General features: G+C 34.9%; 43 protein-coding genes and 1 pseudogene (2 of these 44 cut by a window edge). 28 read left to right on the top strand and 16 right to left on the bottom strand.

The window, feature by feature from the left end; genetic code table 11:
• Positions 1–2416, bottom strand: partial view of a SusC/RagA family TonB-linked outer membrane protein gene (locus ACNC7R_RS01135; protein WP_417939159.1) — the 5' portion only. The gene continues 698 nt to the left of window position 1, outside the view; the window shows 2416 of its 3114 coding nt (coding positions 1–2416); it begins with the start codon at positions 2414–2416; the stop codon falls past the left edge of the window.
• Between the two features lie 591 nt (positions 2417–3007).
• On the opposite strand from ACNC7R_RS01135, the gene ACNC7R_RS01130 reads away from it, so the two are divergent.
• The 4 genes from ACNC7R_RS01130 to ACNC7R_RS01115 all read left to right on the top strand — a co-directional run bounded on the left by ACNC7R_RS01130 (position 3008) and on the right by ACNC7R_RS01115 (position 7602).
• The gene (locus ACNC7R_RS01130) at positions 3008–3724 is read left to right on the top strand and encodes an NUDIX hydrolase (RefSeq protein WP_417939158.1); all 717 of its coding nucleotides are present in this window, start codon (positions 3008–3010) and stop codon (positions 3722–3724) included.
• Positions 3725–3745: 21 nt separating this feature from the next.
• Positions 3746–4483 (top strand): NUDIX hydrolase, encoded by a 738-nt coding sequence (locus tag ACNC7R_RS01125; RefSeq protein ID WP_417939157.1) that lies wholly within the window; start codon positions 3746–3748, stop codon positions 4481–4483.
• Between the two features lie 163 nt (positions 4484–4646).
• Positions 4647–6443: a translation elongation factor 4 gene (gene lepA / locus ACNC7R_RS01120; RefSeq protein WP_417939156.1), complete on the top strand. Its 1797-nt coding sequence runs from the start codon at positions 4647–4649 to the stop codon at positions 6441–6443.
• 202 nt (positions 6444–6645) lie between these two features.
• Positions 6646–7602 (top strand): helix-turn-helix transcriptional regulator, encoded by a 957-nt coding sequence (locus tag ACNC7R_RS01115; protein ID WP_417939155.1) that lies wholly within the window; start codon positions 6646–6648, stop codon positions 7600–7602.
• Between the two features lie 43 nt (positions 7603–7645).
• Here the strand turns inward: ACNC7R_RS01115 and ACNC7R_RS01110 are convergent.
• The 3 genes and pseudogenes from ACNC7R_RS01110 to ACNC7R_RS01100 all read right to left on the bottom strand — a co-directional run.
• Positions 7646–7756, bottom strand: a pseudogene (locus ACNC7R_RS01110) (damage-inducible protein DinB); the annotation flags it as partial.
• 223 nt (positions 7757–7979) lie between these two features.
• On the bottom strand, positions 7980–8459 hold the full coding sequence (locus tag ACNC7R_RS01105; RefSeq protein ID WP_417939154.1) for a DinB family protein: 480 nt from the start codon (positions 8457–8459) through the stop codon (positions 7980–7982).
• A 96-nt stretch (positions 8460–8555) separates the two neighbouring features.
• On the bottom strand, positions 8556–9488 hold the full coding sequence (locus ACNC7R_RS01100; protein ID WP_417939153.1) for a 1-phosphofructokinase family hexose kinase: 933 nt from the start codon (positions 9486–9488) through the stop codon (positions 8556–8558).
• 178 nt (positions 9489–9666) lie between these two features.
• Here ACNC7R_RS01100 and ACNC7R_RS01095 point away from each other — a divergent pair, with 178 nt between their 5' ends.
• The 18 genes from ACNC7R_RS01095 (at position 9667) to thiL (ending at position 25252) form a co-directional block, all read left to right on the top strand.
• Complete coding sequence (locus ACNC7R_RS01095) at positions 9667–13722, top strand: choice-of-anchor L domain-containing protein (protein ID WP_417939152.1); 4056 nt, start codon at positions 9667–9669, stop codon at positions 13720–13722.
• 325 nt (positions 13723–14047) lie between these two features.
• The gene (locus tag ACNC7R_RS01090; protein WP_417939151.1) at positions 14048–15541 is read left to right on the top strand and encodes a hypothetical protein; all 1494 of its coding nucleotides are present in this window, start codon (positions 14048–14050) and stop codon (positions 15539–15541) included.
• Positions 15542–15549: 8 nt separating this feature from the next.
• Positions 15550–16158 (top strand): hypothetical protein, encoded by a 609-nt coding sequence (locus tag ACNC7R_RS01085; protein ID WP_417939150.1) that lies wholly within the window; start codon positions 15550–15552, stop codon positions 16156–16158.
• Between the two features lie 17 nt (positions 16159–16175).
• A complete protein-coding gene (locus ACNC7R_RS01080) occupies positions 16176–16328 on the top strand; it encodes a hypothetical protein (RefSeq protein WP_417939149.1) in 153 nt (50 codons plus the stop codon).
• A gap of 286 nt (positions 16329–16614) precedes the next feature.
• Positions 16615–17778 (top strand): IS4 family transposase, encoded by a 1164-nt coding sequence (locus tag ACNC7R_RS01075; RefSeq protein ID WP_417939148.1) that lies wholly within the window; start codon positions 16615–16617, stop codon positions 17776–17778.
• Between the two features lie 71 nt (positions 17779–17849).
• The gene (locus ACNC7R_RS01070) at positions 17850–18242 is read left to right on the top strand and encodes a hypothetical protein (protein WP_417939147.1); all 393 of its coding nucleotides are present in this window, start codon (positions 17850–17852) and stop codon (positions 18240–18242) included.
• A 17-nt stretch (positions 18243–18259) separates the two neighbouring features.
• Entirely contained in the window at positions 18260–18415 is a 156-nt protein-coding gene (locus ACNC7R_RS01065) for a hypothetical protein (protein ID WP_417939146.1), read from the top strand.
• 6 nt (positions 18416–18421) lie between these two features.
• Positions 18422–19030 (top strand): hypothetical protein, encoded by a 609-nt coding sequence (locus ACNC7R_RS01060; RefSeq protein ID WP_417939144.1) that lies wholly within the window; start codon positions 18422–18424, stop codon positions 19028–19030.
• Positions 19031–19094: 64 nt separating this feature from the next.
• Positions 19095–19694: a hypothetical protein gene (locus tag ACNC7R_RS01055; RefSeq protein WP_417939143.1), complete on the top strand. Its 600-nt coding sequence runs from the start codon at positions 19095–19097 to the stop codon at positions 19692–19694.
• Positions 19695–19711: 17 nt separating this feature from the next.
• Positions 19712–19867: a hypothetical protein gene (locus tag ACNC7R_RS01050; RefSeq protein WP_417939142.1), complete on the top strand. Its 156-nt coding sequence runs from the start codon at positions 19712–19714 to the stop codon at positions 19865–19867.
• A gap of 6 nt (positions 19868–19873) precedes the next feature.
• Positions 19874–20482 carry a hypothetical protein gene (locus tag ACNC7R_RS01045; RefSeq protein ID WP_417939141.1) on the top strand — a complete coding sequence of 203 codons (609 nt, stop codon included), beginning with the start codon at positions 19874–19876 and terminating at the stop codon, positions 20480–20482.
• Positions 20483–20704: 222 nt separating this feature from the next.
• A complete protein-coding gene (locus ACNC7R_RS01040; RefSeq protein WP_417939140.1) occupies positions 20705–20932 on the top strand; it encodes a hypothetical protein in 228 nt (75 codons plus the stop codon).
• Entirely contained in the window at positions 20929–21075 is a 147-nt protein-coding gene (locus ACNC7R_RS01035) for a hypothetical protein (protein ID WP_417939139.1), read from the top strand. Before ACNC7R_RS01040 ends, ACNC7R_RS01035 begins: the two co-directional genes overlap by 4 nt.
• 518 nt (positions 21076–21593) lie before the next feature.
• Positions 21594–22040 carry a hypothetical protein gene (locus tag ACNC7R_RS01030; protein ID WP_417939138.1) on the top strand — a complete coding sequence of 149 codons (447 nt, stop codon included), beginning with the start codon at positions 21594–21596 and terminating at the stop codon, positions 22038–22040.
• Positions 22041–22273: 233 nt separating this feature from the next.
• Complete coding sequence (locus ACNC7R_RS01025; RefSeq protein ID WP_417939137.1) at positions 22274–22633, top strand: 3-hydroxyacyl-ACP dehydratase FabZ family protein; 360 nt, start codon at positions 22274–22276, stop codon at positions 22631–22633.
• 231 nt (positions 22634–22864) lie between these two features.
• Complete coding sequence (locus tag ACNC7R_RS01020; RefSeq protein ID WP_417939136.1) at positions 22865–23401, top strand: hypothetical protein; 537 nt, start codon at positions 22865–22867, stop codon at positions 23399–23401.
• Between the two features lie 238 nt (positions 23402–23639).
• Positions 23640–24074: a VOC family protein gene (locus tag ACNC7R_RS01015; RefSeq protein WP_417939135.1), complete on the top strand. Its 435-nt coding sequence runs from the start codon at positions 23640–23642 to the stop codon at positions 24072–24074.
• A 131-nt stretch (positions 24075–24205) separates the two neighbouring features.
• Positions 24206–25252 carry a thiamine-phosphate kinase gene (gene thiL, locus ACNC7R_RS01010; protein WP_417939134.1) on the top strand — a complete coding sequence of 349 codons (1047 nt, stop codon included), beginning with the start codon at positions 24206–24208 and terminating at the stop codon, positions 25250–25252.
• A gap of 82 nt (positions 25253–25334) precedes the next feature.
• Here the strand turns inward: thiL and ACNC7R_RS01005 are convergent, their stop codons facing one another.
• The 5 genes from ACNC7R_RS01005 to ACNC7R_RS00985 form a co-directional block, all read right to left on the bottom strand.
• The gene (locus ACNC7R_RS01005) at positions 25335–26027 is read right to left on the bottom strand and encodes a response regulator (RefSeq protein ID WP_417939133.1); all 693 of its coding nucleotides are present in this window, start codon (positions 26025–26027) and stop codon (positions 25335–25337) included.
• Complete coding sequence (locus ACNC7R_RS01000; protein ID WP_417939132.1) at positions 26017–28062, bottom strand: ATP-binding protein; 2046 nt, start codon at positions 28060–28062, stop codon at positions 26017–26019. The genes ACNC7R_RS01005 and ACNC7R_RS01000 overlap by 11 nt, the downstream gene beginning before the upstream one ends.
• A 108-nt stretch (positions 28063–28170) precedes the next feature.
• Positions 28171–28407 carry a hypothetical protein gene (locus ACNC7R_RS00995; RefSeq protein ID WP_417939131.1) on the bottom strand — a complete coding sequence of 79 codons (237 nt, stop codon included), beginning with the start codon at positions 28405–28407 and terminating at the stop codon, positions 28171–28173.
• Between the two features lie 173 nt (positions 28408–28580).
• Entirely contained in the window at positions 28581–29393 is an 813-nt protein-coding gene (locus ACNC7R_RS00990; RefSeq protein WP_417939130.1) for a LytR/AlgR family response regulator transcription factor, read from the bottom strand.
• Positions 29394–29580: 187 nt separating this feature from the next.
• Positions 29581–31122 (bottom strand): glycine--tRNA ligase, encoded by a 1542-nt coding sequence (locus ACNC7R_RS00985; RefSeq protein ID WP_417939129.1) that lies wholly within the window; start codon positions 31120–31122, stop codon positions 29581–29583.
• Positions 31123–31432: 310 nt separating this feature from the next.
• On the opposite strand from ACNC7R_RS00985, the gene ACNC7R_RS00980 reads away from it, so the two are divergent.
• Positions 31433–32116 (top strand): ComF family protein, encoded by a 684-nt coding sequence (locus ACNC7R_RS00980; protein WP_417939128.1) that lies wholly within the window; start codon positions 31433–31435, stop codon positions 32114–32116.
• 1 nt (position 32117) lies between these two features.
• Here ACNC7R_RS00980 and ACNC7R_RS00975 read toward each other — a convergent pair whose 3' ends face one another.
• Complete coding sequence (locus ACNC7R_RS00975) at positions 32118–34778, bottom strand: reprolysin-like metallopeptidase (RefSeq protein ID WP_417939127.1); 2661 nt, start codon at positions 34776–34778, stop codon at positions 32118–32120.
• A 197-nt stretch (positions 34779–34975) separates the two neighbouring features.
• Here ACNC7R_RS00975 and ACNC7R_RS00970 point away from each other — a divergent pair, with 197 nt between their 5' ends.
• The 3 genes from ACNC7R_RS00970 to bioB all read left to right on the top strand — a co-directional run bounded on the left by ACNC7R_RS00970 (position 34976) and on the right by bioB (position 37723).
• Positions 34976–35905 carry a bifunctional riboflavin kinase/FAD synthetase gene (locus ACNC7R_RS00970; RefSeq protein ID WP_417939126.1) on the top strand — a complete coding sequence of 310 codons (930 nt, stop codon included), beginning with the start codon at positions 34976–34978 and terminating at the stop codon, positions 35903–35905.
• 119 nt (positions 35906–36024) lie between these two features.
• Positions 36025–36462: a hypothetical protein gene (locus ACNC7R_RS00965; protein WP_417939125.1), complete on the top strand. Its 438-nt coding sequence runs from the start codon at positions 36025–36027 to the stop codon at positions 36460–36462.
• 172 nt (positions 36463–36634) lie between these two features.
• Positions 36635–37723, top strand: a complete 1089-nt coding sequence (gene bioB, locus ACNC7R_RS00960; protein ID WP_417939124.1) for a biotin synthase BioB — start codon at positions 36635–36637, stop codon at positions 37721–37723.
• A 64-nt stretch (positions 37724–37787) separates the two neighbouring features.
• Here the strand turns inward: bioB and ACNC7R_RS00955 are convergent, their stop codons facing one another.
• The 3 genes from ACNC7R_RS00955 to ACNC7R_RS00945 are packed head-to-tail and all read right to left on the bottom strand — an operon-like array spanning position 37788 to position 40265.
• Positions 37788–38207, bottom strand: coding sequence for a hypothetical protein (locus ACNC7R_RS00955; protein WP_417939123.1), 420 nt, complete (start codon positions 38205–38207; stop codon positions 37788–37790).
• A gap of 10 nt (positions 38208–38217) precedes the next feature.
• Positions 38218–38904 carry a response regulator transcription factor gene (locus tag ACNC7R_RS00950; protein WP_417943118.1) on the bottom strand — a complete coding sequence of 229 codons (687 nt, stop codon included), beginning with the start codon at positions 38902–38904 and terminating at the stop codon, positions 38218–38220.
• Positions 38904–40265, bottom strand: a complete 1362-nt coding sequence (locus ACNC7R_RS00945) for a sensor histidine kinase (RefSeq protein ID WP_417939122.1) — start codon at positions 40263–40265, stop codon at positions 38904–38906. Before ACNC7R_RS00945 ends, ACNC7R_RS00950 begins: the two co-directional genes overlap by 1 nt.
• Before the next feature lie 234 nt (positions 40266–40499).
• On the opposite strand from ACNC7R_RS00945, the gene ACNC7R_RS00940 reads away from it, so the two are divergent.
• Positions 40500–42887: a TonB-dependent receptor domain-containing protein gene (locus ACNC7R_RS00940; protein ID WP_417939121.1), complete on the top strand. Its 2388-nt coding sequence runs from the start codon at positions 40500–40502 to the stop codon at positions 42885–42887.
• 142 nt (positions 42888–43029) lie between these two features.
• Entirely contained in the window at positions 43030–43899 is an 870-nt protein-coding gene (locus tag ACNC7R_RS00935; protein WP_417939120.1) for a cupin-like domain-containing protein, read from the top strand.
• A 119-nt stretch (positions 43900–44018) separates the two neighbouring features.
• On the opposite strand, the gene ACNC7R_RS00930 is transcribed toward ACNC7R_RS00935, so the two are convergent.
• From ACNC7R_RS00930 to ACNC7R_RS00920, 3 genes are all read right to left on the bottom strand, one after another.
• Positions 44019–47861: a calcium-binding protein gene (locus ACNC7R_RS00930; protein ID WP_417939119.1), complete on the bottom strand. Its 3843-nt coding sequence runs from the start codon at positions 47859–47861 to the stop codon at positions 44019–44021.
• Between the two features lie 189 nt (positions 47862–48050).
• Positions 48051–51218: a T9SS sorting signal type C domain-containing protein gene (locus ACNC7R_RS00925; RefSeq protein ID WP_417939118.1), complete on the bottom strand. Its 3168-nt coding sequence runs from the start codon at positions 51216–51218 to the stop codon at positions 48051–48053.
• Between the two features lie 389 nt (positions 51219–51607).
• Positions 51608–57671, bottom strand: partial view of a T9SS sorting signal type C domain-containing protein gene (locus ACNC7R_RS00920; RefSeq protein ID WP_417939117.1) — the 3' portion only. It continues 236 nt past the right edge of the window; the window shows 6064 of its 6300 coding nt (coding positions 237–6300); its start codon lies off the right edge, out of view — the gene reads right to left on this strand; the stop codon is at positions 51608–51610.

Below are 57671 nucleotides of genomic sequence, written 5' to 3'. Positions count from 1 at the left end.
CAACCTCAACACGGTTCAACTCATCTGTTCCTTGAAATAACAGATTTGAATCTCCATGAATAATTCCTTCACTATTAGCAACCCTTATTACTTTGTTTTCATTATGCGAAAGGTTGGCGTTTACAGCAAAATTCCAATTTTCATTAAACTTAGTATGGTAGGCTAAAGCTATTTCAAATCCTTTATTCTGAATATCTCCTCCATTAATATAAGGAGCTGTAGCACCTGCATAAACAGGAATAGAAGCTAAAACCAGCCAATCTTTTGTCTTCTTATCGTAGTAATCAAATGTTAATGTGAAGTTCTTAAATAAAGTAGCATCAAATCCAAGATCTAACTGCTCTGACGTTTCCCATTTTAAATCAGGATTTGAAAGCTGGTCCGGAGTTGCTCCGGTTTGTAAAGTTTCTGTTCCTGTTCCAAAATGATAATTTTTATTGTATGAACTAATCGTTGACATATAAGAAAAAGCAGGAATCTGATCGTTTCCATTTTGTCCCCAGCTGGCTCTTATTTTCAATGAATTTAAAACTTCATTTTCTTTAAAGAAAGCCTCTCTATCAACATTCCAACCTACAGACACTGACGGAAAATATCCATATCTGTTTGAAGCTGCAAAGTTCGATGAACCGTCTCTTCTTAAAGTTGCTGTAAATAAATATCTGTTGTTGAAATCATACAACAAACGTCCGAAATAAGACTGAATAACATAATCAGCACGATTTCCTTTCACTGTATTTGAAGTCTGGTCTGTTGCATTACTTAGATAGGCATGATCAAAATCATCAAACGTTAGACTTTTACCCGTTGCTTCCATGAAATCTGAAGTATTCTTTTTGGCAGAAGTACCCACTAATACATCAAAATTATGAACTCCGTTTAAAGTTCCTTTGTATTGAACTGTGTTTTCAAAAATCCAGCCCAAAGATTTAGTTGCATTTTGAGTAACGCTCGAAACCGTATTATTATCATTTGAAGAAAGAGAATAAACCGGTTTGAAAGATCGGTAATTACTATCTGTCATATCAACACCAAAACTTGTTCTGTAAGTAAAATTTTTAAAGAGTTTTAATTCTGCAAAAATGTTTCCAACATAACGGTTTGATTTTGTTTCATTGAAGTTATTATAATACAATGATCCCAACGGATTGCTAATATCTGCTGAAATCGAAGAATGAGCAAAATCTCCATTTGCATCGTAAGCCGGATCTATTGGTGCTGCATTCAAAAAGCTTCGGATCGCATTGTTGTAAATACCCTGATCGGCAACTCCAGAACTTTTAATATTGGCAAAAGAAAAGTTTTCTCCAATTTTCAGATAATTCTCAATTACTTCTGAAGTTGAATTTACATTGAAAGTTATACGATCGTATTGCGACTGATTGGTTGCTCCTCCAATCATACCTTCTTGTCCATAATATGATAATCCGGTTGCTATTGTAGATTTTTTGTCTCCTCCGCTAATAGAAAGTGAGTGATTTTGTTTTATGGCTCCTTGCTTAAACAAATCGTCCTGCCAGTCATGGTTTGGAAATGCATCTATTTGTGTTTGTGTATACAAAGGTGTAAAACCAGAATTTACACGAGCCTCATTCATGATGGTAGTATATTCCTGTGTATTTAATAAATCCAGCTTTTTAGCTACTTGCTGAAATCCTGCATAAGAATTAAAAGCCACATTAATTTTTCCGTCTTTTCCTTTTTTTGTGGTCACCAAAATAACACCATTTGCCGCCCTGGCGCCGTAAATTGATCCTGCTGAAGCATCTTTTAAAATATCCATTCTTTCTATTGAAGAAGGATCAAGATATCCAATTCCGTTATCTACAACAACTCCATCAACCACATACAAAGGCGTATTATTTCCTGCTGTTCCAACTCCACGAATGTTTACTGCCATTCCTGCTCCCGGCTGTCCAGAAGTCGAAGTAACATTTACACCCGCAGCCTGACCTTGTAACGCATTTACAACATCAAGAGTCGCCACCTGCTGAATATCTTTTCCGGAAACTAATGAAGTTGCTGCAGTATTTACCTTTTTCTTTTGTGTACCATACCCAATAACAACAACTTCTTTTAAATCTGCAGCTTCAGATTTCAAAACAATTGTTATCATTTTTTGGCTACCTACAGTAATACGCTGGGTTTTGTATCCTAAAAAACTCACCGAAATTATATCGCCCGTTTTAGCTTCTATTTTAAAATTTCCGTCAAAATCTGTTGAAGTTCCTCTTTTAGTTCCTTCAATTCCCACAGTAGCTCCGGGAATTCCCATGCCGTCGTCTGCTGATTTTACATTTCCGCTTACAAATTGAGATTGCTCTTGTGCAAAACCCGACTGCATCGTAAATAGACTAAGCAACAGCATCAGATAAAACTGGAGCATCGTTGGTTTAATACAGTAATTGCTTTTCATAATCATTAATAATTTTGTTAAAGTTTGTTGTTAGTTGTTAGTTGTTTTTAATCTAATTAATACGCATTAAAATATTTGTTATATGTTTTTACCTGGCATCGCTGCAACACTTCTCTTTTTGTAAAATTCTTATCTGTATTATATGCTGATTTTTATGAAATATGCTTTGGCAAACTTTAATGAAATAAACATGAATCATCAGGAACTTCACCCAATATGTTCTATGAAGTTTTGGATATGATCTATTGTTTCAAATAAGCTTATAGTCAAAACACATTTATCTTATGGTTAATTTGACTACAAGTGTAGTCAATTTTTAGATGTTAACAAAAAATTACCTTGTTTTTTTTGTATTTAAAATAATACTGGAGATATTTTTACACATAAATCATTTTAAATCACCACTTTCAAATTGCTATCATTTAAAAATATTCATTATAAAACTTTAAAAAATAGCTATTTTAGACATTTATTGAAATTTTAATGAATTATTTTCAATAGTAAACCAATAATACCTTCTATTTAAAAATATATAACTGTTTAAGCGTAAAGTGTTATTTTTATTTATTTAATTTGTCAAAATTTTAACAGATGATCGACAATTTGAATAATGGTATTTTCATAAAAAATGATTCTTCAGTGATGAATGCCATTACAATTGATTGTGTCATATTTGGGTTTGACCAGGGAAGCCTGGAAGTTCTTTTAATTCAGCACGGAGAAGGAATTAGTAAAGGTAAATGGGGACTTCCAGGAGGATGGATTAATAAAAAAGAAAGCATAGATGATGCTGCTCACCGGTTATTGAATGAACTTACGGCATTAGATCACATTTATCTGGAACAGCTGAAAGCGTTTGGAAATCCGCACCGATTTCCTCTCAGACGTGTTATCACAATTGGGTATTACGCCTTAATAAAAAGAGAAAATTATAATATTCAACCAGGTTTTACAGCATCGGATGCAAAGTGGTATAAGATTAACCAAATTCCTGATCTGATTTATGATCATAGCGAAATACTGGCTTATAGTCTAAAACAGCTACGAGAAAGAGTTCGTCAGGCACCAATTGGATTTAACCTTTTGCCGGAAAAATTCACTCTGCTGCAATTGATGCATTTATATGAGGAAATATTAGGAATCGAAATGGATAAATCTAATTTCAGGCGAAAAATTCTTCACATGAAATTACTGGTGGCTCTCGATGAAAAACAACAGGATGTTTCACACAGAGCAGCCAAATTATACAAATTCGATTCAGAAATTTATACAAAACTTACTGAAAAAGGATTTAATTTTGAATTTTAAACCAGCCTTATAAAAGCAAAAATGGCATTTTTACACTCTAAAAAAACTTCCAGAACTTATGTTGGAGAGCCCTCTGAAATTCAAAATCCGGTAATTGACGGAATCACCATCGACTGTGTTATATTTGGATTCAATAAAGGAAACCTTGAAGTTCTTCTGGCACATCATGCCGAAGGAGAAAGTATTGGAAAATGGGGACTTCTTGGAGGATGGCTCAAAAAAGAGGAGAGTTCTGATGACGCAGCGCAAAGAATTTTATATGAATTAACGAGTCTGGACAACATCTATCTGGAACAGCTAAAAGCCTTTACAAATCCTAATCGTGTACCTGGAAGGAGGGTTGTAACCATTGGTTATTATACATTGGTGAATCGCGAAGATTATAATGTAAAAGCCGGACTCACCCTGATGGAAGCCACCTGGCACAAAATTAATGAACTACCAGATCTTATTTTTGACCATAAGGAAATCATGCAATTCAGCTTAATGCAACTTCGTAACAGAGTACGTCAGGCTCCAATCGGATTCAATCTTTTGCCTGAAAAATTTACTCTATTACAACTCATGCACCTCTATGAAGAAATATTGGGAATCGAACTCGACAAATCTAATTTTCGAAGAAAAATTCTGCATATGAAATTGCTTGTCGCTTTAGATGAAAAACAACAGGACGTGTCCCACAGAGCCGCAAAATTGTACAAATTTGATTCGGAAATTTACAAAAAACTGACTGAAAAAGGGTTCAATTTTGAATTTTAAGACTGAAATTGGTTTTCAAAAACTAACTATCCGGCAACTACATTCCAGAATCCAAAACTTTGCGCTATATTTGCGCCTTAATAACACGCTCTAAAGTATTTACAGCAGGGCAGATTCATACCCAAAATTTACTAAAAAACTCGTTTAGAGAATTGAATATAAAATGAAGAAGATACGTAACTTTTGCATTATTGCACACATTGACCACGGTAAAAGTACACTGGCAGACCGATTACTGGGCGCTACACAAACCGTTACAGCACGTGAAGAAAAAGCACAATTGCTTGACAACATGGATCTGGAACGTGAGCGCGGAATCACCATTAAAAGTCATGCCATCCAGATGGAGTACACTTACAAAGGAGAAGAATATATTTTAAATTTAATTGACACTCCCGGTCACGTTGACTTTTCATACGAAGTTTCACGATCTATCGCTGCCTGCGAAGGGGCACTTTTGATTGTGGATGCTGCGCAAAGTATTCAGGCACAAACGATTTCAAACTTATACCTGGCTTTAGAAAATGACCTGGAAATTATTCCGGTTTTAAATAAAGTCGATTTGCCAAGTGCTAATCCGGAAGAAGTTAGCGACGATATTATCGATTTATTAGGATGTAAACTAGAAGATATTATTCATGCTTCGGGAAAAACTGGTTTTGGTGTTGAAAATATTTTGGCTGCCATTATTGAAAAAATTCCGGCTCCAAAAGGAAATCCGGAAGAGCCTTTACAAGCGTTGATTTTTGACTCGCATTATAATCCGTTTCGCGGAATTGAAGTAATCTTTAGAGTTGTAAACGGCGAGATCAGAAAAGGACAAAAAATTAAGTTCATGGCTACAGGCAATGAGTATTTTGCCGATGAAGTAGGTACTTTGAAACTGAATCAGGTTCCGAAAAATGTGATTTCGACAGGAGATGTTGGGTATTTAATTTCGGGTATTAAAGAAGCAAAAGAGGTAAAAGTGGGTGACACGATTACAGATGCCAAAGCCCCGACTACCAATATGATTACAGGTTTTGAGGATGTAAAACCAATGGTTTTCGCCGGAATTTACCCTGTTGACACGGAAGATTTTGAAGATTTACGTGCATCAATGGAAAAACTACAGTTAAATGACGCTTCGCTAGTATTCTCTGCAGAAAGCTCGGCTGCATTAGGTTTTGGTTTCCGTTGCGGATTCTTAGGAATGTTACACATGGAAATTATCCAGGAACGTTTAGAGCGTGAGTTTAATATGACCGTAATTACTACTGTTCCAAACGTTTCGTATTTGGCTTATACTAAAAAAGAACCAGATACACCGATTATCGTAAACAATCCGAGCGACTTGCCTGAGGCAACAAAATTAGACCGGGTAGAAGAACCTTACATCAAAGCAACCATTATTACCAAAGTTGATTTTGTGGGGAATGTCATGAGTTTGTGTATTGAAAAACGTGGACAAATTACCAATCAGACGTATTTAACAACAGAACGTGTTGAATTGAATTTTGATATGCCATTGGCGGAAATTGTATTTGATTTCTATGATAGATTAAAAACAGTTTCAAAGGGATATGCCTCTTTTGATTATTCTCCAATTGGAATGAGAGAATCAAAATTGGTTAAAATGGATATTTTGCTAAATGCGAATCAATTAGATGCGCTTTCTGCCTTAATTCACGCTGATAATGCCTATACTATTGGTAAGAAAATGTGTGAAAAATTGCGTGAATTAATCCCACGTCAGCAATTTGAAATTCCGATTCAGGCTTCAATTGGTGCTAAAATCATTGCTCGTGAAACCATCAAAGCGCTTCGTAAAGACGTTACCGCAAAATGTTACGGTGGAGATATTTCGCGTAAGCGTAAACTTTTGGAGAAACAGAAAAAAGGTAAAAAACGTATGAGACAGGTTGGAAACGTTGAGATTCCGCAAGAGGCGTTTATGGCTGTTTTGAAGCTTAATGACTAAAATTTAAGTCCTTAGTTCCTAGTCATTAGTAATTAGATTTAAACCCAATGACGTAAAAGTTGTTGGGTTTTTTGTTATGTTTTCTAATGTTGTTATACGTAGTGCCCCACTCCTGTGCGCCTCTACAGACATTTCCGGCACTTACAAAAATTAGAAAAACCTTAGTATCTTAGTACCTCAGAAACTTAGAAACTTCAAAAAAATGGACGAAACCCCAAAACGATTTGACCGGATTGTCGCCATCCTGATTCAATTGCAATCCAAGAAAATTGTAAAAGCGCAGGAACTGGCGGATCGTTTTGAGTGTAGTTTGAGAACCATTTACCGGGACATCAGAACTCTTGAAGCTTCGGGAGTTCCTATTTACAGTGAAGCTGGTGTTGGTTACGCTTTGATGGAAGGCTACCGATTGCCTCCGGTGATGTTTACGCGTGAAGAAGTCAGCAGCTTTATCGCTGCCGAAAAACTGATGCAGAAGTTTACTGATCCGACTCTTGGAAATCATTATGCATCAGCGATGTATAAACTGAAATCGGTTTTGAGAAGTACCGATAAAGATTATCTTTCGAATATTGAATCGAGGGTAATGATGCAGACTGCTGAACCGCTGTTTAACGACAATTCGCCCAATACTTTAGCGGTTCTTTTTGAAGGAATTGCCGAGAAAAAGCAGATACTGCTGACTTACAAAACGTTTTCAAAGGAGGAAACTACGCAGCGGAATTTAGAACCCGTTGGCGTTTTTCACGACAATAACAACTGGTATTTCCTTGGCTACTGTCATTTACGAAAAGATTATCGACAGTTTAGAACTGACCGGATTCAGGGCATTAAAAAAACAGAATTTGATTTTACCATAGAACACGATTCTCTGGAAACCTATCTGACTAAAACAGAAACCTGCCCTACCACAAAAGTCCGAATTTTAGTGGATAAAAAGATCGTACGGTATTTATCTACAGAACGAAAATATCATGGTTTCATTTCAGAAAAAGAAGTTGACGGACAAATCGAAATGACTTTTATGTGCCGTGATATCGATAATGGTTTTCCCCGATGGTTTTTGATGTTTGGAGATTACGCTACAATTCTTGAGCCCGAAAGTCTTAAAACAAGAACTTTAGAACTGTTAGAAATCAACAAACAGAGACTTTTATAAAAAAATTCTAAAGAAACTAAGTTGCATTAGAGGTTTTTGATTTTTAATGCTGCTGTTTTACAACATTATAAAAATTATAATCGGTATTTGAGGCATCTGTAATTCCGATATTCCGACCCATTGTTACAATCTGACCTCTGTGATAAGTGGCGTGATTATTAACCTGAGTCCGATTATTCGATAATTTGTTATTTATTGAATATCCTGCAAGTTTTTTTCAACCTTGTAGGTATGAATGCTGGTGCTAAGATACCTGCAAGGTCTCGAAAAAGACATTGCAGGAACATTAACAGACATAATTTATTTGTAAATAAGTGTTATGCTGTATTAATCGAACTCAGGTTATTAAATAAAGTTACAATGAAAATTTCATCTGATTATCTTTCCCAAAAAAATGGCGGCTCTATATTTAAAGCTCTTAAATACACATAAGCCTGACCGCGGTGATGGATCTCATTGTCTATAAAGTATAAGATATTCTGAATAATCGGAAATTCATACTGTCCGAAAAGTTTAAAAGTCTCGTTGAAATCTTCTACAGATAACTGCTCCCAGTATTTATTGATTTCCGCTGTAGCTTCATCCCATTTTTCAAGATATTGCGCTTTAAAAATCAATTTCTCCTCTCCTTCAGTATAAGGCTGGCTATCGCGGTTTACAATTGCTTTAAGTCCCGGAGCAGCAATTGCCAGAAGTTCATCGACTAATTTTGCAAATGGACGCATTCCGCCTATTGAAAATTCGAAGAAATCCTTTTCAGGAAAAATCTCGATTAAACGACGTGTTAGTGCTCTGTGGCCCTGCCAGTGTTTCAATAAATCTTCTGAAGTAATTACTTGCGCTTCTAATGTTTTCATAATTTTAAAGTTTTAATTTGTTGATACTTCAAAATTATGAAGGGCTGGTGACAACAGTTTGTCAGTAGGAAAAATAAAAAATCAATTATTTTATACTCATTTGTTTTTTAGCCATTCAAACAAACGGTTAACATCTTCAAATTTGAATAACTGTGTGCCTTCATTCATTGTTGCAGCAGATCCGCAGGCCACTCCCCAACGAATTACTTCTTTGAGATTTTTGTTTTGAGAAAGTGCCCAGACCATTCCGCCCACCATACTGTCACCGGCTCCTACAGTACTTTTTTTCACTACATTGGGTGCAGGAACAAATTCGCATTGATCTTTAGTTACCAGAACAGCTCCTTGAGGTCCCAGTGAAACCACTACAATTTCTGCACCTCCTTTAGCGATGATTTCTTTGGCAGCTTCGTCAACTTCTTCGGTTTCCAAACGTTCAACCCCAACCAGTTTTGCCAATTCACCAACATTAGGCTTAATCAGATAAGCACCGGTTTCTAATACTTTCTTTAATGCTTCCCCAGAAGTATCGACTATCAATTTTGAATTTGATGATTTCGCAATTTCAGCCACTCTCTGATAAAAATCTGAAGACAGCCCTTCATTTAAACTGCCGCTTGCTACCAAAAATTCTGGTTTTAGATTCGAAATTGTTTGCAATACTTTTTGGCTTTCCAAATCCGATAAAGTTCCTCCTGAAAAACCAAATCGATATTGCGAATTGGTATTGTCATCTACCGCAATAAAATTTTCTCTTGTAGGAGTTTCGGTTTCTATTACTTCAAAATCTATCTTTTCTTTTGTGATCAATTCTTTTAACATTACGCCAACTGGACCTCCAGATGTGAAAATTGCTAATGAACTTCCGCGAAGACGGGAAATCGCTTTAGAAACGTTTATTCCGCCACCACCCGCATCAAACTGAGGCTCTTTACATCTTATTTTCTGTTCAGGAATCAAACCTGAGAAATGGGTGCTTTTATCTACGGAAGGATTTACTGTGAGGGTTACTATATCAAATGCTTTCATTTTTTAGAGTATTTAGAGTACATGGTTTGAACTAAACTTCTATGCAATTTAACAAATTAAAGACTGTAAAGCTCATTTTTTTCGAAACACAAACACAAATCATAAAATATTGAAAATCATTATTTTAAAAAAAATAATTTCGTAACTTTAAGTAAATCAACTCATAAAATATGAATTAATGAAATCTGCTCTGCTTCTGGTTTTACTATTTTATTCGGCTTTATCTTCGTCACAAGGAATTATAGTCGATACTACAAGTCTGACTATACCTGAACTGGTTAGGCAAGAGTTGATGCAGAATGCCTGTGCCAGTGAAAGCAATTTCAAATTTTCATCACGGCTGGGGATTGGAAAATTTACCAATACCAATCCTAATTTTCCCATTACACACGGAATTATTATTCGGAATGGGATTGCCAAACATACTGAAGGATCTTATACCGGGGTCAAGGAAAGTAGCCAGTTGAATAATAACAATGATAGCGATTTACAGAATATAAGCAATGAGAATGGTCAAATTGTTCCTGTTACCGATGTGAGTTATCTTCAGTTTGATTTTACCCCTTTATCGAGTAATTTTAGTTTTGATTTTCTTTTTGCTTCCAATGAATATGGCGAATTTCAGTGTGGTTTTAGTGATGTTTTTGCCTTTATTCTGACCGATTTAACGACAGGAATTTCTAAAAACCTTGCAGTTGTTCCGGGAACATCAACACCTGTTTCTGTTAAAAATATTCGGCATCAGCAGTACAATTCTTCCTGTTTGTCTGCCAATGCCAATTTATTTGACCGTTATAATGTAACCAATTCTGGAACTTCGGCCATCAATATGAGAGGAGAAACTAAGATTTTGAAAGCGTCTTCATCTGTAATTCCAAATCGGACATACAGCATCAAACTGGCCATTGGCGATTATAACGACAGCAAGTATGACTCAGCAGTTTTTATAAAAGGAGGCAGTTTTATAACCACAATGGATTTAGGTCCCGACAGGATTATCTGTGAAGGAGAAAGTGTCACACTACAATCCGGGCTTGCGGGAAATTATGATTATGTGTGGACACTAGACGGATCAGTAATTCCTGGCGAAACAAGCAGCTCACTCACACTTAACAGAGCCGGAAGATACGGACTTACAGCAACACTTTCAGGCTGTATAATCAAAGATGAAGTAGTGATTAAAGATTTAGTCATTAAATCTCCCAAAGATTTGATTGCCTGCTACAATACAAATGGCATCTACCAATATAATTTAACCCAGAATAATGTAACTGCTTTAGGAATTGACCCTGCTAAATATGCCATTTATTATTTTGATTCTTTAGCAGCGACCAATGCAAACGGTCCGGCAATACCACAAAACCAATTAAGCTCTTTTACAAGTTCCGGAAACCAGACTATTTATATAAAAGCCGTACCGGTAAACAACAATAACTTTTTCTGTAACAACGTAATCTCTTTCAATTTGCTGGTAACTCCCGCTATCAACATTGTAAAACCTGCTGACATTAGCGTTTGCAACAACATTTCCGGAAGAGTTATTGTAGATTTAACCACTCAGGAAAGCGCCATACTAAACGGGCAGAACCCTTCGGATTACAAAATCAGATATTACACTAGCCAGACAGCCGCAAACAGTGGCACGAATAATATACCTGATCCAAAGGCTTTCAACACTTCCACAGCGCAAACACCGCAAACTATCTGGGTGCGGGTTGAAAACATTTCTAGTTCAGTTTGTTTTGCTACTGTGAGTTTTAACATAAACATTTTTTCTCTTCCGATAGTAGATGACATTCCGGATGCAGTAGCCTGTAGCAGCTACACTTTACCACCAATTACAGCCGGGGAATATTATACGGGATCTGATGGAACAGGCACTAAACTGAATGCCGGCGATATTATTACCAAAAGCGGTGTTTACTACATTTTCAGCAGATCTGCAGCCAACGGTTGTACCAATGAAACCTCTTTCAATGTACTCCTGATATACGAACTTAGTTTTAAAAAAGAAGCCTGCGGTCAATATACGGTTCCGCGTGTAGGGGCAGGTGGATTTTTTACTGCTTCTGGAGGACAGGGAAATGCTATTCCGGCGGGAACAATTTATACCACAAATCAGACTATTTATTATTATGCCAGAATCAATGGAACAGTTTGTCGTGATGAAACTTTATCATTTGTGGTTTATCCCCTGCCAGTAGTAGACAAACCAGACAATGTGGTGACCTGTAACTCCTATACGCTTCCTGCTCTCGCAAATGGAAATTACTATACCGCATCAGGAGGCAAAGGAACTCGTTTAAATGCCGGAACCAATATAACATCCAGTCAAACGATATTTGTTTTTGCAAACGACGGAAGATGTACCAATCAACATTCCTTTAAAATAGATATTATAAAATCTTCTGCCTTTGTTCCAATTACAAGATGCGGAAATTACATTTTACCACCTGTAGCAATAGGCGGTTATTATACCGCACCGGCAGGACAGGGTCAAAATATTGCGGCCGGAACCAAAATTACCACTTCACAAACCGTGTATTATTATGCCAACACTACAACTTCTCCTAATTGTACCGATAACTTAAAATACGAAATCACCATAAAAACACTGCCATTGGTAGACACACCTGCCAATAGACTGGAATGTGAGCGGTATGTACTGCCCCCTTTGGTAAACGGAAAATACTATACCAAAACCAACGGCGGAGGAACAGCCTTAAAAGCCGGGGATGTCATCACCGCAACACAGACCATTTATGTTTATGCCACAAACTCAGATTGTACCAATGAACATAGTTTTGTGGTTGAAATCAGGAAACGTCCATTGGTGGATAGTTTTACAGATGTGGTTACCTGTACCGCTTTTAAACTTCCTGTATTGAAAAACGGAAAATACTACACCGCAACCGGAGGTCCGCATGGCCAGGGAACCCAGATCCCCGAAGGCACGCTCATCAACACCACACAGACGATTTACATTTATAATGAATTGACCGATTTTACAAGCTGCAGTAATGAAACTTTTTTCAGGGTAAATTATAACGGAATCGATGTTGGCACTTTTACCGACATCAATGCCTGCGACAGCTATACCCTGCCTCCGTTACAATTAGGAAATTATTACACACAATCGGGAGGAAAAGGCACAGTTATTCCGGCAGGAACCATTTTAACAACATCCCAAAGAATATATGTTTATGCCGTTTCCGGAAACCGTTTGACCTGCACAAGCGAAAAGAACTTTTTAGTCAGCATTTCAGCAACTCCTGTGCTCACAAGCATTCCTGATGTTGCCATTTGCGGAAGCTATACATTACCACCTTTATCCGTTGGGAATTATTACAGCGGACCCAATGCAACCGGAACACGTTATACATCCGGACAGCAAGTAACCGCCAGCCAGCAAATGTATATTTATGCTACGGCACCAACAAACCCTAATTGTACTGCTCAGGACGATTTTTATATTACAGTGTATGCTTTGAAAAAACTGGCCTTACAAAACGAAATAATCTGCGTTGACTTTCAAACCGGAACTACGCTTCGTACGGCAGAATTAAGGTCAGGTCTTAATCCGGCCATCTATACGGTCGACTGGTATTTAGCCGGCAATAAAGTAGGTTCTGGCCCAAATTACATTGCTGTCAAAGAAGGAACTTATACCCTTCAAATCAACAAAAAAACACCCGATGTTGGTAATGATTGCGGTTACAATCCGGCTACAGTTGTTGTCGAAAAATCAAGTCCCGCAGTGGCATCGGTAAACATGACCGAATCATTTCGCGAAAATACTGATGTTACCGTAACACTCCACAATGGTTTTGGAAACTATGAATACCAGCTCGATGACGGCAGTTTTCAAACCAGCAATGTCTTTTATGATGTAGCTTCCGGAGAGCATGTTATTACTGTACGAGATGTCAAAGGAAACTGCGACGATCAGATTCTCATTATCAATGTACTCAAATACCCTAAATTTTTCACTCCCAACAACGACGGCTACAATGACACCTGGAACATTCCCGATCTCGCTTACCAGCCCGATGCCTATATCAATATCTTCGACCGGTACGGAAAAACCATTAAACAGATCAAACCTTCCGGAGCCGACTGGGATGGCAACTACAATGGCGACCCGCTTCCTTCTACCGATTATTGGTTTCAGGTTTTTTATACTCTAAACGGAACACCTCAGGTTTTCAGGGCACATTTTAGCATGAAACGATAATTTAGTCTGTTGTATAACCAGCCTTCTAAATCCTATAACTTCCCTAATACTCGTCACTCGAAAACAGTTAAGCTATCATCGTTGGATTCGTTGATTCTTTAAATGTGTTGCTCTAAATTTTTGGAACAGTTTTGCGTATAACTTCTTTCAGAGTGTACTTGAGTCTTCCCTAACTTCTCTCCCTATTAATTGATGGCTTTTCTTTTACCCTTTTTGATAAGTTCGAAAATGAAATCACTAAATCAGGATATCTTTTCTTTTTGAAAAAAACCAAACAACATTAAAAGTAATTTCTTACATTGCAATTCCTAAAATTATGACAGAAATGAAAAAAAACACCCTCAAAATTTTAAATTATTCCTATATGTTATTAGTTTTTTTAATCTACTCATGTAGTACTGAAGAAACTGTATCGAATCAAACTTTAGAGGCTCAAACTTGGTTTAAAAAATACGAAGCTGAAAGCCCAAATTTTTATCTGTTCCAAAACTTAGAATACAATTGGAACTCCGCAAAATTAATATCTTTAGAAGATGGAAATCAGACCATTATTGTACCTGTTATTGGATTAAAAAAGAGCCAGTCAGAAATTTGGGAGCAAAAATTATATATATACAATCAGGGAACAAATAATTACAAAGCTTTAATATTTGAAATATACCCTGATAAGAATGCATCTCTTGCACAACAATCAATTGAAGGTAAAGACTTTAGCGGTTTTATAAGTACCTGGGATTTAAAAACGGGTTTATTAAGAGCTGCTGAATTTAAAAACAATCAGGTTGTTCAGAGTGGAGGTATAACAATAAAGTCTAAAACAACAGGTAAAATGCAAAATCTTACCCCTCCTTGTTTTGATTTAGAAGGTAATTGTGGTGGCGGGGGAGATAGTGATCCAGTGCCCCTTAGAGAGGTAATTATTACCAACAATAACAGTAATAGTAATGGAAGCGGAAATAGCGGGTATGAGAATTTATCTTTTAGTGGAGGCGGAAGTGCATATAACGGTAATTCTACTAATTCTTTTGTAACCTATGGCGGCGGCGGGGGAAGTAATAACGGAAATAATAGTAGTAATACTGAGAATTGTGGTAAAGGATATATTAAAAAATTAGGGAAATGTGTTTCTGTAGCCAGCCTTATTGAAGACAGGATAAAGGATAGTCTTGACCCTTGTCCAAAGGCTGTCCTTGAAGAATTGAAAAACGGCAGTGCTGATATTACACAAATTTTAAAAGATTTAGGTGTCAGCGAAACAATTACCATTAATATGAAATCTGATTCTAAAATTTCAAGACCTGCACAGTCTCGTAAAGTAAATGGTAGTACCAATAATTATAATCTTTTTATAAGTTCAGATTACACCAGTGCTACTGCTCTTTTTAGGGCATCGAATATATTGCACGAAATAGCACATTGCTATTTTTTTAGTTTAATTGACCAGCAGACTATTACCAATAATCCGAATGTTTTAAATGATTTCCCTTACTTGTACCAAGCTTATTGTGATAAAAATTACCCTCCAACAGGTAGTCAATCAGCCAATGCTCATCACAATGAAATGGCAGAAAAATATGTAAAAACAATTGGAGCAGCTTTACAAGAATTTCAGACAGGAATACCTGTTCCTGCTAATCAGGAACCATTACAAGCATATACGGATTTGGCATGGGGAGGTTTGCAGGAGGCTCCTGTATTTGCAGAGAAATTCCCTGTAGGGAGTGCAGATTATCTTCGAATAAAAGGAAGGTATGAGGCCGAGAGTAGAGTTAACACTACTGTAAACGGTCAAACAACAATTGGAAAACCTTGTAACTAAGAGATACCATGAAAAAATATATTTATATAGTTAGTTTATTATTTATTATTTATGGCTGCTCTTCTACAAATATGAGCATTGCACCTATAAATGCGTATTTAAAAGAAACCGTTAAAACCAATGATTCTATAGTAATTATCACAAACAAAATTAATAATAATTATACATTGGATTTGTGGAAGGAGAGAGTTAATATCAAAGATGCTAATCCGGATATGAGAGAAAGTATTGATGAAAACCCAAGAATTTATGAAGAGAAATATTGGAATGAAATAAACGAAAAATACCGCAATCAGGATACCGATTCTTTGTGGTTGAGAAATTCATTATGGAAACAAAAAGAGTTTAAAAATTTTAAAGTGAAATTGATGACCGAGAAAGTCTTTCCAAAACCTTACCTATATAATAAATACAATGAAGCGATGGATAAATTACCCGAAAGACTTACTTTTTCATTTTCAGAGCCAATGATTTACAAAAAAGAATTTGTTGTTTTTGCTTTTGCTAAAACAACAACAGGAAGACAATTTATAAATCCTATATCTTTTATGATTATGAAAAAAGAAAAAGGTAAATGGGTAATTGTTAAAGAAATAACGGATGGGGCTTATTATTAGGTTTTAACCAGATCGATTTGGCTTGGGGTGGTTTGCAGGAGGCTCCTGTATTTGCAGAGAAATTCCCTTTAGGGAGTGCAGATTATCTTCGAATAAAAGGAAGGTACGATGCTGAAGGTTTTAATCGAACAATAAATGGAGAAATAGCAATAGGAAAATCTTGTAATTAATATCTTATGAAAAAAATATTTATATAATTGGTTTATTATTGCTTATTTATAGCTGCTCTTCTACAAATAAAAGCATTGCGCCTATAAATACCTACTTAAGAGAAAACATTAAAACCAATGATTCTATAGTAATTATCACAAACAAAATTAATAATAATTACATCACTAGTGTCCACTAAAAATTAAAATAAGTTCTTTGAAATTATTGTAAATCTGTATTTTGAGAGTCATTTTAGAGCGTGACGATTTGAAATGATTATTATGTTCGTAAATCAATATTACGAATATGAATCACGGTAAATATGTCTTTTCTCAACTGATTGAATTTCTTCCTCAACGTGTTTTTGACAGGTTAACTAGTAAATATTCTGGCAATAAATCGGTCAAACATTTTACTTGTTGGAATCAATTATTATGTATGCTTTTTGGTCAACTTTCAGCAAGAGAAAGTTTAAGGGATTTGATAATTCTTATAGAAGCACATCAATCAAAATCATATCATTTAGGATTTGGCAAAAATGTAACTCGTAGTAATTTATCCAAAGCTAATGAAAATCGTAATTATAAAATATTTGAAGAGTTTGCCAATCATTTAATATTGATTGCCCAAGATAAAAAAAGCAATGATACCTTTGAAATAAAAGGCAATATTTATGCTTTTGATTCTTCAACAATTGATCTATGCTTGAATGTATTTTGCTGGGCTCACTTTCGAAAAACTAAAGCAGGGATAAAATTGCACACTCTCTTTGATATTAACACGCAAATCCCGGTATTTATTCACATTACAGAAGCAAATGTACACGATGTTAAGGCAATGGATGTAATAGATTATGAACCATTTGCTTATTATATTTTTGACCGTGCTTATGTTGATTATGATCGACTTTTTCGAATTACAAAAGCTAATGCTTATTTTGTAGTTAGAGCAAAATCTAACGTGAAATTTAAAAGAATGTATTCTTCAAAAATTGATAAAACCACTGGAATTAAATATGACCAAATCGGTAAAATAGAAGGTTTTTATACCTCAAAACATTATCCAGAAAAGATACGAAAAGTAAAATTTTTCGATACTGAAAATAAAAAAATGTTAGTCTTTTTGACCAATAATTTTGAATTATCAGCTCAAGATATTGCACTACTCTACAAACAAAGATGGCAAGTAGAACTGTTCTTTAAATGGATAAAACAGCACCTAAAAGTTAAGACCTTTTGGGAAACAACAGAAAATGCTGTTCGTATTCAAATTAATGTAGCAATTGTGACTTACTGCTTGGTCTCTATAATAGCAAAAGATTTAAAAATCAATCGCTCAACCTACGAAATTCTACAAATTTTATCCGCATCATTACTCGATAAAACATCTGTAAATGAACTACTTATGAAATCAGATTACAATAATATCAATGAACATAATACTAACCAGCTGGTTTTTAACTTATTTTAAGTGGACACTAGTGTAATTACATATTGGATTTGTGGAAGGAGAGAGTTGAGTTTAAAGATGCTAGCATATATATGATGGAAGTAGTTGATGAGAATCCAAGAATTTACGAAGATAAATATTGGAATGAAATAAACGAAAAATACCGCAATAAAGACACCGATTCTTTGTGGTTGAGAAACTCATTATGGAAACAAAAAGAATTTAAAAATTTTAAAGTGAAATGGATGACCGAAAAGGTTTTTCCAAAACCATACATAGGTAATGATTATATGGATAAAATACCCTCAAAACCTACTTTTTCATTTTCAGATCCGATGATTTACAAAAAAGAATTTGTTGTTTTTGCTTTTGCTAAAACAACAACAGGAAGACAATTTATAAATCCTATATCTTTTATGATTATGAAAAAAGAAAAAGGTAAATGGGTAATTGTTAAAGAAATAACGGATGGGGCTTATTATTAGGTTTTAACCAGATCGATTTGGCTTGGGGTGGTTTGCAGGAGGCTCCGATATTTGCAGAGAAATTCCCGGTAGGCAGTGCGGATTATCTTCGAATAAAAGGAAGATATGACGCTGAAAGTAGAGTTAACACGACTGTAAACGGTCAAACAACAATTGGAAAACCTTGTAATTAAGACACTATGAAAAAATATATTTCTCTATTTATTAGCTTGATGATTAGTTTATTTGTTAGTAATTGCACTACAATTAAAAGAACCAATACTCCTATCAACGATTATTTAACTTCGTTAAACTTGAAGAATAAAAAAATAATGATAATTCAAGAAAAAATTAATAACAATATTACAATTGGTATTTTTAAAGGCGAAACTTTAGATTTTGCTGAACCTAATACAACTATAATAGGAGAAGGTGCACAAGAACCTATCTACGACGAAGTTCTATGGGAAAATATGAAAAAAAAATATGAAGACCTTAATCATCGTGATTATTGGATAAAAGGAAAATATTGGACAAAATATGACTTTAAACACAATGACATCACGTTTATAAAATTAGAAAAATTTCCTAACCCAGGGAAATATGAAAAATTTGATTTTAAAGAAATTTTAGATGTCTTCTCTTTTTCAGAGGTAATCTATTATAATAATAAAAAATATGCTGTTTTTACTTTACAGAAGACCAATACAGACGTTCTTTTTATAGGTAAAGCATCTATACTAATTATGGAAAAAATAAATAGTAAGTGGGAAATAGTTCAGGAAGTAAGTGACGGAATATATAACTAAAAAACGATCTGAGGTTATTATTATAATGATTTTTATAATGTTCTTCAAATTGTAATAATATAGTATGAAAAAAAATGTTTATATAATTGGTTTATTATTGCTTATTTATAGCTGTTCTTCTACAAATAAACGCATTGCGCCTATAAATACCTACTTAAGAGAAAACATTAAAACCAATGATTCTATAGTAATTATCACAAACAAAATTAATAATAATTACATTTTAGACTTATGGAAAGAGAGAGTTGAGTTTAAAGATGCTAGTATATATATGATGGAAGTAGTTGATGAGAATCCAAGAATTTACGAAGATAAATATTGGAATGAAATAAACGAAAAATACCGCAATAAAGACACCGATTCTTTGTGGTTGAGAAACTCATTATGGAAACAAAAAGAATTTAAAAATTTTAAAGTGAAATGGATGACCGAAAAGGTTTTTCCAAAACCATACATAGGTAATGATTATATGGATAAAATACCCTCAAAACCTACTTTTTCATTTTCAGATCCGATGATTTACAAAAAAAAATACGCTGTTTTTGCTGCATCTAAAACCACTACATCACGACAATTTATAAACATTATATACATTGTAATTATGAAAAAGGAAAAAGGCAAATGGATATTCGTTAAAGAAATAACAGACGGGGCTTATTATTAGGTTTTAACCAGATCGATTTGGCTTGGGGAGGTTTGCAGGAGGCTCCTGTATTTGCAGAGAAATTCCCTGTAGGGAGTCCGGATTACCTTCGAATAAAAGGAAGATATGACGCTGAAAGTAGAGTTAACACTACTGTAAACGGTCAAACAACAATTGGAAAACCTTGTAATTAAGACACTATGAAAAAATATATTTCTCTATTTATTAGCTTGATGATCAGTTTATCTAGTAGTAATTGTTCTACAAGTAAAAGCAAAAATGCTCCTATAAACGATTATTTAACTTCGTTAGACTTGAAGAATAAAAAAATAATGATAATTCAAGAAAAAATAAATAACAATATTACAATTGGCTTTTTTAAAGGTGAAACCTTATATTCTACTGAATCTAAAACAACTATAAAAGCATACGGTGTTGAAGAACCTATATATAATGAAGCTCTATGGGAAAATATGAAAAAAAAATATGAAGACCTTAATCATCCTGATTATTGGATAAAAGGAAATTATTGGACAAAAAATGACTTTAAACATAATGACATCACGTTTATAAAATTAGAAAAATTTCCTAACCCAGGGAAATATGAAGAATTTGATTTTAAAGAATTGTTAGATGTTTTCTCTTTTTCAGAGGTAATCTATTATAATAATAAAAAATATGCTGTTTTTACTTTACAGAAGACCAATACAGATGATAAATTATTAGGTAATGCATCAATCCTACTTATGGAAAAAATAAACCGTAAGTGGAAAGTCGTTCAGGAAGTCGATGACGAAATATATAACTAAAAACGATCTGAGGTTATTATTCTTCACCTGTTGGGTAAAATAATATTCTGTAAATTCAAACTTCGCCAGCATTACTAATCTCCCATCTGGTGACGAGCTCCAGCTGCCACCAAAAAGGAATCAGTCAATAACTATACGATTTATATTAACACTGACTATGTTGATAAGACACAGTTATTTATTGCCGCATCAATTCTTCATGAAACAATACATGCTTATTTTATGAGCCTTTTTGACGAGTATCATAACGGCACTCCTGTAGATGTTATTGAACGAAGATATATTAAAGGGATTAAAAACTTATTCGAAATTTACATTCCTATTACAGATCAAGTTCTTATCTTTGATAATTCAGAAGGTAAGCATAAATTAATAGCTGAAAAATCAAGTAGTGACGAATTAAACATTCTTGATGAACAAAAGTTTAACGAATTAAAAAATTACTTATGACACCTGAAGCAAAAATAGAACGCAGAAACAAAATCTTAAAAGGGCTTGAAAAAGCTTATGAGAAAATGCTTGACTTCAAAAAAGAGCGTAAAAGTGAACTTGTAATCATACAAGACAATAAAATTGTAAAAATAAAACTGTAAGAAGTACTTCAGGTAACAGCAAGGGATTCGTTGCGTGCGAAACACCAATAATGAAGCCCGTGTTGAACGGAACCGCTCAACATCCATTCCTATGGGTTTTTCGATAAAAGAGTCACAAGAATTTCAAGAGGATTTAGTGTCCTCTTTTTTTAAAGTGGTTTCGCAGATGGTTTTGTTGTGTTTTCCTACACAAAGTTTTCCTAATGAAACGTTGGAAAATGTCTTCTAATTTGCGCAATTTTTTAATGTTCTTTTAGATTCAAAACTTCTCAAAGTCTGCGACTATAAATAACATTTTATGGAATATATCTTTTTGAGAAGGAGAGAGCAGACCAAATAATTTTTGGTAATTTGTAATCTTTTTTTGGTTATTTTTGAAAGTATACAAACGTACCAAACATTCGTATATACACCCAATTTCGGGTACATTGGCGCTACTTTGTGGCGCATATAAATAATATTTATACCACATTGTAAAACGACCGAAACAGACAAGAAAATCAGAGTAAGACAAAAGAATGAAAAGGAAAGAATTTGAAAAGGAGTTTTTGACCTACAACGAAAATGGAAAACAATTTTGGGTAATAACTAAAGTGAAAGAATTGCCAACAGAAATTATTGCTATGGCAAAAAACCTCGCTGACTTGGATTTTATAAAGTATGTAAGAATAACAGACGAATCACTTTCTGCTTCAAGTGAAAATTATCCGAACAGACCAAAAGTTCCAATTACACATATGAATCACGACACTGCAATAGGAATACAAATTTTATACAGCACAGACTACAAAACAATTGACTTTTTTGACATTAATTCCCCAGTCAAAGGAAATGGAAGTAAAATGGTAGACGCTATTTTAAAAGACTTACCAAAAGATTGGCAACCTGCTGTTGTAATGGATTGGAGTGATGGATTTTGGGATAAAATGGAAGAGAAATATAAAAATTTTGAATGGATAATGTAAAACTAAAATGATAACTACCACAAGACAAAACATACTGAATATTAACAGCAAAGAAGAACAACGAAGGCATAGCAGCACCTACCCAAAAGTGGCGGTTCAGTGAATAAATCAAGCTTTGTGCTTCTATCAAAGTTTCTGCTTGGTTGACAGTGAAGTGCTTTGAAATCGCCACCTTCGGTTAGCCGCAAAATGTTGTGCGTATTTTGAGAAAAAAAGAAAAAACAGAAGATAAAATGGAAACAGAAATAGAAAAATTAATTCCACATAGATTTCCTTTTTTATTTGTAGATAAAATCATAACCGCAAATGAAAAAGAAATTATCGGAATTAAAAGTTTTGACAAATCAAACGATATGCTAACAGGTAGTTTTCCCGAATTTAATTTTATTCCTGGAATGATTTTAGTCGAATCAATGGCTCAGTGTGGAGGTGCAGGCGTGAAAAAAGCTAGACTTGCAGATGGATTATTCGGACTAGCAAGTATGGAAAATGTGACTTTTTTAAAAGGAGTGACTTATAACGAAGAAATTAAATATGTCATTAAAAATATTAGGATAAGTAACAAATTAATAAAACAATCTGGAATTGCATAAGCTAAAAATGAACCCATTTTTGAAGCGACTTGGCTTTGTGCGAGAATTGACTAAATATTAATAAAAAACGAACGCACAACCGCCATTTTGAGCTAGCTGGAATTTAGTGAAATTATAGTTTCTCATCAAGTTTTCGTTAAGCCGAAAACTGAGCGATTTCGAACTTCCAGCCATCTCAAAGTGGCAAAACGTTAGTGGCAAGCAAACCGAAAAAAAAGCAGAAACCTAAATATGAAAATTAGACTCTTAATACTTCTTATCCTACTTTTTATTTCTTGTAAAAAAGAATCCGAAAAAGTCCAGAATAAAGAATCTAATACGATTGTAATAAGAGAAACCGAGGTTAAAAATATTGACACAATCCAAATTTCAAAAAAACACAAAACAAACAAAATCCTGTGTGATTTAGACGGAGATAATTTGAATGAAATAGTTGAAATTGTTAGAAGTACGAAAAACGGAAAAAGCGGTTTGAGAATAATCTTTGGAAACGGAAATAGAACTGATTATTTCGGAATGGGCAATAATATATTAGAGCAAGGTTTTGACGAAATTGATTGGGCGGGAATTTTTGAAAAAGCACCGAAAAATGAAATCTATTGGAATAATGTAAATGAAGATGGAGAAATATTAACCGATGAAGAAATAAAAGAATCTGATAAAGTCAAACTCTTGAATGATGGAATATTTATACACGCAGAAGAAAGTTGTGGAGGAGGAATAATTTATCTAAAGAATGGAAAATACGAATGGATTCAACAAGAATAAATTACCAGCCACTAGTCGAGTAGGTAAAGGGAAATCTCACCCCTAAACCTCTCACAGAACAGTACGTGAACCTCTCGATTCATACGGCTCTTATTATGCAGTCGATTTGCCCTTCTTTATTAGACTAATTTGTAGCCTAGTCCCATCTGGGGCATTCTATGGTAAAAAACAAATCAGAGAGATAAGACGGAAATGTAAAATCTTCGTAAACCACCAACAACTATCAAACAAAAAAACTATGGCACTTATCAATCCACACATTAATTTTAATGGCAATGCCCAGGAAGCTTTTGAATTTTACAGAGCTGCATTTGGCGGAGAATTTTCAAAAGTGGTTCGTTTAAAAGATTTAGCGGGGCCTGATTTTCCGGTAGCTGAAAATGATGAAAACAAGATTTTACATATTTCCTTGCCTATTGGTAAAAGCAACAGGCTGATTGGAAATGATGTCCCGGATTTTTTAGGAAAAGTAAACGAGAATGAAAACAGAAGTAAGATTTCAATTACTACTGAAAGCAAACAAGAAGCAGACCAATTATTTCATAGCCTTTCCGCCGGAGGAGAAATAGAAATGCCAATTGCAGATAGCCCGTGGGGATCTTATTTCGGGATGTTCAGGGATAAATTTGGCATTGAATGGATGGTAGAATTTGACCCAAATTACAAAGGGTAATATTTAAGCGATACAAAATCCCAAAAGCTAAATTCCTGTTTCAAATCAATAATGGAATTTCTTGTATAGCAAATCAGCCCTCAACTTCGTACCTTTGCAGCCTTGGTAAAACCTAAAAGCAATAGAACAACATGATCGAAGATAAAAATCCACAACGTACCAGTATAGCGCAATTAGGCGAGTTTGGTTTAATAGAACATTTAACCAGGCATTTTGATGTAAAACAAGCATCGACTTTAAAAAGCATTGGCGATGACGCAGCTGTCCTTGATTTTAAGGATAAAAAAGTAGTCGTTTCAACCGATTTACTGATTGAAGGTGTACATTTTGATCTGGCTTACATGCCATTGAAACACTTAGGATATAAATCTGTTGTAGTGAATGTGTCTGACATTTGCGCTATGAATGCCAAACCAACGCAAATAACGGTTTCTGTAGCCGTTTCTAACCGTTTCCCATTAGAAGCCTTAGAAGAATTATTTGAAGGGATTACTCGCGCTGCACAAGAGTATAAAGTAGATGTTATTGGCGGTGATACAACCTCATCTCAAAAAGGACTAATTATCAGTATCACAGCAATTGGTGAAGCAGATGCGGATGAAATCGTGTACAGAAACGGAGCAAAACAAACCGATTTATTGGTGGTAACAGGCGATCTTGGAGCAGCATATATGGGGTTACAGGTGTTGGAACGTGAAAAACAGGTTTTTCAGGTAAACCCAAACAATCAGCCGGACTTAGATCCTTACACTTATTTGGTGGAAAGACAATTAAAACCAGAAGCCCGAAAAGATGTTCGCACGCTACTTCATGCTTTAGATATAAAACCAACGGCAATGATTGATATTTCAGACGGACTTTCATCTGAAATTATTCATTTGTGTAAGCAGTCAAAAGTGGGTTGTAATTTATACGAAGACAAACTGCCACTGGATCCTCAGTTTATTTCGACCTGCGAAGAATTTAATATTGACAGCACAACCGTTGCGATTAACGGCGGTGAAGATTATGAACTGCTGTTTACAATCGATATTAATGATTTTGACAAAATAAAAGGAAATCCAAACTTCTCCATAATTGGACACATGACAGATGAAAGCGAAGGAATTCATCTGGTGACAAGAGCGAATACTAAAATTGCCTTAAAAGCAAGAGGCTGGGATGCCCTGACTGAGTAATTTTAAAAATTTCAAATAAAAAAATCCAAATTCCAACGATACAATATATTGGAATTTGGATTTTTTAGTTTTGGATATTCGTTTAAAAAAGTCCCTTGCTTTTGGCTTCTTTTACTAAATCATCGTCTGAATCTGTTTTTATTTTCAGAAGTTCCTTAAGACCTTTTTTTCGTCTTCTGATGGCGTTTAAGGAAATAGGGATATAATGTGGCATTTCTTCTTCAGAAGTTCCTTTAGACAAATGAAACAAAATCTGTTTATCGAATTCATCAACTTCAATTGAGTTATGAGGCGACTGATTGAGCATTTTCTGAACCGACTGACTGTAATATTTATCGCTTTTCATCACTTTATCAAAAGCAAAAAGCAATTCATCAAATGTCAGGTCATTTTTAATAATCAGGCCATTGGGCTGTATGGTACGGATAATGGTTTTAATTTTGAGCAATTCGGTATACATGGTAAGCAGGATAATCTTGCAGTTTGGCATGTATTCCAGAATTAGTTTTGCTATATCCTCTCCTGAAAAAATTTCTTTTTCATCATAAGCAGGCATGCTGATATCTAAAAACGCAATATCGAAAGGAATAGTTTCAGGGCTGGTAATAATTTCATAAGCCGATTTACAATCTTTGGCCTGCGAAATCAAAAACTCGTGGCTTTCCGGATTATAACGTGTTATAGCATTTTTATAACCCTCAATAATAAACGGATGGTCGTCTACAATCAATATATTGCTTGTTAGCTTAAGCGATGGTGGTAAATCAGCTTTCATTATGAATTTTATTTATTTTTTGATCTATTGGTATCTTTACAAGAATAATAGTTCCTTCCCCCTTTTCCGAGTTTATTTCGACATCTCCGTTGCATTCTGCCGTTCTGTATTCAATATTTTGCAACCCGATCCCTTTTTTGGTTTTATGAGTATTAAACCCTATTCCATCATCCGATATTGATAAAACTAAATAATTGATCTCACTTTTAAATTCAATAGTAATTGTTTTTGCTTTTGCATATTTATTACAATTCTGAAGCGCTTCCTGAATTATCCTATATAAATTGATCTTAACAACATTACTTACCAGATCCCATTTGATATTCGAGTCAATGTTATAAACCAATTTTGTATCGAATGTATTGGTCTGATTTTGAAATAGTTTTTCTAAAATCGCAACAAAATTATTAATCACTCCGGATTTTTCTTTGTTTAAATCATGCGAAATTTCACGGATATCCTGTTCAATCTCTTTTAATTCAAGCAGGTATTTTTTTCTTTTATCAGCTGCTTCTTCTTCATCTAATTTATCAAGGCTGTCTAAACTGATCCTGATACCAAACATTCTCCCTAAAACTCCATCGTGCAGTTCCTGGGCCACTTTTTTCTTTTCCCTGATTCGCATAGTCTCAATTGCATTTTGCTGCGAAATCATCAAATTATAAATATCCTCGTTGGCAATTTGCTGTTGCTGCTTAAAAAGCAATTCTCTGTTTCTTGCCTGCTGAGTTTTGTATATGTACAAAAACAAACCTATCAGTGAAAGAATACTAAAAACATACACCAAAGTCCTGTTCTGTATTTCTAAACTCGAATTTTCGCTTTTTATTTCATTGGTTTCGTATTCTATTCGGGTAAATTTATCCCCCATTTTGCGTTCAGCCTTTTGCAGACTGTCATTTATGCGAATATAATCTTCTGAAAATTTTGACGCTTTTTTGGGATGTATTAAAGATAACTGCTTTAAAGCGACCAGTACATTACGAAAATTTTTGGTACGTCTTGAAATTATAAGTGCCTGATTTGAATAGTGCAAAGCTTTTGCCGTATCTTTCTTTGCAGCAAAATACTCTGATAAATGCATTTTACTCGCTGTTATACCTGCTGTCAGCTTTAAACTATCCCTTATTTTGAGTGCCTTGTAAAATAAACCCGGAAGCTCTTTGTTTTGATTTAATTTAAACTGGGAATACGCTAAATTATCCATCAGAATGGCATATAATTCAGGCTTTTGACTAAAGAGATTTTTTTCTTTTAATCCTTCCTGAAAATAAAAATTGGCTTTTTTGTAATCATTAAGATTTTGATATACGAATCCAAGGTTGTTTAAGGACGTTGCTTTTGACTGGAACTCAGCAGGTATGATCTTATCATCTATACTAGCAATGGCTTTATTATGAAATTCAATCGCCTTTTCGTACTCCCCTAATTCGTTGTATAGAATTCCAAGCAGATTATAAGCTTCATATAAGATATCATTATTGTTTTTCCCCCTGATGACTCTTAAGGCATTAAAAATAGCCTTCTCACTGCCATAAAAATCACCTTCGTTATATTGCAGTAAAGCCTTGCTCAGTCTTGTTTTAGCCAAATTATAAAAATCATTACTTGCTAAATACAGTTTTTCCGCTTTATAATAAAAGGCAAATGCACTATCTGAAGATGTTTGAGAACTGTAATAATCCCCTAAATAAATATAAGCTTTAGACATTGAAACCGAATCCTTTGCTTTTTCAGCTTTTTCTAAGACAATTTTAACGGTTTTATTATAATTGCTCCAATCTCTCATATTAAAATAACGATTGGCAACTTTAAAAAGATTTACCCTTTTAATTGAATCATCGGGCTGGCTCATAATGACTTCAAAAGCCTTTTGATTGTACTTTTGCTTTATTGAGACAGGTAACTCGTATTCGTTAGCCAACGACAAATACAGATCAAGACTATCTCTTGACTGACTGGATACACGAATACTTTCATTTTGCTTCGTACAGCTAATCAAAAAAATAAGTAATATCAGATAGTTTTTTTTCAATTCTGTCTTAAAAATTTACTCAAAAATACAAAACTATACATTAGACATAAAGAAAAAGACCATCTAAATTAGACGGCCTTCCCTATATTTAAAATGAATTACAGCTAATTAATCCACTTTTCTGCTTTGTCCTGCTGACTGATTTCCGTCAATGCTTAGTTTTTGATTTGATAAATCAGAGCCCATCATATCCACTTTTCTGCTTTGTCCTGCAGACTGATTTCCATCAATACCAATTGTTGTATTGTTTATTAAAGTATCATTAGTAGTTTTTGCAGAAGTATTAAAAGAAGTTAATACCATTACTAAAGAAAATAATCCAGTTGTTAAAGCTAATTTTTTCATGATTGTCGAGTTTATATTGTTATACTTTTTTACTTTTTTTATTCCGTTTCGTCCGGAATTCTTTGGTAAAACTAAACAGTAAAGGGCAACAATCACCTAAAAAAAAGGCGTTTATGGTCAATGCTATCCGTTCATTAGTGAATGGATAGCAAATCAGAGCAGATGGTTTTATTTTAAGTTTCTATATAATTTTCATTGGCAAATTCACTAATTATGAAATCTACATTTGCTTTATAAGACTTTGAAAACGGGAGTTTTATGGTCGTTTTTTTAATATAACATAAGGAGTTACCTGTGTGGATCCTCGAAATATAATTTCTGTTTACTATATAACTGTTATGAATTCTGATAAATGGATTAGACAAAACGGTTTCAAAATGTTTTAAGGTTTTAAAAGCTGTAATCATTTCTCCACTTTTCAGATGAATATCAGTCGAATTATTATCTGCCTGAAAATAACAGATTTCATTTGAATCAATATAACGGTGATCGCCATATGATTTTACACATAAAATAAAGGATTTTCGATTTTTATTGATTTGACTTCCTTCTTCCTGATTTTGCTTTTTTTTTGGCTTAAGTTTTTGAACCAGAAGCACTTCATCCTCGTTGTATAATTTATTCAATTTATGAATCAACTTTACCAGGTCAATTGCTTCAATTGGTTTTAGAAAATAATCATTTACTTCATACTGAATACAATCAAACGCTAAATCTTTACTTTTTGTTGTGACAATAATTTTTGGCAGCTCTTTTAAATACATTAATAAGCCATTAATTAAAGTCAGAGAGAGTCCGCTGGCTTTATCTTTGGGATCAATTTCTAAAAAAACCAGATCAGGCGTGTGTTTTAAGATCAGGTTTATACCATCGTTATAATTATCTGCAGAAGCTATAAAATTCAGCTCTGAAAACTCATTTGCCAGCTTCCTGATTCTTTCAACACTTACCGAATCATCATCTATAATAATGTAGGTGTAATTCATTGTTTTTGTGATTAAATTATGGGGTTAATCTTAAAATTTGGAGATATTTAATTTAAAAAGTGAACATCTAAAGTTATAAAAAATATTGAAATACCTATCCAGATAAACAAAAACACTTGCCTTAAAGGCATAAAAAAACCCAAACTCCTAATCGGAATCTGGGATCTAATATTTTGAAAATTAAAAATTACATTTTCATGAGCCAGTTTTTCATTGAAACTTCGTTTTCGATAATACCTCTTAGTTCAGAGATTTTAACCCGGTCTTGTTTCATCGTATCTCTATGACGAATTGTGACAGTTTCGTCTTCAAGAGTTTGGTGATCAACCGTGATACAAAATGGAGTTCCTAATGCATCCTGTCTTCTGTAACGACGCCCAACCGCATCTTTTTCATCGTAAGAAACATTGAAATCCCATTTTAAATCTTCGATGATTTTTTTAGAAATCTCAGGTAATCCGTCTCTTTTGATTAAAGGCAGAACAGCAGCTTTTGTCGGAGCTAAAACGGCTGGTAATTTCAGCACAGTTCTAGTCGATCCGTCCTCTAAAACTTCTTCCTGCAACGATGTTGCAAAAACAGCTAAAAACATACGATCCAGACCTACAGACGTCTCTACAACATACGGAACATAGTTTTCATTGAGTTCCGGATCAAAATATTGCAGTTTTCTTCCGGAATATTGTTCGTGCGCTTTTAAATCAAAATCTGTACGGGAGTGAATTCCTTCTAATTCCTTAAATCCAAATGGGAAATTAAATTCAATATCAGCAGCAGCATTTGCGTAGTGTGCTAATTTTTCATGATCATGAAAACGGTAATTTTCTTTTCCTAATCCTAGAGACAAATGCCATTTCAAACGTGTTTCTTTCCAGTACTCGTACCACTGCATCTCTTCTCCAGGACGTACAAAAAACTGCATTTCCATTTGTTCGAATTCACGCATACGGAAAATGAATTGTCTTGCAACAATTTCGTTTCTGAATGCTTTACCGGTTTGAGCAATTCCAAAAGGAACTTTCATACGGCCAGATTTCTGAACATTCAAAAAGTTAACAAAAATACCCTGAGCCGTTTCCGGACGTAAATAAAGATCCATTGCATTTTCTGCAGAGGCTCCTAATTTAGTTCCGAACATCAGGTTAAACTGCTTAACGTCTGTCCAGTTTTTAGAGCCTGTTTCAGGATCAGCGATTTCAAGCTCTTCGATTAAAGCTTTTACATCTTCTAAATCTCCGTTTCCTAAAGAACGCCCTAAACGCTCTCTGATTTCTTTTTCTCTGGCTAAATATTCAATTACTCGGGCATTTGTTGTTTTAAATTCCTCTTCATTGAAAGCATCACCAAAACGGGCTTTTGCTTTGTCAATTTCTTTTTGCGCTTTTTGGTGAATTTTTTCAGCAAAGTCTTCAACTAAAACGTCAGCTCTGTATCTTTTTTTAGAATCTTTATTATCAATTAATGGGTCATTGAAGGCGTCAACGTGTCCTGAAGCTTTCCAGGTTGTCGGGTGCATCAATATTGCAGCATCAAGACCCACAATATTTTCATTCATCTGAACCATTGATTTCCACCAGTATTCACGAATATTCTTTTTTAATTCGACACCATTTTGAGCGTAATCATATACTGCGCTCAATCCGTCGTATACTTCGCTTGACGGAAAAATAAATCCGTACTCTTTTGCGTGCGAAACCGCATTCTTAAATATATCTTCTTGTTTTGCCATAGTGGTGCAAAAATATAAAAAGTGAATTTAAAAAAAAGAAAAATAGTTGAAGATTCCCAGTGATTACTAATTTTTTAGAAATAAATCACGGTTTTTCTGTTTCCTGATAGAAATTTATATTTTTTATAATAAAGAAGCCCTTGTTTTGGTCCATCAACTATTGATTTACATCTAAAATAAAATCCAAAGCCAGTCGTTAAAAAACTCATTATTCAATTAGATGAACTATTTTTTATAAAATAAACCATTCAATTAATTGTATTTTTTTATAAATTTTATCTTACATTTATTTTTTAAAATAATACTACAAATGCTAGAATCTTTAAAAAATCTTTTTTTTCCTAAAGTGTGCGCCGGCTGTCATTCCCTTTTAATGACAAACGAAAATGTTATATGCACCAGCTGCCGGCATGAAATACCTCTAACACAATATCATTTAGATACTAATAATGAGGCCGTCAAGAAATTTTATGGCAAAATTGACATTGAACATGCATCGGCATTTTTGTATTTTAACAAAAAAGGAATTGTACAGGAACTAATACACAATTTGAAATACAAAGGATTCGAAGAAATTGGAACAGTTCTGGGAAACTGGTATGTAGAAGATTTAAAAAGCATTCAGCCTAAAGTACCTTTTGACGCTGTAATTCCTGTACCGCTTCATCGAAAGAAATTTAAGGAAAGGGGCTATAATCAGGTAGCGAATTTTGGTAATGCTTTATCAAAAGGACTGAATATTGACTATAATGAAACTATTTTGTTTCGGAAAAAATATTCGAAAACACAATCCCAAAAAAACCTTTTGGGAAGATCAGAAGGAATAGAAAATATATTTGATGTGCGTTTTTCAGAAGAAAATCACAACAAACATTTCTTACTTGTCGATGATGTTCTTACAACAGGTGCCACCTTAGAAGCCTGCTCACGGGCATTACTCAAAATTCCCGGAACAAAAATCAGTATTGTGTGCATGGCTATGGCTAATTCTTAAATCAGTTTACCAGTATTTTTTTGATAATTTTTTTGCTCCCATTGAGAATGGTTACTAAATACAATCCTGCAGATGATTTTTTTAATTGAATGTTTTGATCAAAATAAGCTCCTTTGCCAAAATTTTCATTATATACATTTCGACCCAGGACATCATGTACTAATATTTCTACATCTTTAGTAGGATCACATTCAAACTTAACGGTAAAATTACCATTATTTGGATTTGGATATAGTGCAAAATCCACGCTTTCGAATTCAGAATCATCCAGAGTGAATACCTGACTGCAAATAGTTACCGATGCCGAATTTATAGTTCCGAAACGGCCAGAAACAGCATCACGAACCTCAAATTTCCATGTCCCCTGAGGATTTTGCCCTTTGAATGCGTTTAAAAATTCTGCAGGTACAATCATCTGACTCGTTGTTTTAGAACAATCTAATTCGGCTCCAGAATCATCATAATTCAATGTCAAAGTAGAATTAGTGCTGCCACAATTCTTATCAAACAATTTTACGGTTGTTCCCAGTGGACTTATGATTTGAATTTCTAAATCTGAAAACCTTTCATGCGTTACATTTACTGCGACTTTTACATCTGAAACTATTCCTGTATCCGGCACATTTACAGTTTTGGTTGTAAAGGCAGATCCAAAAGGTATAGTAAAAGAACTTCCGAAACTATAAGAATCGCAAGTCGTTGCTGATGTATAACCTATAGCAAAAGAACTAGCATTTAAAGCATAATAAATGTTAGCGACTGGCTCAATTAGCAGCCTGCAATTTGTAGCGGCAATATCTGAAGGTACTGTTATGGTCTGCGAGCCATCGTTTGGTGTATCTGCTGCAAGAATTACAGGAAAAGTCAAACCTCCATCTATAGACAATTTAATATTTACATTATTGGAGCCCGGTAATGTATTCGTATTTTTCACATCCCAGTTTATGGTCTGAAAAGAACCTTTTTGCCACCCTATGTCATTTGTATTTTGCGAGGTTACGGCAAACGGACCTACCGCAGCATTTACAGTAACAATCATGTTATCGGTATTAGTCTGAGGGATTGTTAAAGCTGCATTATCCCTTCCCGTAAGTGAAAAATGCAAAGTTCTTGCCACTGACGAAACAGATTCCCAGGTGGTGGTTAACCTGTTTTGAAGTACTGTGTTTAAGCTTGGCATATACCTAATAGATGAGTTGTTTGGCGGAAAAGATCGAAACAATGACCCGTCAGGTTTAGCAGGATAAGCAATACTATTACTTCCGGATGTAGTGGTCGCACTATCATTTTGCTCCCAGCAATAAGTAACTGTATCGCCGTCCGGATCAGAGCCTGTTCCGGTTAAAATAAATGGGGTATTAAATGGAATGGTATAATCGGAACCTGCACTTACAACCGGCGGATTATTATTTATTGGCGAACTAACCGGGCATGATTTAGTAGCAAGATTATTCTGGATTTGTAAAATACTTGCGTAAGCAAAATAATCATCAGAAACATTCTGAATATTATAATCATTTGTTACTCCTGCATATCCCATAATAGTCGAACCACTACCCGGTTCTACATTTGTGCCTGTTCCTTCAATTTCATGAGAAAAAGTATGGGTACCTCCTAACTGATGCCCCATTTCATGTGCTACAAAATCAATATCAAATGTATCTCCCTGAGGAATTCCATCTGAAGGAGAGGTATATGCACTCCCTTTTGCCTGATCATCTGACGAAGAAACAGGATTATCACATACACAGCCTATACAACCCGCATCTCCTCCGCCACCTGAACGGCCAAATAAATGCCCTATATCATACCCACTGTTGCCAATAACGGTAGTTAATGTTTGCTGAACTTCTAAGTTCCATGCCCCATTTGCGCCTTGCGGTGCGTTAGAATAAGGATCTGTTGATGCATTTGTATAAATAATATCTAAATTATTTGGTATTATAGTTAATTGCACAGCTAAATCTTTATTAAAAACGGCATTGACTCTTGTCATAGTGGCATTCATTCCGGCTAATGCGCCTTCTTTTGTACCTCCAAAAAATGCCGTGTATTCTCCTGTACATGATAATGCAAGCCGAAGTGTTTTTAAGGTTTTAGTATTAGATGTCGTTTTTGCTGTTTTATCTGAAGTTTTTTTAGTAGTTGCTTCTTTTGTTTTACAAATGAGCAATTTTGAAGTATCTTTATTTTTTGATCTAAACAACACATATTCTGACTTATTCTCTGGATTTTGCTCTATAAATTCAGATGCTTTTCCTGAACGGATTACCATAGTCTGAACCCCTATTGGAGCTACACTAAAATGGATTTTTGCAGTTTTATCATCTAATCCCGTACCTGAATAAGCCCTGATTTCAGGATATTGTGCCTGCAATTCCGGATCAAAATTCGAGGATTCCCAAACCACAAATCGTTCTAAAACACCTTCAGTATTTGGAACCGTGATTTCAGAAACGGCATTTTTTGACGTCTTGCCTGAAGCTGCAATTTTCTGAATCAAAAGATTCTCATTCAGTTTATAATATAACTTTTCCTGACCAGGAAGACTTTCTGTTTTTTTTGCTGAAACAGAATTCACTTTCTCCCAAATAACATTTGTTTGTGAATGAACTGTTATACAGAAAAAAATAGAAAGCAGAATTAGTAGCTGTTTTTTCATAATCAAGACGTTATTTAGAGACTCAAAATTAAATTAATTAAGTCAAATTCTTCTCTATTCTCGACAGATATTTATTTCGCCTCGACAAATTACCTGTTTTTCACAAAAACCAAACGAATCAAATTAAAAAATCAATTCAGGTTGCTATCAGATTTAAAATAGATAGTATAAATTTGCAGCATCTTAAATAATTTGTTTTGAAGGTCTTTCATTCTCTTAACGATTTCCACTCTACCAAGAAAACCATTTTAACTCTTGGCACTTTTGATGGCGTGCATATTGGTCATAAAAAAATTCTCGAAAGAATTACTCAAAACACTGAAAACCGGCAATATGAAAGTCTTGTTCTAACTTTTTTTCCACATCCCAGAATGGTTCTTCAGGAAAAATCAGAAATAAAACTTTTAAATACCATTCAGGAAAAATCTAAACTTCTGCAAGCAACCGGAATTGAAAACCTTGTTATTCATCCATTTAATGAAAGTTTTTCAAGATTAACTGCCGAAGAATTTGTACGTTCCATTTTAGTAGATCAGTTCCATATCCATAAAATAATTATTGGCCACGACCATCGTTTTGGCAGAAACAGAACAGCCAATATTGATAATCTAATCGCTTTTGGAGTTGAATATGGTTTTGAAGTTGAACAAATTTCGGCTCAGGAAATCCAGGATGTTTCAGTAAGTTCTACTAAAATCAGAATAGCATTGCAGGAAGGTAATATGGCTTTAGCCAATGAATATCTGGGTTATACTTATTTTCTAACTGGCGATGTTGTAAAAGGAAAACAGCTGGGAAGAACAATTGGGTTTCCAACAGCTAATATCCAGATTGCAGAAGACTACAAACTGATTCCGAAAAATGGTGTGTACGTTGTAAAGACTATTATTGATCAAAAAGAAGTTTTCGGAATGATGAATATTGGTCTCAATCCAACTGTAAATGGGCAAAAACAATCTATAGAAGTAAATCTTTTTGATTTTGATACCGATATTTATGGGCAAAAACTGGAGATTTCACTATTAAAATACCTCCGCGAAGAACAAAAATTTGGCTCAGTTGATTTGCTGAAAGAACAACTAAATCTGGATAAACAGACAGCTCAGGAATTTGTGAGCCTGTTGTAAATATTTCAAAACCTATACTTTTCGTTATTTTTAAATCATTGTATTTATTTTTTTAGTAAATTTAATATACTTTACTAAATACCAAGTATTTACTATTAACCTCTTTAAAAATAACCATCATGAAATTACCAAAAGAAATTGTCAACGGATCACTAATATTCCTTGGCATAGGCATTTATTTTTTATTGATGAATGTATTAGGTTTAGCAGATTTATTCTATTTGCGAACCCTTAATGTATTTTTTATCTTTTATGGTGTAAACAGAACTATGCAAATGAATCTTCACGAAGGAGAAACTAACTTTGTATCTAATGCTGTTTCAGCGATGGCTACGTCTGTAGTGGGTGTATCAATGAGCGTTTTCGGTCTGTTAATTTACAGCTATGCAAGAGGCGGAGATGCTTATGTCAAGTCTTTATCCGAAACTTTTATGTTTGGAGGAAACCCATCTGTACCTACTTATTGTATCTGTTTATTATTTGAAGGACTCGCCTCTTCAGTTATTGTCACTTTAATGATGATGTTATACTGGAACAACAAATATATAGCCGATTAAATTTTTAAAATAAAAAAGGTTTTTAAGCACTCTAAAATCATAAAAAAGTACAATTCTATGATTTTAGAGTGTTTCTTTTTTGAAAATAACTGTCAAATATTCATTTACAGCAATCAGCATTGGTTGATTAGAACTATTTAACTACTTTTGAAGCATCAAAAACAATGTATCAATGAGCGTTACAAAACACAACTGGACAAAAGACGAAATAATCGCCATATATAACAAACCCCTGATGGACCTTCTGTATGAAGCAGCAACAATACACAGACAAAAACACGATCCTAACGTAGTTCAGGTATCTACTCTACTTTCTATTAAAACCGGAGGATGTCCTGAAGATTGTGGGTATTGCCCACAGGCCGCACGCTACAATACAGGGGTTGAAGGAAATGATTTAATGAGCGTAAGCCAGGTAAAGGCTCAGGCTTTGCGTGCCAAATCGAGCGGATCATCACGTGTTTGTATGGGAGCTGCCTGGAGAAATGTAAAAGACGGTGAAGAATTTGATCAGGTTTTAGAAATGGTTCGTACCATCAACAAACTGGATATGGAAGTTTGCTGTACTTTGGGTATGATTACCGAAAATCAGGCGCAGCGTCTGGCAGAAGCAGGTTTGTATGCTTACAATCACAACTTAGATACTTCTGAAGATTATTATAAAGATGTTATTTCAACACGTGCTTTTGAAGACCGTTTAGAAACTATTGAGAATGTCCGTAAAACCAATGTTACGGTTTGCAGCGGTGGAATTATCGGAATGGGGGAAAGTATCGAAGACAGAGCCGGAATGCTCGTTGCACTTTCTACTTTAAATCCACAGCCTGAATCTGTGCCGATCAATGCATTGGTAGCTGTTGAAGGAACTCCTATGGAAGATGAAAAACCAGTTGAAATCTGGGAGATGATTCGTATGGTAGCCACTACCAGAATCGTAATGCCAGAAACGCAGGTTCGCTTATCGGCAGGAAGAACCAATATGAGCCGAGAAGGACAGGCTATGTGCTTTTTTGCAGGAGCCAATTCTATTTTTGCAGGAGACAAATTACTTACTACTCCAAATCCGGATGTAAACGAAGACATGAAAATGTTTGAAATGCTGGGGCTGATCCCGCAAAAACCTTTTACAAAAATATCTCAGCCACAAACGGTAGAAGCTGCAGATTCTCAATTTGCTCCTTTAGGCGAAAAACCAAAATGGTCAAGACCAGGGCATACTATTGAAAGAAATGTTGAACATTCGATAAAGTCAAAAGTTTAAGATTTTTTCGATTTCCCATAAAAAATGCTTTTGACTCACAATTTGTCAAAAGCATTTTTTGATTTTAATCATTTGAAATCGCTTCCCTTAATCTATCTCCGAGATTTTCAAATTCGCTAACCGTATTTCCGGAACTCAATTGTTTGTCAATATTCATTTTTAAACTGCCTTTTTTAAAAGTAACGCTATAAACAATTTCATCTGCATCCCTTTTTTTCCACATCAAAATTTCGCCTTTAGTGAGCAGATATTTTTCATCCAGATGATCCATTAGCATTCTTTTTACTTTCTCATTTTTATGAGAATCAAAAGAGGCTTTGAAACTATAAGATGAATCTGAATTCTGAACCGATACTGATGAGCTTGAACTCGTAGTTTTTGTTTCTGTTTTTTTAACTTTTGGAAGATTTGGCACTGCCGGTTTACTTTGGCAACTTGCTAAAAAACTAATACTTACAAAAAAAAGTACTATAATAATTTTCATAATCTTTGATTTAATTGTTAATCTTAAACTCAAAACCCAAGCCTCTTACGCTCGAAATACTTATAGCAGGATCTTCTTTAAAATATTTTCGTAAACGACTGATAAAGACATCCATGCTTCTGCCAGAAAAGAAATCTTCGTTGCCCCAGATTTCCCTTAAAATTTCCTCTCTTTTAATGAGTTTACTTCGGTTTGCATGTAAAAAAATGATCAATTGCGCTTCTTTCTCAGTAATTCGGTGTGTGGTTGTGTGATGTTTCAGCAAGAAATTTTCAGAATCGAAAGTATAGCTGCCAATTGCAAAAGTCTGTTTTATAACGATTTTTTCATTTTTCTGAGAACGTTTTAAAATATTGCCTATTCTTAAAATTAACTCTTCTACCTCAAAAGGTTTTATGATATAATCATCAGCTCCTAATTTCAGCCCTTTTATTTTGTCCTCCTGCAATGATTTTGCAGTTAAAAAAACAAACGGAATCTCAGGAAATAGATCCACTATCTTTTCGGCTAAGGTAAAGCCATCCATCTGGGGCATCATTACATCCAGAATGCAAATATCAGGCTTAGTGTCAGAAAGAGATTCCAAAGCTTCTTTACCGTTCTTTTTCCAGGACACTTTAAATGCTGAAAACTCCAGATATTGTTTTAAAATTGAAGCATAATCAAAATCATCTTCTACTAATAAAATATGTTTCATCATAACGGAATTGATATTAAAAACAAAGCACCTCTATTTACTTCACTAATCACTTTTACATCTCCACGATACGTTTCAACCAATTGTTTTACATAAAATAGTCCCAACCCAAGACCTTTGGTAGTGTGAAGATTTCCTTTTTCTACTCTGTAAAACTTATCAAAAATGGATGCGTGTTCTTTTGGAGAAATCCCTTTCCCGTTGTCTTTTATAGTGAGTAAAAATGTATCCCCGATATTGTTCATTTCAATATCAATTTGCGTAGCTCCATATTTTACAGCATTGTCCAAAAGATTAATCAAAATGGTATTGAGATGAAAGCGGTCCATTTTTAAAATAATAGTTTCCTGACTCTGCTGACACGAAATCAAAATATCAGGTTTAGAAAGTCTGAAATCATCTATTATTTCTTTGATTTCACTACAACCTATTTCGATGGAAGAACTTATATTAGCGACTGGATTAACCGAAACATTCGCAACCTGCTGAAACAATTTCTGAAGCCTGCTGTTTTGTCTATTCAATAAAGACAAAGTCGTTTTATATTCTGAATTTGACATTTGATTTCGCTTACGTTGCAATGTTTTAACAGCAATATCCATTGTTGCCAAAGGAGTCTGAAATTCATGGGTAATGTTGTTGACAAAATCTGTTTTTATATCGGCGATTCGTTTTTGGTTAATTAAGTTTTTAATAGAAAGATAATAGAGATACACAACGAAAAACATTAAGACGACTGAAAACAATAACAATCCTGCCATTTGACCTAAGATCGTTTTCTGCCAGCTTGCAAAGCTGTAAAATTGTTCTGTTTTCAATAACAGAGAATATTTAAACTTTACAGAACCTGGATTATCTGATTCTGATTCATTCGTATTTTGCCACTTACCAGTTGAAGAAGAAATCTCATTATTACTTTTTATTTTATTATCAAAAATCAGCAGTTTTCCATTATAAACTGAATCCGTTTTATTGTCGCTTATAATGACCAAAGACGTTAAATAATCGCTGTAACCTATTTCAAAATCTCCCGGTTTTTTTGACTTTTCCATGTATCTTTTCATAGCCTCGGAAAGGGAATTCCGGTTCTTCTGGATTAATCTTAAATATTCTTTTTTGGATATTTTTTTATAAAGATATCCCTCAGATAATTTCGCGGTTTGCTCCATCCAGCTGTCTTTTATGGCATCAAATTCTGGATGGTCTTCCATCTCGGTTATTTGCTTTCTGATTTTCGTGTTTACTTCCCTTTCGGTTAGTTTATAAGTATTGTATATAAAATAGCCCTGAATAGCCGCCAGGGCAATTACTGTAAAAATACATGCCCCGATTAAATACGCTATTTTCTTTTTGTTTTGCATGATGTATCAATTAGCAAAACAAATTTACCTTAATAATTGTTTTATGCTTTTAATAAATAACTGATTAACCCTTTATTAACCGAATGCTGAAATGAATGCCTTAAAAATCGGGAGTTCTGCTTATTTTTTTTCCGAAACTAAACTATCCAAAACTCTTTAACCCATCATTAACCGTCTATTAACCCAATACTCCGCAGCCGTTTCAGAGATTTGCTATCAACAAATCATCACATCATGAAACAGTATCTTTTTATATTCTTACTAATTCCCTTTATTGGAATTAGTCAGCACAAAATTTCAGGATCTATTCTGGACTCTAAGAATAATCCGGTCGGGTTTTCCTCGGTTGTCTTATTAAAACAAAAGGATTCGATATTTTATAAAGGCACTCAAACAGATGAAAAAGGTTTTTTTGAAATAGCAGATATTGAAAAAGAAAAATACATTTTGAAAATCTGCTCTTATGGACATTCTGAAAAATACCTGAATATTGATGTAAAGTCAGACCTAAGACTCTCATCAATTTTACTGGAACAAAATGCAGAAATATTAAATGATGTTACTATCACAGCATCAAAGCCAATTCTAAAGAGAAAAATTGACCGAATAGAATTTACTGTAGAAAATTCTTCCCTTTCTACTAATAATGCCTGGGAAATACTGGGTAAAACTCCAGGCGTAAATACCATGAGCAGCGGCAATGTCACTGTTCGTGGAAGCAATAGCATTCTTGTTACCATTAATGACAAAAAAGTCTATTTAACAGGTGATGAATTAAAGCAGTTTTTAGAAAACACAAACGGCGAAGATGTTAAATCAATTGAGGTCATTACAAATCCACCTGCTAAATATGAAGCTCAGGGAGCGATCGTTTTAAATATTAAGCTGAAAAAAAATGCAAAATTAGGTTATAAAGGAACGGTGAGCGGTTCCTACATTCAATCGATTTATGCAAAAGGAAATATTTCTACAAGCCATATTTACAAAGGAGAAAAACTTTCACTGTCGGGACGTTATACTTTGGGTTCGGGTACATATGTCAGAGAAGGACAAGATTTTATTCATTATTTGGATAATTCAGGGGAAACGAACTCGATTTGGGAAAGCACTTTGAGAAGAAAAAACAAATCGGCATCTCAAAATTCATTTCGCGTGGATTCAGAATATGAAATAGACGATTCAAATACAATATCTTTTGGCGTAACTGGTTCTATCAACCCGAATGTTCATGGATTTTATAATGTGCCTACGTATATTTATGACCGTAACAGAAATCTGGATTCTCTGTATGTGACTCAAAACAACAGAAAAAAAACATCCCGAAATAATGATTACCATTTCGCATACGATCATAAATTTAAGGAACATGAAAAGCTTTCTTTTTCTTCAGATTATACGCATTACTACAACAATGAAAATCAGGATATTTTCTCTTCATTTTCATTACCCGACAATCCTCCTTACCGACAAAACCGATTTTTAAGCGACAACACCCAAAAAATTCAGCTTTTTTCAGCACAATCTGATTATACGAATGAAGGTAACGGAATTGAGATGGGAATGAAATTTGGAAAAGTAAAAGCAGACAGCCAGCTTATTTTTAAAGATGAAATTAATGGCGAATTAATTGAAAATACAATCAGAACTAACCATTTCTTATATGATGAAACCATTTTTGCAGGTTACGCAAGTTATAATAAAGAGATTGATAAATGGACACTCAAAGCCGGATTAAGAGGAGAATATACTCAGCTAAAAGGCAATTCGGTTACAGTAACCGAAATAAATGAACAAAAATATTTTAAACTTTTCCCTACTTTTTATGTGCTTTACAAAGTCCATGAAAACCATCAGATTGGATTTTCATACGGAAAACGAATTAGCAGACCACAATACAGCTGGCTGAACCCGTTTCGATCTTACTACAATTCGTATTCATATTTTGTTGGAGATCCAAAACTACAGCCTACTATCATTCACAACCTGAATCTGACTTATACTTTAAAAGACAAATACAATTTTGATTTATATTACCGACATGAAAAAAATCCTTCAATGGAAATCTCATATCAGGATTATGAAACCACAACAGTTGTCTATCATCTTACGAATATCGAAAAAAACACTGCTTTAGGATTAGAATTCAATGCCAATTTAGTTTTCTTTAATTGGTGGGAATCCGGAATTCAGGCCGGCATCAATTATACTCAGGATACTTTTTTAGGAGTTGATCAAAAACTGTATCAAAACAAACGTCTGCAGTATAACGGCAGTACCCATAACCGATTTACATTCAACAAGAAAAAAGATTTTACTGCTGAAGCTAATTTTTATTACAATTCAAAATCTGTACAGGGAACTTTTACCATTAGTCAGTTTACCAGTTTAGATTTTGCATTTCGAAAAAAGATATTTCAGGACAAGTGGGAGCTTTTTGCGATTTTTTCTGATGTATATCGTGGAGAAAAGCAAACAGTTATTACTAAATATGCCAATCAGTATAACTATTTTACAGATTACAGCGACACCCAGAGCTTTAAGATCGGTTTCAAATATAATTTCGGAAATCAAAAATTAAATGAAAAAAACAGAACACAAACTGAAGAACAGAAAAGAATTTAACTCAGACAAATTGCCTTATCTTATTGAGGGACTGACTGTAATTCAATCAAGTCAAAAATTTAATTAATAGAGTTAACAAATCTCAATAAATATTTTTAACTTGCTTATAGCTAATACTATAAGCATTTTTTTTATTTTAAAGATGAAGTTAAAACAAATTGAAAGGGTAAAGAAAATCTCAAAGTCTGAGTTTATATCCAAATATGTAAAAAATCAAATTCCGGTTGTTATCGAAGAGTTGACTGAAGACTGGCCGGCTTATCAAAAATGGAAATTATCTTATATCAAAGAAATAGCAGGGAATAAAGTTGTTCCTTTATACGATGACAGGCCGGTAAACTACCAAGATGGTTTTAATGAAGCACATACTTCTATGAAGATGAGCGACTATATTGATTTACTTGAAAAAAAACCAACTAATTACCGCATTTTTCTTTATAATCTAATGAAAGATGTTCCTGTCTTAAAAAACGATTTTTTATGGCCGGATATTGGCTTAAAATTAGTCAAACAAATGCCTATGCTGTTTTTTGGCGGTCAAAATTCAAAGGTGTTTATGCATTTTGATATAGATTACTCCAATATTCTTCATTTTCATTTTCATGGAGAAAAGCAATGCATGATTTTTCCTCCTGATCAGTCAAAATATATGTATAAAGTACCTCATGCGTTAATTTCGCGGGAAGATATTGATTTTGACAATCCTGATTATGAAAAATTCCCTGCCCTCAAAAATGCACAGGGGTACATCACAAACCTGAAACATGGTGAAATGTTATACATGCCTGAAGGTTACTGGCATTACATGAAGTATCTTACACCCGGGTTTTCTATGAGTTTACGGTCTTTTCCTAAAAACATTGTCAACTTATCTAAGGCGGCTTATAATGTTTTTATCATGCGCCATTTTGATATTTTGATGCGAAAATTCAAAGGTCAAAAATGGATTGACTATAAAAATGAAAAGGCAATTCAGAATACACATGAAAATCTGCTAAAAGAAGCTGTTTAAAACCGTTGAAAGGAATGATTTAGATTGATTTAATTTAAACTGCAACAGGAGTCGAAGGCTTTAACAACGAAAAAACCTTCGACTCTATTGTTCCTCTATACTAATTACCAAACTGACAATTAATAAATTATTTTTCTCGTTTTCAGGCTGTCTGCTGTTTGAATTTTAAGTACGAGAAGCTGATTTGTTTGTTTCAAATTAGAAATTGTTATTGAATTTTGATGAGTGTTTTGTTCTAAAATCAATTTTCCAGTCATCTCATAAACCTGAACTTTTTGAATATTTGAATCTTTTGATTCTATAATTAATTTCCCTTTCTGTTGATAAATTAAAAGTCCTTGTTTATTTAGCGAAATTTCTTTTGCATGCAATGTTTCATCTGTAAATTTTAAAACAAAACGATTATTAAAAATTCCTTTTTCAGTTGAAAATACGTATGGTTGTTTTTTTAAATCATGTAAAATCATTTTGTCGTTATCTTCTAGATAAACGGATTGCCCTGTAAAATTTTCATCCAAATGATCTATACTTATGGTGAAATTTCCGCTGATTTCTGTTTTATACCCCAGAACCACTTCATCTGAATCTTCAAAAGGAAACTTCCTGCCTTGTATTGTCCAGTTTTTTTCTTCATTAATACTATAAAAGTTAATATACTTGTTTCCATTGAATGATTCTCCGTCAAAAGCCGAATCGTACCCGTTTGTTGCTCCTTCAATGTAACCAATTAAAAGCTGCTTAAAGGCATTTTCTTCGTTGGTAAGATTAAGCCATATTCTGCTTTTGGGCACTTTACTCGTTTTTTTAGCGCTTTTTCCAGGTTTAAAAAAGAGTGAATTGTTTTCTGTGATTCGCATACTATTTTCAAATTTCACTTCGCCTGCATTCAAACTCTGAACAAAAAAGGATTGTGCTGAAGCAATTCTTCCGTCAGGCAAAGTTTCGTTTTCACCAGAAGCCATTGCTGCTCTTGTCCCTACGCCTCCCAATAGATTGTAAACTGCGTAATCATCTGAAATATATTTATTAGCAAATGGCGTATTGTGGGTCCAGAAATAAAGAGTCCCTTTGAGAACATCCATGTTGTCTTTTAAAAATACATCTGCATCAAGAGCTGAGGGATAGGGATTACCAATTAAATTGAAACTATCTGTATTACCAACATTTGTTTTAATTTTTCCGTTAACTGGTATTCCTTTAAAAGTGGTCTCATATTTTTCAGGAACCGTAACTGAAAAATGCTGAGGACCACGAATAATATACCCTTTTCCTAAACTCATAGTCATTGATGGATATTCCTCTTTCCATGAATGTGAATAAGAATCAAAAGAGAAAAACTTATCTGATAGAGTATTGGGAGAAACATCGATTAGTTTATGATTTTCAACAGGAGAAGACCAATAGGTATAGTCAAATTTTCGAATGGGTGTCGTTTTACGTTTAAGATACATAATACCTGTATTTACTATTTCATCTTCAGATTGATATAAAGATGCTGTATCTTCTAAAGTCAGAATTCCGGATCCTGAATAATCAAAGTCTAACCCCAAAGTTTTTCCGGCTGAAATTGTCACCGTCTTACCTGTGTTTATACTGCAGCTACATGCGTTAATTGAGGCAGAAAACGAATAATCTTCATCAAAAGTTAATTCTTTTTCACTTGAAGGAAATCCATTTGACCAATTCGTACCATTCCATTTGGAGCTATTAGTACATAATTTCAAACGGGCAATTCTATGTTTTGCCACTCCTGATATCGAGTTAAAATTCCCCCCGATGAGCAGTTTATGATCAGATGTAAAACCCATAGTATATAAAGTGCTGTTTAAACCCACTGAAAATGAGGGATCGAAAACACCATCAGAAGATAAACGCAATAATCGCAAAGAAGCTGTTCTGTTGTAATTTCCTGAAAATGAACCTCCAATCAGAATCCTGTTATCAGGCTGTACTAAAATGCTTCGCACATCTCCGTTACTAAAACCTGTACCAGAGTTAAAACTCATATCTAAAGTACCATCTGAATTAAGTCTTAAAATTCGTTTATTTGAAACTCCATTATAATTTAAAAAAGAACCTCCCACAATAACTTTTCCATCAGATTGCAGATCAATCGCATATACGTTTTTGTCAAACCCCATACCTATAGAAAAACTGCTATCTATACTTCCGTCAGGATTTAAACGTACTAACTTTGAATGTGCTATTCCATTAAATGTATCAAATCTCCCCCCTAAGATAATTTTGCCGTCTGGCTGGACTACCATAACATCTACGATTCCATTTGCACCTATTGCAGTATTAAAACTACCATCAATTGTACCGTCTTCCTCAAGTCTCACAATACGGCCAGTCGCTACACCATTATATTTCGTAAAATTACCTGCTGCTAATATTCTCCCATCAGATTGAATCATTACTGTATATACCAGACCATTAAAACCACTTCCGGAAGCAAAACTGTTATCTAAACTACCGTCAGGTAAAATTCGTGCTATACGATTACAGACTGTATTGTTATAACTAGTAAAACTTCCGGCAATAATTATTTTTCCATCAAAATGCCTGACTGCCGTTCTGATAACATTATTAGCTCCCGACTGTGCTGAATTAAAAGTATTATCTAAATCTCCCTCTGCCAAAATACGCGCAATTTTTGAACAGGCAACTCCATTAAATCTGGAGAAATTACCAAAAACCATTGTATTGCTATCAGGCAATGGCAATACTTTTAAAACCGAATTATCAAACCCAACACCTGCCGAGAGATAACTAATATCATGAATTCCACTAGCATCTGTTTTAGCTAGTTTTCCCTGATTTAAAGAATCAAATACTGAAAATGATCCGCCAATGTACCAACTGCCATCATCTGAATTTTCTAAACTAAATACGGATGCAGAGCCAGGTCCACCTCCTGCATTGAAGTCCGTTTTAATTGTTCCGTCAGGATTTAAAAGTATCAATCTGTTTACATCAGTTCCATTGTATAAATCTGTAAAAGAACCTCCCAGCATAATATTCCCTGAAGCATCCGTTTTTATAACATTTACAGTTCCGTTATTAAAGCCTGTACCTGATAGAAAGTCAGAATCGATTGATCCATCTGAATCCAACCTAATAATTCTGTTAGCAGAAATTCCGTTATAATCTGTAAATTCACCACCCAATATAATTTTTCCATCTGATTGTAAAAACATGGTATGGATTTCATCATTAAAGGCAGTCCCAACATTAAAACTCATATCAATACTCCCATCTGAATTTAGGCGAATTATTCTATTGACATCGACTCCATTAAATCTTATAAAATTCCCTGACAGAATGATTTTCCCGTCAGGCTGAATCTGAACAGAATTTATATTTGAAGAAGCACCTGAACCGGTTAAAAAAGTGGCATCTAAATTTCCATCCGGTAAAACTCTGGCTATCCTGTTTACAGTAACTCCATTATACTTTGTAAAACTTCCAACAATTATAAGTTTTTCATCCGATTGCCGGGCAATCTGATATACAATGCCCGTACCTGCTGCTACAGAAGTATTAAAAGTAGTATCATGAGAGCCATCAGTATTTAAACGCAGTAATCTGCCTGCGGAAACTCCATCATAACTGGTAAAGTTGCCTCCTAAAATAATTTTACCGTCATTTTGTATGTAAGATGAATATATCTTTCCATTAAAACCTAAACCCGTATCAAAGTCTTCGTCTATAGTTCCGTCTGTCCTGAGTCGTGTCAAATAAGAAAGTGGCTTCCCGTTAAAACTCAAAAAATCACCTCCCACGATTAAATTCCCATCTGTTTGCAGCGACAAGGTTCTGACAGTATTATTAAAACCATCACCATTAAGACCATCATCAAACGTATTAAAACTTGCATCGGGTTTTCCTTGTTGGGCATTATTAGAAATAGATAATAAACTAAAAAAAAATATTAATAAGCAATGTAATTTTGATTTCACGATATAATGATTTGGGATTATAAACATTTTGTCAAACATAATTAATAAGAATTTACACGCAATTTATAATTATCGATAACCTGATACAATACCAACATTTAGTGATTTTAAGTCGAATAAATACTATTTGTTGAAACAAAAAATCCGATAACTTGCGCTATCGGATTTTTTTATTTGTGGTTTGTCGTTTTATTTAAAAATCACTTTTTTAGTGGTCTGGTAACCATTCTCCAACACTACTTTGACCAGTAAAATCTGCTGGGCAAAGGGCTGGTTCTGAAGAATCAACTGAAGATTGCTCACCTTATCTTTTCTATACAATTCTTTTCCGGAAACATCATAAATAAATACCTTTTCAATGTTTTCTGTTGTCGAATTTACTGTTATTGTTTTGTTTTGAACCATAACCCAAACTGCAGCATCTGTCGTTTCAAAATCTCCCGTTCCTAATGTTGTGTTTTTGTAACGAAGCACAAATCGATTGTTGAATGTACCTGCAGTGGTCGTAAAGGTATAGTTTTTCGACGTCAATTCGTTGATTGTTCCTGTCTGCTTGTCTTCAAGATAAACTCTCTGAGTGGCAAGATGACCATCTGCCTCGTCTATTGCAATGGTAAAATCGCCCGCAATCGTCGAACGATAACCCAAAGGCACAACATCTGAATCACTGAAAGGCAAAGCACGGCCCTGGATAGTCAGCCTCGAAGTTTCATTGACACTGTAAAAATCAATATAACTGTTCCCATCATAAGTTATTCCGTCAAAGCTTGTATCATAGCTGTTGGTAGCACCATCAATGTATCCAATCAGGGTTTGTTTGAATGCACCTGACGCATTGGTCAGATTAAGCCAAAGGCGGTGTTTCTCTATCGATGCGGATTTGGTTGTTTTTCCAGGTTTGAAAAATTGGGAATTATTCGTGCCTCCATAACGCATGGAGTTGTTAAATTCAACATAACCTGAACCATCCTCTGCCTTGGTAAAAAATGACTGACCTGCTGCTATATAACCTGTTGGTTTTCTGCCTGTATCCAATGAAGGATTATCATTATATCCCGGATCACTTACCGCAGAAGTAGCAACACCGCCTGTCAAGTTATAACTCGCATAATCATCTGAAACATAAGCAAGCTTTGAATTGACCACCTTAATAGCTGTATTATGAGTCCAGAAATATATCGTGCCGCCTAAAATGTTTTTATTATTTACATTGCTGAACAAGAAATCATCCGCATGGATCGCAGAAGGATAAGGATTTCCAATCAGGTAGTATTTGCCTTTTTCCATATACTGGCTGCTGGTAATAGTACCGTTGTTTGGCTTTCCTATAAATTCTACTGGCTGCACATAACTGGACGCGGTTGGATCAGGCCACGCAAAAGGCTTTGGAACCCTGATGATATAACCAATTCCTGGCTGCATAACATTAGATGATGACTCGATTTTCCAGCCACTTCCTGTATAAGACTGATATTTGTCCCAAAGCGTATTAGGAGATAAATTGTATAAAGTCTGACCCTCTACTGGTGAGGACCAATAGGTATAGTCAAAATTCTTCATCGGCTCTGAATTACGTTTGTAGATGATCTTGCCTGAATTTACAGCGTTTGTTAATTGAATTAAACTAGCGTTATTTTCAAAGATTAAATTTTCATCTGTATCAACTGTCACCCCGTTTGTTATAGTTAAAGTACGTCCTGTTTTTATAGTAACTTTTGTCGTACTTCCTGAAACTCTGCAACTGCAGCCATATAAGTCAACATTAGGATCTATTGCAGGAGGATAATTTCCAGTAAAAATAATATTTTGATCTAAAGTCGGTACTGATCCGGTTGACCACGCTGTTCCGTTCCAGGTATTCGTTGTCTGGCTAACAATTGAAGCAGGAGATGTTAAAGGAGACTTACAACCACTGCTATTATCTGTTACCCTAAAAGTATAGGTACCAACAGCCAAACCAGTGACAGTCGTTGTAGATCCCGAACCGGAAGTAATTACTGTACCGCTTCCCGAATTTCTTTCTAAAGTCCATGATCCAGAAGGTAAATCACTTAAAGCAATAGTCCCTAATGAATTACAAGTTATATTTTTTATTGTTCCTAGTGTTGGAGGTGTCAATAAATTAGTAATTGTTTGAATATCATCGGCGATAGAATTACCTGAAATATCTTCAACGGTATTCGATGAAGGATCTACAGCTGTAACTTTTGCAGAATTGATCACTCTTCCTAAGGCTACATCCGCTGCTGTAATAGTATAATCTGCGGTTAACGTTGTTGTTGCCCCAGCAGCTAAAGAGGCTATAGGAGAACCTGATATTGCACCAATCATCGGATCGGTTACTACTACATTTGTTAACGGAACATCTCCTGTATTGGTAACTTCAAAAGTATAGTGAATTTTACCTCCTACTCCGCATCCTAACAAAGTTGCTTTTTTTACTAAAGCTAAGGAGGCTAATTTTAATGAATTGGTATTAAAAGCAATGAATGCACAATCAGAACTTCCTGAAAAATTAACCACAAAACGGTCTATCTGTGAGGAAGTCGCATCTGTAATTCCAAAGGCACTTAAATCGAAGGCAAGCAAACGAATATCACGGGTATCATTCGCACTAAAACCAGAGGCCGGAGCACCGTTATTGGTATTAAACAAATCCAGTCTGTAAGTCCCAACAGCCGGAATAGAACTAGAAGTAAAATCTACATTGACAGAATTACCAATAACAACTCCTGCTGCATTAACAAAGCTAAATTTGTCGACTACTGAATTTGGCTGAGCAACCTGACTGACAATAATATCAGGAATACCATCCCCAATTATCCCGATTTGTATATTATTTGTACCTATTTTAAATTCTGCCAGAGTGTTTGCTTTTATATTTGCAATTCCTGTACCCAAAGCCAATCCATTAATACCATCCGTAAGTCTATAAGCTAATTCTGCAGGAGTTGACAAAGCTCCTCCCAGAGCAGGAGTTAATATCCTATTCGTTAAAGAGCCATCAATATTAGAACCTTGCAAGTAGTAGCTGGATGGATCATATGGCAAAGATTGTATTTTTAAAGCTCTGAAACGACTATTCACAAAATTAACAGAATTAGCTATTAAAGCAGCATTATTAGCACCTGTTGCATACGTTTTCCCCTGCCAGTCAAAGGCAAGTAAATTATTTTCTGTATTAGGCTGATTTGCAACAACATTAGTTGCAGAATTGGATGTAAAATAAGTATTCCAATCGGTATATATTCTGGTTACCGAAGTTTGACTTAAAGTTTTGGAGGTAATGAGTAAAAAAAATAAAACAATAATTTTTAAAAATAAAGAACATTTCATCAAAGGTAATTTTCTAATCATTGTATAGGCTTATAAAGATTAAATAGTCGTATAGAAATACTTCTTATTATGTATTATTTTTCACATTTCGATATTAAAAAAATTTTAAAAAAACCTTTAACATACACACTAAGAAGGACATAACATACAAAAATAGTCCTTTGCATAACTTATTTAAATCGAAACAGTATAAATTCGATTAAACGCACTTAAACCCGATGTAGAGCATCTGTATTTTATTCTATTTTTAAAATATAAGTAAAAAACTATATAAAATACATTCTTTATTTATTAACACGTTCACTTTTAGCTATAAAAGGTTTAAAATAAAAATAAGTAATTATGATATTATAAAACAAAAAATCCGATAACTTACTCCTATCGGATTTTTTGTTTTGTGGTTTGTCGTTTTATTTAAAAATCACTTTTTTAGTGGTCTGGTAACCATTCTCCAACACTACTTTGACCAGTAAAATCTGCTGGGCAAAGGGCTGGTTCTGAAGAATCAACTGAAGATTGCTCACCTTATCTTTTCTATACAACTCTTTTCCGGAAACATCATAAATAAATACCTTTTCAATGTTTTCTGTTGTCGAATTTACTGTTATTGTTTTGTTTTGAACCATAACCCAAACTGCAGCATCTGTCGTTTCAAAATCTCCCGTTCCTAATGTTGTGGTTTTGTAACGAAGCACAAATCGATTGTTGAATGTACCTGCAGTGGTCGTAAAGGTATAGTTTTTCGACGTCAATTCGTTGATTGTTCCAGTCTGCTTATCTTCAAGATAAACTCTCTGAGTGGCAAGATTACCATCTGCCTCGTCTATTGCAATGGTAAAATCGCCCGCAATTGTCGAACGATAACCCAAAGGCACAACATCTGAATCACTGAACGGCAAAGCACGGCCCTGGATAGTCAGCCTCGAAGTTTCATTGACACTGTAAAAATCAATATAACTGTTCCCATCATAAGTTATTCCGTCAAAGCTTGTATCATAGCTGTTGGTCGCACCATCAATGTATCCAATCAGGGTTTGTTTGAATGCACCTGACGCATTGGTCAGATTAAGCCAAAGGCGGTGTTTCTCTATCGATGCGGATTTGGTTGTTTTTCCAGGTTTGAAAAATTGGGAATTATTCGTGCCTCCATAACGCATGGAGTTGTTAAATTCAACATAACCTGAACCATCCTCTGCCTTGGTAAAAAATGACTGACCTGCTGCTATATAACCTGTTGGTTTTCTGCCTGTATCCAATGAAGGATTATCATTATATCCCGGATCACTTACCGCAGAAGTAGCAACACCGCCTGTCAAGTTATAACTCGCATAATCATCTGAAACATAAGCAAGCTTAGAATTGACCACCTTAATAGCTGTATTATGAGTCCAGAAATATATCGTACCGCCTAAAATATTTTTATTATTTACATTGCTGAACAAGAAATCATCTGCATGGATCGCAGAAGGATAAGGATTTCCAATCAGGTAGTATTTGCCTTTTTCCATATACTGGCTGCTGGTAATAGTACCGTTGTTTGGCTTTCCTATAAATTCTACTGGCTGCACATAACTGGACGCGTTTGGATCAGGCCACGCAAAAGGCTTTGGAACCCTAATGATATAACCAATTCCTGGCTGCATAACATTAGATGATGACTCGATTTTCCAGCCACTTCCTGTATAAGACTGATATTTGTCCCAAAGCGTATTAGGAGATAGATTGTATAAAGTCTGACCCTCTACTGGTGATGACCAATAGGTATAGTCAAAATTCTTCATCGGCTCTGAATTACGCTTGTAGATGATAGAACCAACGTTATTATTTACATTATTAATTTGTACCAAACTGGCATTATTTTCAAATGTTAAACTTCCATTAACCGTTACTTCATTTGTAATGGTTAAGGTTACTCCAGATGGTACTATTGCAACTACACCGCTATTAATCGTCAAAGCACAAGCTACTAAATCTACCGTAAAAGGAGAACTTGGAGTTACAGAAGCTATTGTAGCATTCATCGAAGCGTTTGGCGGAACTCCCCTGCTCCAGCTACTACCATTCCAGATGTTATAATTATCTAAAATAGTAACTGTACTAACTGAAGAAGTACACCCATTAGAATTAGTAACGGTAAATGTATAACTACCGGCTGATAGTCCTAAGATAGTTCTGCTTGTTGTATTAGGAATCGTATTACTATAACTTGCAGCAGCAGCACCTGTTTGATTAATTGTCCAATCACCAGTTGGCAGATCTCTTAATTCTACACTACCGGTATTTGTTGTACAATTAAGATGAGTTATGGTTCCTACAGTTGGAGCTGTAGGTTTTTGGTTTACTGTTATCGCTACAATATTACTATTTGTCCTACCGCAACCATTAATAGCATAGTATCTAATATTCTTACCATTGTCGGCATAAGCTACTGTATAAGGAAGTGATAAAGCGGTATAAGTGCTCCCGCCTGAAGTTGTCGAAATCTCCCAGCCTGAAGCCGTAACTACCGAACCATTGTTTGTAACCGTTGGTACAGTAGGATTCAATGAATCATCTTGACATAATACAGCTGGTAAAGAAATAGCAGCTACAGCAGGTACATTATTTATTGATGTTATACTTATTGGCATACTTGCAGAACAGCCAGCAGCATCTGCATAATTTAAAGTATAACTTCCGGAATCTAATCCTGCTCTGTTTAACGTAGTTGCAGCATCTGACCATGTAACATCTAATACGTTTACATCTATATAGTGAGGTCCATTTACACCTTCCCAAATATTTACGGTTTTAGTATATATAAGATTATTTGAAGCGTCAAACAATTCTAAAAGCATATTTTGCCCTCTTTCCTGACAACAATCGCTTCTATTATAGATTCGTAAATAATCAAGGTTTTTTGCCGAAGATAAATCTATTATAATATATTCTCCTGTATTTGTTGACGCGCTATGCCAGAAACTATATCCAAATGGATCACCATCTATAGCACGTTGTGGGCCAAAAGTTGCAACATTACTATAAGTTGAACTCGCAGAAGCAGTGGCGCCATTCGAAGCTAATGCGACATTATTCCCAGTGAAAATTTCAAAAGCCTGAATTTCCTGAATCTGCTGATGATCAGCATATTTTTGAGTCAATTTAATATACCTAATATTCGTTAGCCCTCCTGAAATAGATGGAGAAATAGTTCCATTATTCGATGAAGGACAAGTTTCATCCACTTTGTTAGGTGTAATTACAGGTGTTGCATTTAACGTTACCGTAACATCCAATCGCGTTGTACTCTCACAACCTGAAGTTTGTGAAGCATAATAATGATTTCCACTTATTAGCGGCGTTGCTGCTGCCAGCTGATTTCCTCCTATTAGTGCATCATACCATCTTACACCTGTTCCTGTGGCTGTAAGATTTGCTACAGTTGGTGAACTCGTCGCACAAAATGTTTGAAATTCTGAACCTGTAGGCGCTGCTGGCGCAGGATCAACTAATATTGTATAATTAGTTGGTGTACCCGGGCAGCCATTAGCCGTTGGCGTGACAACATAGGTAACAGTTCCTTGAGTAGTTCCAGTTGTAGAAATCGTTTGAACAGGAATATTTCCTGATCCACTTGCTGTAAATCCGGAAACTCCAGCTGTCGCACTTGCAGTCCATGTAAAAGTAGTTCCAGTAATTGCAGAAGTAAGAACAACAGCAGAAGAACTTGCTCCTGAACAAATAGTCTGTGTTAAGGTTGCATTGGTAACGGATGGTCTCTGATTTATAACAAATGCTGTAGGTGTTCTACAACTTGGACTTGAAGAACATGCTGCATAAAAAATGGTTGTTCCAGATGTGTTTGTATTGGCTAATCCTGAACCCGCAACACCAACTGGATTAAAAGATGCTCCAGAACCTAATAATGTACCACCTGAAGAAGCTGTATACCAATCTATAGAACCCGGAACAGTATAAGTAACCGTAATCTGCATATAATCAACAGTAAGATTCCTATCGCTATTTGTGCCGCTTATTGCAGAAAGCGCAACTCCAAAATTAGCATTATTTATATCTGCTGGAGTCCAAGTTGTGCCCCATAAATTAGAAGTCCCACCAAAAGTAACAGTTGACGGAGTCGCTGCCGTACTCCAAGTAGCACCACTTGACTGACTCGTTCCACTAACAACACCTCCTTTAATAATTCTTACCGAAGAATCTGTTATATTATTACCATCTGCTCTACGATTAATAACAACTGTAATTCCAATAATAGTGGCATTAGTAGGAATTGAAAAATTATAATCTGTCCCTGTAAGATAATTAGTTATATTATTAGTATTAGTAACAAATAAAGTTGCATATGGAGTCCCAGAAGCAGTAATATTTCCAGGATCAGTCCAGGCAATTGTACCTACACCTGTATTATTAGCCCCACTTCTTGCATTATTTGGGCCTGAAGTTTGGTTACTTCCATTAGCACAAGTTGTCGAAGAACTCAAAGATCCAGAGCCACCAGTACAAATAGTAACCCCGGTAGTTGTTGGGCCTGCAGATGCTACCGTAATGGCATTAGAAATGGCTGGACTTCCCGTTAAACAAGGAGAAGCGTTCGAAGTCATTTCACAGGTAACTACATCATTATTTAATAATAGCGTACTGTTTGAATACGTTGTTGAGTTGGTTCCAACGTTTACTCCATTCAATTTCCATTGATAAACCGGAGCTGTCCCCGGATTTGTTGGTGTTGCAGTAAACGTTACATTTGTTCCGGCACAAACAGTTCCAGCAGGTGAATTAGAAATACTTACAGAGGCTGTCAAAACAGGATTAATTGTAAGGGTAATTGCTTTTGTTCCTGTACATCCACTAGCACTTGTAACAGTCATTGTTCCTGTATAAGTTCCCGAAGGCGTACCTGCAGGGACTATTATTCCGGTTACAGTTCCTCCTCCTGCTGCAAAAGTAAATGCAGTAGATGACTGATCTGTTAAAGATGCCCAGTCAATACTATAACTAGTAGGTGATAATGTAGTAGCAGTATAAGGCATGCTGGTAGTCTGAGCACTTGCGCTTTGACAAATTGCAGTAACTACACCTGTGGCAGCTGCTGTAGTTATTGTTGGACTGGCAATTACAGACAAAGTAACATTTTGAGTAAAACTCGTAGTACAATTGGGTGAAGTGCTTGTTGTCGTTACTCCGGTAATTTGCAAATTTTGACCATTATTGGCTGTGGTCAAAGCAACTGTAGTAAAACTCGCTACTCCTGAAGCATCAGAAACAACACCTGTTACAGCACTTTGTGCCACACTATTAATACTATAATTAATTGTTGAAGTAGCATTTGGTAATAATCCTGTTAAATTGATTATAGCTCCTGAACCTGCACAAGCGATTACTGATTGTGATGCGCCTGTTAATGTTGGCGTGGCGTTAACAGCCAGAGTTACATTTCTGGCAAAACTGGATGTACAATTTGGTGTAGCGCTTGTATTAGTAATACCGGTTATTTGTAATATTTGACCGTTATTAGCAATCGATAATACAGATGTCGTAAAACTTCCTGCTCCGGAAGCATTAGAAGTGACACCTGTAACTGGTGTTTGTGCAACACCATTAATAGTATAATTAATTGTTGAAGTAGAATTTGGCAGTAAGCCTGTTAAATTAATAGTAGCTGGTGAACCTGCACAGACTGCAGGCTGAGCAGCGGGTTGTTCCGCATTTGTTAATGTCGGATTAGGATTAATCGAAACACTCCCATTCATTGGTGTGGTACAGCCCGTGGTTCCTGCTGTAGCTACTGCTGTATAAGTACCTGTAACAGTTTGACTTCCAAAAGAAATAGCCGAACCTGTTCCAGGGACAGCACTACCAACAGCTATAGAACCGTTACGGTAGAGCTGATAATTAACACCAATCTGAGAATTACTCAATCCAATAGTAGTACTACTCCCTGCACAAATACTTGTTCCAGTCATGTTATAAGCTACAGGATTAGAAGTATAAAGCATAATATCATCTAAAAACCAGTCATCTCCTCCCCAGGCAGTACAAGATCCACTGGCAGTATTTGAAGTTGTAGCAACAAACTCTAAGTCTGCTGTAGTAGCAATTGCCGGATTCCATGGAATTGTAAGTGTGACAGTTCCCTGTGATACCGTTATGGCTGAAGTTGTACCACCAACTGTCAAAGGGAATCCAGTTTGTGTATAAGTGGCTCCATTAGAAGTTGTAACATTGGCTGTTGTGATTTGGGTATTTGGAGTACCTACTGATCCAGCCACGTTATTAATGGTCATGTAAGTTACACCGGCTAATTTTATGACAAGTGTAGCAGTTGTTGGACAGGTTGACCAACGATTGGCATTCTGCCCTTTAATCTTAAACGAAAGAGTTAAGGAATTATTGATAAGACCTGTTACACTTTGCTTTAATGATTGATCAACCGCACCATCTTTTTCGATATAAATCTGATCTGTGGCCCATATA

This window comes from Flavobacterium adiutor (assembly GCF_048282555.1).
Classification (GTDB): Bacteria; Bacteroidota; Bacteroidia; order Flavobacteriales; family Flavobacteriaceae; genus Flavobacterium.
This window is presented reverse-complemented; position numbering and strand designations above follow the sequence as displayed.

What these genes read in the sequence shown, in the direction of transcription:
- ACNC7R_RS01125 (WP_417939157.1), top strand. Translation starts at nt 3,746, where the DNA reads ATGGCATTTTTACACTCTAAAAAAACTTCCAGAACTTATGTTGGAGAG.
- ACNC7R_RS01025 (WP_417939137.1), top strand. Translation starts at nt 22,274, where the DNA reads ATGGAAACAGAAATAGAAAAATTAATTCCACATAGATTTCCTTTTTTA.
- ACNC7R_RS01085 (WP_417939150.1), top strand. Translation starts at nt 15,550, where the DNA reads ATGAAAAAATATATTTATATAGTTAGTTTATTATTTATTATTTATGGC.
- ACNC7R_RS00965 (WP_417939125.1), top strand. Translation starts at nt 36,025, where the DNA reads ATGAAATTACCAAAAGAAATTGTCAACGGATCACTAATATTCCTTGGC.
- ACNC7R_RS01130 (WP_417939158.1), top strand. Translation starts at nt 3,008, where the DNA reads ATGATCGACAATTTGAATAATGGTATTTTCATAAAAAATGATTCTTCA.
- ACNC7R_RS01055 (WP_417939143.1), top strand. Translation starts at nt 19,095, where the DNA reads ATGAAAAAAAATGTTTATATAATTGGTTTATTATTGCTTATTTATAGC.
- ACNC7R_RS01100 (WP_417939153.1), bottom strand. Translation starts at nt 9,488, where the DNA reads ATGAAAGCATTTGATATAGTAACCCTCACAGTAAATCCTTCCGTAGAT.
- thiL (WP_417939134.1), top strand. Translation starts at nt 24,206, where the DNA reads ATGATCGAAGATAAAAATCCACAACGTACCAGTATAGCGCAATTAGGC.
- ACNC7R_RS01060 (WP_417939144.1), top strand. Translation starts at nt 18,422, where the DNA reads ATGAAAAAATATATTTCTCTATTTATTAGCTTGATGATTAGTTTATTT.
- ACNC7R_RS01090 (WP_417939151.1), top strand. Translation starts at nt 14,048, where the DNA reads ATGAAAAAAAACACCCTCAAAATTTTAAATTATTCCTATATGTTATTA.
- lepA (WP_417939156.1), top strand. Translation starts at nt 4,647, where the DNA reads ATGAAGAAGATACGTAACTTTTGCATTATTGCACACATTGACCACGGT.
- ACNC7R_RS00955 (WP_417939123.1), bottom strand. Translation starts at nt 38,207, where the DNA reads ATGAAAATTATTATAGTACTTTTTTTTGTAAGTATTAGTTTTTTAGCA.
- ACNC7R_RS01030 (WP_417939138.1), top strand. Translation starts at nt 21,594, where the DNA reads ATGAAAAGGAAAGAATTTGAAAAGGAGTTTTTGACCTACAACGAAAAT.
- ACNC7R_RS01115 (WP_417939155.1), top strand. Translation starts at nt 6,646, where the DNA reads ATGGACGAAACCCCAAAACGATTTGACCGGATTGTCGCCATCCTGATT.
- ACNC7R_RS00995 (WP_417939131.1), bottom strand. Translation starts at nt 28,407, where the DNA reads ATGAAAAAATTAGCTTTAACAACTGGATTATTTTCTTTAGTAATGGTA.
- ACNC7R_RS00935 (WP_417939120.1), top strand. Translation starts at nt 43,030, where the DNA reads ATGAAGTTAAAACAAATTGAAAGGGTAAAGAAAATCTCAAAGTCTGAG.
- ACNC7R_RS01070 (WP_417939147.1), top strand. Translation starts at nt 17,850, where the DNA reads ATGATGGAAGTAGTTGATGAGAATCCAAGAATTTACGAAGATAAATAT.
- ACNC7R_RS00980 (WP_417939128.1), top strand. Translation starts at nt 31,433, where the DNA reads ATGCTAGAATCTTTAAAAAATCTTTTTTTTCCTAAAGTGTGCGCCGGC.
- ACNC7R_RS01045 (WP_417939141.1), top strand. Translation starts at nt 19,874, where the DNA reads ATGAAAAAATATATTTCTCTATTTATTAGCTTGATGATCAGTTTATCT.
- ACNC7R_RS00940 (WP_417939121.1), top strand. Translation starts at nt 40,500, where the DNA reads ATGAAACAGTATCTTTTTATATTCTTACTAATTCCCTTTATTGGAATT.
- ACNC7R_RS00950 (WP_417943118.1), bottom strand. Translation starts at nt 38,904, where the DNA reads ATGAAACATATTTTATTAGTAGAAGATGATTTTGATTATGCTTCAATT.
- ACNC7R_RS01075 (WP_417939148.1), top strand. Translation starts at nt 16,615, where the DNA reads ATGAATCACGGTAAATATGTCTTTTCTCAACTGATTGAATTTCTTCCT.
- ACNC7R_RS00985 (WP_417939129.1), bottom strand. Translation starts at nt 31,122, where the DNA reads ATGGCAAAACAAGAAGATATATTTAAGAATGCGGTTTCGCACGCAAAA.
- bioB (WP_417939124.1), top strand. Translation starts at nt 36,635, where the DNA reads ATGAGCGTTACAAAACACAACTGGACAAAAGACGAAATAATCGCCATA.
- ACNC7R_RS00925 (WP_417939118.1), bottom strand. Translation starts at nt 51,218, where the DNA reads ATGATTAGAAAATTACCTTTGATGAAATGTTCTTTATTTTTAAAAATT.
- ACNC7R_RS01035 (WP_417939139.1), top strand. Translation starts at nt 20,929, where the DNA reads ATGACACCTGAAGCAAAAATAGAACGCAGAAACAAAATCTTAAAAGGG.
- ACNC7R_RS01095 (WP_417939152.1), top strand. Translation starts at nt 9,667, where the DNA reads ATGAAATCTGCTCTGCTTCTGGTTTTACTATTTTATTCGGCTTTATCT.
- ACNC7R_RS01005 (WP_417939133.1), bottom strand. Translation starts at nt 26,027, where the DNA reads ATGAAAGCTGATTTACCACCATCGCTTAAGCTAACAAGCAATATATTG.
- ACNC7R_RS01015 (WP_417939135.1), top strand. Translation starts at nt 23,640, where the DNA reads ATGGCACTTATCAATCCACACATTAATTTTAATGGCAATGCCCAGGAA.
- ACNC7R_RS00990 (WP_417939130.1), bottom strand. Translation starts at nt 29,393, where the DNA reads ATGAATTACACCTACATTATTATAGATGATGATTCGGTAAGTGTTGAA.
- ACNC7R_RS00975 (WP_417939127.1), bottom strand. Translation starts at nt 34,778, where the DNA reads ATGAAAAAACAGCTACTAATTCTGCTTTCTATTTTTTTCTGTATAACA.
- ACNC7R_RS01020 (WP_417939136.1), top strand. Translation starts at nt 22,865, where the DNA reads ATGAAAATTAGACTCTTAATACTTCTTATCCTACTTTTTATTTCTTGT.
- ACNC7R_RS01105 (WP_417939154.1), bottom strand. Translation starts at nt 8,459, where the DNA reads ATGAAAACATTAGAAGCGCAAGTAATTACTTCAGAAGATTTATTGAAA.
- ACNC7R_RS00945 (WP_417939122.1), bottom strand. Translation starts at nt 40,265, where the DNA reads ATGCAAAACAAAAAGAAAATAGCGTATTTAATCGGGGCATGTATTTTT.
- ACNC7R_RS01040 (WP_417939140.1), top strand. Translation starts at nt 20,705, where the DNA reads ATGAGCCTTTTTGACGAGTATCATAACGGCACTCCTGTAGATGTTATT.